Genomic DNA, 55,615 nt, shown 5'->3' with positions numbered 1-55,615 from the left:
CCAACGATTGTTCGTGCACGCTCGATCAGCACCGCTTATCGGGCAAGCGCCGCTCCTGCAGCCCCGCCCGCGTTTGAGGGGCGGGGCCCGGGTCGGAGCCCCGGTCCTGAACCGCACCCACCCCCTCAGGGCGCACCGAGGACCCGTGGCCCCCCGCAGGGGCACGGCATGCTGGGGGCCATGGATCCGCATCTGCTCCGCACCTTCGTCGCCGTGGCCCGGCTCGGGTCCTTCTCCGGCGCCGCCCGGGAGCTCGGCTACACCCAGTCCGCCGTGTCCCAGCACATCGCCGCCCTCGAAGGCGACCTGCGGGCCGAGCTGCTCACGCGGCGCCCCGTGGCGCCGACGCCGGCCGGGGTGCGGCTGCTGGAGCACGCCCGGCCGCTGCTGCTGCGGCTCGACGCCGCGCGGGCCGACGTGCTGCGGCTGGCCGCCGCCCCGCCCGGGCGGGTCACGCTCGCCGCGTCCCCGCTCGCCGTCGGCCCCCGGCTGCTCGCCGCGCTGCCCACCACCGGGGTCACCCTGCGGGTGCTGCCCCCCGCCGAGGTCCCGGCCGCCGTCGCCACCGGAGCGTGTGACCTCGGTCTCGTCGACGGCCCGGCCGCGCCCAGCGATCCGCTGCGGCTGCCCGACGTGGCCCCGCTCACCGTGACCGGGGTGGGGGAGGAGTCGCTGGCGGTGCTGCTGCCCGCCGGGCACCCCTTCGCCGGGCGGGCCGCCGTCCGGCTGGACGACCTCGCCGATGCGCGCTGGCTGGACGCGCCCGGCGTGGGCCTGCCGCTCACCGGGGCCCGTACCGCCGCCCGCTACGAGGGCACCGACCTGCTGGCCCTCTGCGCCCTCGCCGCGGCCGGGCACGGACTCGTGCTGCTGCCCCGCCGTGTCGCCGAGGCGGCCGGCGCGGGGGTCGCCGTACCGCTGTCGGCACCCCGCCTGGTGCACCGTACGGAACTGCTCTCGGCCGGCGTTCCGACCGGCGCGGCCGCTGCGCTCGCCGCACGGCTCGCGGCAGGATCCCCCGTATGACTCCCGTGACGCCCGAGACGCTCCACACCGACCCCGCCCCCTTCACGGCCGCCGACTACGCCGCCCGGATGGCCGCCGCCGCGCGGACCGCCGCGGACGCGGGTCTGGCCGGGCTGCTGATCGCCCCCGGGCCCGATCTCGCGCACCTCACCGGCTACCGCCCCACCGCCGAGACGGAGCGGCTCACCCTGCTGGTCCTCGCCGCGGGCCAGGACCCGGTGCTCGTGGTCCCCGCCCTGGAGGCACCCGACGCCGCCAAGGCCCCGGGCGCCCCGGCGCTGACCCTGCGCGACTGGACCGACGGGAAGAACCCGTACGCCGTGACCGCCCCGCTGCTGGACGCCGCCGGGCGCTTCGGGGTGAGCGACAACACCTGGGCCCTGCATCTCCTCGGCCTCCAGCGCGAGGTGCCCACCAGCTCCTACGTGCCCCTCACCGACGCCCTGCCCATGCTGCGCGCCGTGAAGGACGAACGGGAGCTGGAGCGTCTCGCGGCCGCCGCCGCGGCCGCCGACGCCGCCTACGCCCAGGTCCTGCACCTTCCCTTCGCCGACCGCCGGGAGACGGACGTCGCCGCCGACCTGGCCGCGCTGCTGCGCGCCCACGGCCACTCCCAGGTCGACTTCACCGTCGTCGGCTCCGGCCCCAACGGAGCCAACCCGCACCACGAGGCGGGCGACCGCGTCATCCGCCACGGCGACATGGTGGTCCTCGACTTCGGCGGTCTGCGCTACGGCTACGGCTCCGACATCTCCCGTACCGTGCACGTCGGCGAGCCGACCGCCGAGGAGCAGCGGGTCCACGACATCGTCCGCGAAGCCCAGCAGGCCGGCGTGGCGGCGGTCCGCCCCGGCGTCTCCTGCCAGGAGGTGGACCGGGCGGCCCGCGCCGTGATCACCGAATTCGGCTACGGGGAGCGCTTCATCCACCGCACCGGCCACGGCATCGGCGTCACCACCCACGAGCCGCCGTACATGGTCGAGGGCGAGGAACAGCCCCTCCTCCCCGGCATGTGCTTCTCCGTGGAGCCCGGCGTCTACCTGCCCGGCCGGTTCGGCGTCCGCATCGAGGACATCGTGACCGTCACCGAGGACGGCGGCCTGCGCCTGAACAACGCCCCGCGCGAGCTGGCGATCGTCGAGTAGCGCGCGCTCACGGCCCCAGGACCGCCGCCGACTCGCCCGGTACGTCGATCCGCCCGTCCGGACCCGGATGGTGGAGCGGCTCCCAGGCGGCCAGCACCCGTACGCCGTTGCGCCCCAGCCCGATCGTCGCCGGCTCGGGCGAGAGGTTCACCACCACCCGCACGTCACCGCGCCGGAAGGTGATCCAGCGGTGCTCCTCGTCGTAGGCGACCCGGACCGCGGCCAGGTCCGGGTCGCGCAGGTCCGGATGCGCGCGGCGGAGCGCGACGAGGGTGCGGTACCAGGTCAGCAGCCGGGCGGGCCCGGGCTGTGCGGGCTCCGCCCAGTCCAGGCAGGAGCGGTCCCGGGTGGCCGGGTCCTGGGGGTCGGGGATCTCCTCCGCCTTCCAGCCGTGCGCCGCGAACTCGCGGCGCCGGCCGGTCCGTACGGCCTCGGCGAGTTCCGGGTCGGGATGATCCGTGAAGTACTGCCACGGTGTGGTCGCTCCCCACTCCTCGCCCATGAACAGCATCGGCACGAAGGGCCCGGTCAGCGCGAGCGTGGCCGCGCAGGCCAGCAGCCCGGGGGAGAGGGAGGCGGAGAGCCGGTCGCCCAGCGCCCGGTTGCCGATCTGGTCGTGGGTCTGGGTGTAGCCGAGGAATCGGTGCGCCGGGGTCCGGCGGCGGTCGACCGGGCGGCCGTGGGTGCGGCCCCGGAAGGAGGACCAGGTCCCGTCGTGGAAGAAGGCACGGGTCATGGTCTTGGCGAGGGCGGCGAGCGGAGCCTGCGCGAAATCGCCGTAGTACGCCTGGGATTCGCCGGTCAGCGCGCAGTGCAGAGCATGGTGGAAGTCGTCGTTCCACTGGGCGTGCAGGCCCAGACCGCCCTCGTCGCGCGTGGTGACGGTGCGCGGATCGCAGCGGTCCGACTCGGCGATGAGGAACAGCGGCCGACCGCTCTCCGCCGCCAACTCATCCACGGCTGCGGACAGTTCCTCGAGGTAGGTCAGCGCCCGCTCGTCGGCGAGCGCGTGCACGGCGTCGAGCCGCAGCCCGTCGACCCCGTAGTCGCGCAGCCAGGCGAGCGCGCTGCCGAGGAAGTAGGCGCGCACCTCGTCGGAGCCGGGCGCGTCCAGGTTCACCGCCGCGCCCCAGGGGGTGTGGTGGGTGTCGGTGAAGTACGGGCCGAAGGCGGGGAGGTGGTTGCCGGAGGGGCCGAGGTGGTTGTGGACCACGTCCAGCACCACGCCCAGACCGGCGGCGTGCGCGGCCTCCACGAAACGGGCGAGGCCGGCCGGACCGCCGTACGGCTCGTGCACCGCCCACGGCGCGACCCCGTCGTACCCCCAGCCGTGCCGGCCGGGGAAGGGACAGACCGGCATCAGCTCCACGTGCGTGACCCCGAGGCCGGCCAGGTGCCCGAGGCGGAGGGCGGCGGCGTCGAAGGTGCCCTCGGGGGTGAAGGTGCCGACGTGCAGCTCGTACAGGACCGCGTCCTGGAGCGGGGTGACGGACGTCGCGGCTCCCGGCGCGGGCAGCTCCGCGAAGTCGACCACCGCCGACGGCCCGTCGGGCCCGTCCGGCAGCCGCCGCCCGCGCGGGTCCGGGCGCACGGTGGCATCGCCGTCCAGCAGGAACCCGTAGCGGCTCCCGTCGGCGGCCGGGGCGCTCACGGTCCACCAGCCGTCCCGGTCCGGATCGCGTGCCATGTCGTACGTCGCGTCGTCGAGCCGCATCGCGACACGACCTGCCACAGGTGCCCAGACCTCGAACTGCACGGACGGTCCCCTCGTCTCCGGCGGTGTCCAGCATGCGTATCCTGCCCATCATTCCGGGCGCGGCGGGGGAGTTCTGGACACTCCGCCCCCGACGGGCCGACAATCACCCTGTGACGTCCAGTTTCGAGTTCCCCGCCTTCCCCGCGCCGCGGCTCTCCGACGCCGAGCGCGACCGGGCGCTGGGCCAGCTCAGGGAGGGCGCCGCCCTCGGGAAGCTGTCCCACGACACGTTCCTGCGCAGGATGGAACTCGCCCTGGTCGCACGCCGCTCCGAGGACCTCGCCGTCCTCACCGCCGACCTCCAGACACGGGAGGCCGCCGAAAGCCCGTGGACCCGTCGGCTGTTCGGCTGGGTGAGCCGGGCCTCCGCCGTCTCGGTGGGCGTCCGGCGGGCCTGGGCCGCCGAGCGGCTGCCGAAGCTGCTGCTGCCGCATCCGAGCGCGGCGTTCCTGCGCATCGGCCGCGATCCGGGCAACGGACTGCGGCTCAGCCACGAGACCGTGTCCCGGGCGCACGCGGAGCTGAGCCTGCGGGACGGGGTGTGGGTGCTCAAGGACCTCGGCTCCACCAACGGGACCACCGTGAACGGGCGCCGGGTGACGGGCTCCGCGGTGGTCCGGGACGGGGACCAGGTCGGCTTCGGGAAGATGATGTTCCGGCTGTCGGCGCACTGAGGGTTCCCCCTCTGGGGGTTCCGCCGGGGACCCGCCGGTTCGCCGGCGGGAACCACCGCGCAGGATGGCGTCCATGGAACGCACGGAACGCACGGGACGCGCGGAAGACACGGCAGAGACGGCAGACACGGCGGAGACGGCACGCACGGCGGTGGTGCGGCGCGCACGCGTCGGGGACCTGCCCCGGCTGGTCGAGCTCATGCACGAGCACATCGCGTACGAGAAGTCGGCCCCGCGACCGCCCGGCCTCGCCGGGCGGCTCGGGCCGCAGCTGTTCGCCGAGGACGCCCGGATGTGGGTGCTGCTCGCCGAGACCCCCGGCGGCGGGGTCGCCGGATACGCGGCGTGCTCGGCCGAGTTCGCCTTCTGGGACGCCCGGCACTACCTCCACATGGACTGCCTGTACCTGGCCGAGGAGGCCCGCGGCCACGGACTCGGCGCCGCCCTGATGGCCGGGGTGACGGACCTCGCCCGCGAACTCGGCCTCGTCCAGGTCCAGTGGCAGACCCCCGACTGGAACGAGGGAGCGGTCCGCTTCTACGACCGGCTCGGGGCCACCGGCCTGCCCAAGCGCCGCTACGGGCTGTCCGTGGACTGACGGTGCTGGGCCCGGAGGCGCTCGTACGTCGCCAGGACCGTGCGGGCCTGGTGTTCCACCTGGGTGGCCACCGGGACCCAGCGGGCCTGGAAACGTGCCGCGAACTCCTCGCACCACCCCGTGACCAGCCGGTCCAGCGCGGGCGCCGCCGGATGCCCCTGTCCGCGCAGGACGCGCAGGAGCATCGCGGCGGCGCGCAGCGACAGGCGCCGCGCGAAGGCGTCGATGCTGGCGATGTACGCGGAGGTGGCCTCGGCCGGGGCCCCGCCGCCGGCCCACTCGGCGGTGATCCGGGGGATCAGGGCGAGCGTCCAGTCCACCGCGCGCAGCAGGGCCGCCGCGGCCGGATCCCCGTACGTCTGCGGGCGGGGCCGGAACGCCTCCCGCACCCCGGCGACGAGAGCGGTGTCCGCGGCGAGCCGCCCGGCCAGCACGCGCAGCGCGCCGCGCGGGTCGGGGTGCGGGGCCGGGTCGTCCACCAGGTCGGAGGCCCACATGGGGACCTCGACGATGGCGGTGGTACCGGCGTACCGGTGGGCGTGGTACCAGGTACTGAGCCGCGTGTCCTCCGGGTGGAAGACCCCGGCGGCCTCGCTCCCCGGCTGCGGGATCACGAAGATGCCGGGCCCCGGGGAGGGCCAGCCGGCGGCGTCCGAGGCGCCGTTCTCCACCGGGATGCGCAGTTCGGCGGCCGATTTGCCGAAGGGCTCGGCGAGGCCGGGGACGTCCCGGGTGAGCTGCACCCAGGAACCGCCGAGGTCGGTGGCGTGGAGGGAGACCTGGAGGACGGGCCGCAGCTCGTCGATGAGGGCGGTCAGGGCCAGGGTCTCGGGCGGCAGCCGGTCCGGGGGCAGTAAAGAGGGCGCCCACTCCGGCTGTTCGGGGCCGGGCGGGCGGAAGAAGTTCCGGTGGTAGTCGAGCAGCGAGTACGGGCGGGGCGTGCGGTGCAGGTCCGCGCCGTCAGGATCGGCGCACAGGAGGAAGTGCCAGCCGCAGTCGGCGCGCGGGGCCGGGTCGTGGAGCACGCGCCGGGCGAGGGAGAGGGCGGTGGCACCGCCGACGGGCTCGTTGGCGTGCGCTCCGGCGACGACGAGGACGTTGTGCCGGGTGGCCGCGCCCCCGGCCGGGGCGACGGACAGCAGCCAGAGGGGTCGCCCGGCGCGGGAGGACCCGGCCTGGCGGAGGCGCGCCTCGGCGGGGTGTTCGTCCGCCAGGGCGCGGGCGGCCAGCGCGAGTTCGTGCGGGGTGGGGTAGCGCGTGTCACGGAGGAGGGTCACAAGGGATGCCATGCCCGCCGCGCGAGCCGCCTACTGCTGCCGGGCCCCCACACTTCCCGGCGGGGCCGGACCCACCGGGCGCCCTTGGCCGGCCGCGGCACAAACCCCGGGGCTCCGCCCCGTACCCCGCTCCTCAAACGCCGGAGGGGCTGATTTTGCCCCCGTCGGCTGTCGGGTGCCGCCCGGTGGGTTGTGATCCGCACCTGGAGGCCGGCGGGGGAAAGATCCAGCCTCGCCGGCGTTTGAGGCGCGGGGTCTGGGGCGGAGCCCCAGGGGGCCCCGCCCCGGGCGCCGTTACTGCTGGTGGAGGGCGCGGCCCGCCAGGGAGAGGAAGGCTTCGCCGACGGCCTCCGACAGCGTCGGGTGGGCATGGATGTGGCGGGCCACATCGCCAGGCTCCGCGTCCCAGCCCACGATCAGCTGACTCTCCGCGATCATCTCCGAGACGTGCGGCCCCACCAGATGCACCCCCAGCACCCGCCCGCCCCGCTCCGCGACCACCTTCACCGTGCCGCCCTGCCCGTGCACCATCCCCTTGGCCACGGCCGTCAGCGGCATCGTGTTCACCACGACGTCGTACGCCGCGTCCCGCGCCTGCGCCTCCGTCAGCCCGACGGCCGCCGTCTGCGGCGCCGAGTACGTCACCCGCGGCACCGCCGCGTAGTCCACCGGTACGGTCGCCACCCCCGCCAGGGTCTCCGCCACCAGCAGCCCCTCCGCGAAGGAGGCGTGGGCCAGCCCCAACGACGGCGGCGGCAGCAGGTCGCCCACCACGTGGATCCCCGGAACGGCGGTCTCCAGCCGGGACCAGTCGGCCGGCGCCACGAACCCCCGCTCGTCCGCGGCCAGCCCGGCCGCCGCCAGGTCCAGCCCGTCGGTCACCGGGACCCGGCCCACCGCCACGAGCAGCCGCTCCGCCGTGAGCTCCCGCAGCTCCCCGCGCGCGGTGCGCACGGTGGCCCGTACGATCCCGTCCTCCACGACGGCCCCCTCCAGCCGGGCCCCGGTCTGCACGTCGATCCCGCGTTTCCCCAGGCCCCGCGCCAGATGCCGGGACACGTCCGCGTCCTCCAGCGGAACCAGCCGGTCCGCGGCCTCGACCAGCGTCACCTCGGCGCCCATCGAGCGGTGGAAGGAGGCGTACTCCACCCCGATCGCCCCGCCCCCCAGCACCAGCACCGACGCCGGCAGTCCGGGGGCGAACAGCGCGTCGTCGCTGGTCACCACCGTGCTCCCGTCGGGCTCCAGTCCGGGCAGCGTCCGCGGCCGGGAGCCGGTGGCCAGCACGATCCCCCGGGTCGCGGTGAACTCCCGCCCGTCCTCGGTCCGGATGGACCGCGGCCCGGTCAGCCGCGCGCCGCTGCGCACCACGCGCACGCCGGCGTGCTTCAAGTGCCCCTCCACGCCCTTGTGGTTGCGGGAGACGATGTCGTCCCGCGTCGCGGTGAGGGCCGACCAGTCCACCGACTCCACGCTCGCCCGCACCCCCCACCGCTCGCGCGCCTCGGCCATGCCGTCCACCAGTTCGGCCGCGTGCAGCATCGCCTTGCTCGGGATGCACCCGCGGTGCAGGCAGGTCCCGCCGACCTTGTCCCGCTCGGCGAGCAGGACGGTCAGGCCCAGGGCCGAGGCGCGCAGGGCGGTGCCGTAGCCGCCCGTGCCCCCGCCGATCACGATCACATCCACGGTGCTGCTGTCTTCGTCGGTCATGTCCCCAGCCTGGCGCGGCGGTTACCCACCGTCCAAGGAAATGATCTTCTGGGCTCCATGCACGTTCTCTATGCTTCCCGGTCATGAGCCTGCGCCAGATGGAGTACTTCCTCGCCGTCGTGGAGGAGTCCTCCTTCACCCGGGCCGCCGACGCCCTCCACGTCACCCAGCCCGCCCTCTCCCACCAGGTCAAGGCGCTGGAGCGGTCCGTGGGCGGCGCACTGCTGGAGCGCATGCCGCGCGGGGTCCGGCTCACCCCCATGGGCCGTGCCTTCCTCCCGCACGCGCAGCTCGCCGTCCGCAGCGCCCGCCAGGCGGAGCGGGCCGCCCGCGCCGCCGCCGGTGTGGTCGGCGGCGAGCTGCACATCGCCACCGTCCACGCCGTGGCCGTCGGCATGCTGCCCGGCATCGCCGCCCGCTGGCGGGCCCTGCACCCGGGCGTCTCGCTGGTCGTGCGCGAGTACGGCTCCAACGAGGCCCTGGAGGAGCAGCTGGAACGCGGGGCCGCCGACCTCGCGGTGGGTCCGGAGCCCAAGGAGTGGCTGGGCCCGGTGCTCCGGGTGGGCCGCGAGGAGCTGGTCCTCGTGGTGCCCTTCGACGACCCCCTGGCCGGCCGCGGCGCCGTCCGCCTCGCCGAGCTCGCCGAACGAGACTGGATCCGCTGCGCGATGGAACCGCTGGTCGAGGGGCAGCCCGTCCTGGACTGGGCCTGTGGAGCGGTGGGTTTCACTCCGCGCACGGTGCTGCGCACGGAGCACACCTCGACGGCCGTGCGGATGGCGGCCGCCGGGGTGGGCGTCGTCGTGGCCCCGGCCCACATGGTCCGGGGCGCCGTCGGTGAGGACTGCGCGCTGCTCTCCCTCGATCCTCCGTGGCACCGGCCCCTGGCAGTCTTCTCGCGGGTCCCGCTGACCGGTGCGGCGGAGGCCTTCGCCGGGCTAGTCGCCGCGGAGTAGGACCCCCACGGGCCAGAGGGCCAGGAGGCGTGCCAGATCCGCCACGCCCTCGTACGAGGTCTCGTGCGAAGTCCCGTACGAGGGGCCGCCCGAGGTCCCGTACGGAGCCCCGTCCGCCGCCGGCAGCCCCGGCAGCGGGGCCCACTTGCCCGGCGGCAGGGGCAGGACGGTGCCGCGCCAGCCGCCCGCGCCGGCCAGCCGGTGCGAGAGCCGGGTCACCACCACCACGAGCCCGGGCGAGCGGGCGAAGGCCAGGCAGTGCTCGGCCGCCGGGCCCCGCGCGGCCAGCGGGACGTAGCCGTCGAACAGCTCGGGCCGGTCCCGGCGCAGTCGCAGGACGGCGGCCGTGAGCGCCAGTTTCTCCTGCCCCGGACCGCGCGGGACGTCCCCCGCGTCCAGCCCGGCCAGCGCCTCCGCCGGGAAGCGGGCCGGCCGCCGGTTGTCGGGATCGACCAGGGCCCGGTACTCCGTCTCGGCGCCCTGGTAGACCTCCGGGACGCCGGGCATCGCCAGGTGCAGCAGCGCCATGCCGAGCAGGTTCGCCCGGGCCGCCTCCGCGGCCTGCGGGGGCAGGTCCAGGGGGCGCGTGGCGTATCCGGGGACGGCGGCCTCGTACGCCTCGTCCGGGTCGGTCCAGCTGGTGTGCAGGGCGGCCTCGCGGACCGCCTTGAGCAGCGCCTCCGCCAGCCGGGGCACGGCCTGCGGGACCTCACCGAGGCCGAGCGCGGTCTGCCGGGCCGTCCACGCCAGCTGAGGGTCCGCGCCGGCGAGCCCGTCCATCAGCTCGGGCGCCTGGGACAGCACCGAGATCCGGGCCCGGACGTCCGCGCTGCGTTTGGTGTCGTGCGTGGACAGCACCGTCCCGGACCGGGGCCACTCCCGGGCCAGGTCGGCGCAGTACGCGTGGAACTCCTCGGCCGACACCGCCGGTTGCCCCGGGTCCCCGCCGACCTCGGTGGCCGACAGCAGCGGCCCGTACCGGTAGAAGGCCCGGTCCTCCAGGGACTTGGCGCGCAGCGCGGCCGAGGTCTGCGCGAAGCGGGCCGCGAAGGCCCGGTCCCGCAGCAGCAGTTCCCGTACGCCGGCCACCGCGGCCGGACCGGCCGCCGAGGCGGCCCGCCCCAGGGCCTGCGGCGCCGGCTCCGGCTCCTCCGGATACGGCCGGTAGACCGGATAGGCGACCAGCAACTCGCGGACGGCGGGGGCGAGTTCGGGACCCGCCTGCCGTTCCAGAGCGCCCAGTTCGGCGGCCAGGTCACCGGTCAGGACCTCCCGCGCACAGGCCGCCGCCGTGCGCTCCCACTCCGGGATCCCGGTGAACCGCGCGTACCGCCGGGACAGTTCCGCGACGCCCTCCGGGTCGGTGAACACCCCGTCCACCCGGTGCAGGGCGTCGTAGCCGGTGGTTCCCGCCACCGGCCACGCGGGCGACAGCCGCTCCTGGCGGCCCAGGATCTTCTCCACCACCACCCAGCAGTGCGGTCCCGCCGCGGCCCGCAGCCGCCGCAGGTACTGCCCGGGATCCGCCAGACCGTCCACGTGGTCGATCCGCAGACCCTCGACAACCCCGTCCCGGACCAGCTCCAGCACCTTCGCGTGGGTGGCCGTGAACACCTCCGGGTCCTCCACGCGGACCCCGATCAGATCCGAAATGGTGAAGAAGCGGCGGTAGTTGAGGGCGGTGCGGGCCTCCCGCCACCAGGCCGGCCGGTACCACTGCGCGGCCAGCAGCGCGGGCAGTTCCAGCCCGGCCGTGCCCTCGCGCAGCGGGAACTCCTGCTCCCCGTAGCGCAGCACCTCCCCGTCGGCCTCCAGGGCGCAGGTCTCCGGCGGGCCGGCGAGCACGGGCAGCAGGACCTGTCCGCCGCCCGCCTCCCAGTCGATGTCGAACCAGCGCGCGAAGGGAGAGTCCGGCCCCTCCCGCAGGACCTCCCACAGGGGTCGGTTCAGGCGCAGCGGTGTCGGCACCGCCATGTGGTTCGGCACGATGTCCAGCACCAGGCCGAGCCCGTGGGCCCGGGCGGTCGCGCCCAGTGCCCGCAGACCCGGCTCGCCGCCGAGCTCGGCTCGTACGACGGTGTGATCGGTGACGTCGTAGCCGTGCGCCGAACCGGGCGCCGCCTCCAGTACCGGTGACAGGTGCAGGTGTGACACGCCGAGCGAGGCGAGGTACGGGACGGCCGCCTCGGCCGCCGCGAAGGGGAACTCCGGGCGCAGCTGGAGGCGGTAGGTCGACGCCGGAGTGACGGGTTTCGGAACGTCGGATTCCGATTGAATGCTTGACTGAGGCTGGCTCATGAGAACGTACGTACCCAGCCTGCCGGATTCCGTGCCATTACCCCATGCATCCGGGTGATTGCACCAGCCTAGAGTCGATCGAGTGGTCGGAACCTTCAACACCCATCGACGCGTCATCGCCCTGACCGGGCCCCTGCTCCCCGTCGTCTCCTTCTTCGCCCGACTGCCCGTCGCGATGTCCCAGTTCGGGAGCGTCCTCCTGGTCGCCGAGACCAGCGGTTCCCTCGCCACCGCCGGCATCGTCGGCGGCACCCTCTCGGCCGGGCAGGTGGTCTTCGGCCCCGTCCTGGGCCGGCTCGCCGACCGACACGGGCAGCGGCCCGTCGTCCTCACCTCCGCGGCCGTCAACGCCGTCGCCACCGCGGCCCTCGTCGCGGGGGCCCTGGGCGGCCTCGCCACCCTCCCGCTCGCCGCGATCGGCGCCGTCACCGGCGCCTCCGTACCGCTGATCGGGCCCCTCGCCCGGACCCGCTCCGTCGCCCTCGCCCACCGCGCCGGGGCCGGCGAGGACGTGGTGGGCGCCGTCCACTCGCTCGAAGGCACCCTCGACGAGATGTCCTTCGTCTTCGGACCCGCCCTCGTCGGACTCGCCGCCCTCGTCGCCCACCCGGCCGTGGCTCTGGGCGGCGCCGCCGGACTCGTCGCCGTCTTCGGCACCGCCTTCGCCCTGCACCCCACCGCCGCGGCGACGGGCGGCGCCCCCGCCAAGGCGCGCGGCGAAGGCCCACGGGTCCGCCATCCCCTCCTCGTGCACGCCGTCCGCGGCTCGCTCGCCCTCCAGGGCGCCGTGTTCGGAGGCTGCCAGGCCGGAATCGCCGCGCTGACCACCCGGCTGGGCGTCCCCGGCCAGGCCGGGCTCGTCTACGCCGCCATGGGCGTGGTCAGCGCCGTCGTCGGCCTCGCGATCGGCGCGCTGCCCGCCCGCTTCGGGCTGCGCCTGCGCTGGCGGGTGGCCACCGCCGCCGCACTGGCCCTGTCGGTGCCGCTGCTGTTCACCGAGACCCTGTGGCCGCTGTACGCGGTCGTCACCGGGCTCGGTGCGGCCTGCGCCCCGCACCTCATCACCGCCTTCGCGCTGACCGAGCGCGCCGTCCAGCCGGCCCGGCTCGCCGAGTCGATGGCCTTCGCCGCCAGCTCACTGGTCGCCGGGCAGGCCATCGCGCTCGCCGTTTCCGGGCGGCTCGCCGAGTCGTACGGGCCCGCCGGGGCCTTCGCCGTGGCCGTCGGGGCGGCCGCGCTCTGTCTGGCCCTGGCCCTCGGCACCCGGGTACCGGCCGCCCGCCCGCAGGCCGGGCCGCGACCCCGGCGCAGCCGGCCGGTTCCCCGGTGAACGGCACCGGCTCCGGCACCGGCTCCGGCGACGGTACCGGCGCCGGAGCCGCCTACGCCGGGCGCTGAAGCACCACCAGGCACCGTCCCGTCAGCGCCACCCGGTCCCCGGCCGCGTACTGCGGTCCAGCGCCGGGTGGCAGTACCTCCGGCCGCGCCGTGTCCACCACCAGCCGCCACTGCGCCCCGTGCCCCGCCGGAATGGTGAAGTCCTGCGGCTCGGCGCCCGCGTTGAACATCAGCAGGAACGAGTCGTCGGTGATCCGCTCCCCGCGGCTGCCCGGCTCGGAGATCGCCTCCCCGTTGAGGAAGACCGTCAGCGCCCGCGCGTGCTGCGCCTGCCAGTCGCGGGCCCGCATCTCCTCGCCGTGCGGGGTGAACCACGCGATGTCCGACAGCTCGTCGTGCGTCCCCTCCACCGGCCGCCCGTGGAAGAACCGGCGCCGCCGGAACACCGGGTGGTCCCGGCGCAGCCACACCATCCGACGGGTGAACTCCAGCAGCTCGGGCGCAGGTTTGCCGGGCTCCGGCCAGCGCACCCACGACAACTCGTTGTCCTGGCAGTAGGCGTTGTTGTTGCCGTTCTGGGTCCGGCCGAACTCGTCGCCGTGACTGAGCATCGGCACGCCCTGCGACAGCATCAGGGTGGCCGTGAAGTTGCGCATCTGGCGCTCGCGCAGCTCCAGGATCTCCGGGTCCTCGGTCGGCCCCTCCACCCCGCAGTTCCAGGACCGGTTGTGCGTTTCGCCGTCCCGGTTGCCCTCGCGGTTCGCCTCGTTGTGCTTCTCGTTGTAGGAGACCAGGTCGTGCAGGGTGAAACCGTCGTGGCAGGTGGTGAAGTTGATCGACGCCAGCGGCCGCCGCCCGTCGTCCTGGTAGAGGTCCGAGGAGCCGGTCAGCCGCCCCGCGAACTCCGCCAGGGTGCGCGGCTGGCCGCGCCACAGGTCCCGTACGGTGTCGCGGTACTTGCCGTTCCACTCGGTCCACAGGGGCGGGAAGTTGCCCACCTGGTAGCCGCCCTCGCCCAGGTCCCAGGGCTCCGCGATCAGCTTGACCTGGCTGACCACCGGGTCCTGCTGGACCAGGTCGAAGAACGACGACAGCCGGTCCACCTCGTGGAACTGGCGGGCCAGCGTCGCCGCGAGGTCGAAGCGGAAGCCGTCCACGTGCATCTCGGTGACCCAGTACCGCAGCGAGTCCATGATCAGCTGGAGCACGTGCGGGGAGCGCATCAGCAGCGAGTTGCCGGTGCCGGTCGTGTCCATGTAGTGCCGCGGGTCCTCCGCCAGCCGGTAGTACGAGGCGTTGTCCAGCCCGCGGAAGGACAGCGTCGGCCCCAGGTGGTTCCCCTCGGCGGTGTGGTTGTAGACCACGTCCAGGATCACCTCGATCCCCGCCTCGTGCAGGGCCCGTACCGCCGACTTGAACTCCAGCACCTGCTGGCCCCGGTCACCTGAGGCGTAGCCGTTGTGCGGGGCGAAGAAGCCGATGGTGTTGTAGCCCCAGTAGTTGCTCAGCCCGTCGTTGACCAGCCGGTGGTCGTTGACGAACTGGTGCACCGGCATCAGTTCCAGCGCCGTCACCCCGAGCTTGACGAGGTGACCGATCACCGCCGGGTGGGCGAGCGCCCCGTACGTGCCGCGCAGCTCCTCCGGAAGGTCCGGATGGTTCATCGTCAGGCCCTTGACGTGGGCCTCGTACAGCACGGTGTGGTGGTACTCGTGGCGAGGCGGCCGGTCGTTGGCCCAGTCGAAGTACGGGTTCACCACGACCGAACTCATCGTGTGCGGGGCGGAGTCCAGGTCGTTGCGGGAGTCCGGCCGCCCGAAGTGGTAGCCGTACACCGCCTCGTTCCAGTTGACCTGACCGCTGATGGCCCGCGCGTACGGGTCCAGCAGCAGCTTCGCCGCGTTGCAGCGCCGGCCGCGCTCGGGCTCGTACGGGCCGTGCACGCGGAACCCGTAGCGCTGGCCGGGCATGACGCCCGGCAGGTAGGCGTGCCGGACGAAGGCGTCCGTCTCGCGCAGCTCCACGGCGGTCTCCGAACCGTCGTCGTGGAGCAGGCACAGCTCGATGCGTCGGGCGGCCTCGGAGTAGACCGCGAAGTTGGTGCCGGCGCCGTCGTAAGTGGCGCCGAGCGGATAAGCCTGTCCCGGCCAGACCTGCATAGATAACGACTCTTCCCATCCTGCTCCGACTGATGCGGTTGATCCGGCTGGACCACGTCACTGCCAGATCTTCCCCGAAAGAGGGTCCCCACGCGCGGACTTGGGCTGGTGCTGCCGGGTGACCCGCAGAGCTGATATGCGGGTCAGCGGACTGTCCGGGCATCGGATAATGGGTCAACGGACGGCCGTTGTAAGGGCCATCGGGCTGCACCGGGACGCGCGCGCGGAGTACCCTTCCGTGATCACTGGAGACGGGCGTCCAGACGCAGAAGGCGGTGCACGGGTGAGCTCGGGAGGTCTGGAGCTGCCCCCTGGTGACAGCGGTCACGAGGGTGGCCCGGCGGACACCGCCGGCGGAACCCCCGGCGGGGTCCCGGCCGGGGCGGTGTCGCTGGCCCCGCCGGCGGCGACCGGGGACGTGCGGGCCGGGGCGGAGCTGGACTGGGGCACGGAGGCCTGGAGCGAGGTCCGTACGCGGGCGCAGCGCGCGGGCCGTGCGTACATCTGGCTGAACCTGATCGAGCAGCGGCTGCGGTCGGTGGTCGGTGCGGTGCTGCGGCCGATCTACGAGCCGGTGCACGGCGGGGACGACTGGGTGGTCGCCGCCGCCGGGCCCGCCGGACAGGAGTGGGTGCAGCGGGCCGTGGCCGTGCGCGAGGTCAGCCGGCGCAAGGGCTACCTGCTGGACCCGGCCGACGACAACGTGCTGAGCTTCCTGACCCTCCCGCAGCTGCGCGAGCTGATGGTCCAGCACTGGCCCTGTTTCGAACCGTACTTCGACGACCGGCGGGAGATCGAGCTCGCCCTGGACGAGCTGGAGGTCACCCGTAACGTCGTCTCCCGCAACCGGGCCCTGTCACGGGCCGTGCTGGAGCAGGCGGAGCGGGCCTCGGCGCGGCTCCTGGAGGTCCTGGGCGGCGGCGCGGGCGGCCCGGCCGCCGACCGGCTGCCGATCGACGCCGTCGAGGACCTGGTGGGCGACCGGTACGCGGACGTCATCTCCGTCCACCCCGACCGGGTGCGGCTCCAGCGGCAGCTGCCCGCGGAGGACCTCTTCGGGGGAGCACGGCGGCTCGACGCCATCGGCATAGGGCTCAACCTGCTGGTCCAGAACTTCTCGGGCCGAAGACTCGTCCGGCTCACGGAGGCCGGCTGCCGGGTGCGGCTGCTGTTCCTGAACCCGGCGAGCAGCGCGGTCAAGCGGCGGGAACGGGAGCTCGGCCTGCGCAAGGGCGAGCTGAGCCGCTCGGTGGAGATGAACATCCTCCACGTCCGCCGGGTCCGCGCGGGCCTGCGGGACCCCTCGCGCTTCGAGATCCACGTCTTCGACGAGACCCCGCGCTTCACCGCCTACCTGGTGGAGGGGCAGGCCTCGGGCATCGCGGTCGTCCAGTCCTACCTGCGCCGGGCGCGCGGCATGGAATCCCCGGTCCTGGTGCTGCGCGGCGGCGGCCGCGGCGTCCCGAAGGACTCCGACCACGGGCTGTTCACGACGTACCGGGAGGAGTTCGAATCGGTGTGGGAGGACTCCCGGCCCGTGTCCTGACCGTCGCGGACCGAGCCCGACAGGGGGGCGTCGGCCGGCCTGTCAGTGCCCCGTGGCAGGCTGAAAGCCGTTGACCGAAGGTGTACGGGGGAGGGGCGCGGCATGGGGGACTGGCACGGCGGTGTGCTGATCGGGTTCGACCTGGAGACGACCGGCACGGAGCCGGGGGAGTCGCGGATCGTGACGGCGGCGCTGGTCGAGGTGCGGGGCGGTGAGGTCCGTGAGCGGCGCGGCTGGCTCGCGGACCCCGGGATACCGATCCCCGAACAGGCCTCGGCGATCCACGGCATCAGCACCGAGCGGGCGGTCGCCGAAGGGCGGCCGGTCCGTGACGTCGCGGACGAGGTCGCGCAGGCGCTGGTCGCGCACTGGCGGCGGGGAGCGGTGGTCGTCGCGTACAACGCGGCCTTCGACCTCACCCTGCTCACGGCGGAGCTGGCCAGGCACGGACTGCCGTCGCTGGCCGACCGGTTGGGCGGGGCGGAGACCGGGCCGGTGGTGGACCCGCTGACCATCGACCGGGCCGTGGACCGCTACCGGCGCGGCAAGCGGACCCTCGAGGCCGTCTGCGGGGTGTACGGGGTCACCCTCGACGCCGCGCACGACGCCGGGGCCGACGCGCTGGCCGCGGTCCAGGTGGCCCGGGCGATAGCCGAGCGGCATCCGGAGGTGGCCTCCCTCACCCCGGGCGACCTGCACGACCGGCAGGGCACCTGGCACGCGCGCTGGGCCCGGGACTTCCAGGCCTACCTGCGCCGTCAGGGCACCCCGGACGCGGTGATCGACACGGCGTGGCCCCTGCGGGGGCTGGTTCCGGCGTGACGCGGCACCCGTTCGGGCCGGCCGCCCCGCCTGACGCCGGGCACCCGCTCGGGCCGGCCGCCGGCCTGATGTCGCGTCAGCGCGTGCCCTCGTAGTCGCCGACCTTCTTGGAGACCTCCTTCTGGAGCGGTCCCATGCGGTCGACGAGCTGCTGGAAGTCGGCGGTCCGGCCGTCGGACCACTGGCCCATCGCGACCACCATGACACGGCCGTGCCCCGTGAAGGCCTGCACCAGCCCGCTGTCCGCGGGCAGGGACTTCAGGCCCGATCCGGGCGGCGGCCCCTGCACGGCCACCTGGTAGTCGTTGAAGGCCATGGCCAGCTCGGTCACCAGCTTCACGGTGTCCTGAGGGTCCTTCATCGTGAAGACGGCGAGGTTGAACTGGTTGTTCTGCGCGTCCTTGTAGAGCGCGACCTGCTCGCCGACACAGCCCGCGCTGTCCTCGATGAGGGCGGCCAGGCGGGGGCCGACCCCGTCGGGCTCGGTGCAGGACTCCATCACGACCGAGCCCAGCCTGGTGAAGGCCGCGCCGGAGCCGCCCTTGACCTCGGCCGGGAAGACCTCGGCCAGGGGGATCATCGGCCGGGCGTCCGGGGCGGCCCGTGTCGGGACGGCCGACGGAGCCGCGGCGGCCGCCTTGGCGGGTCCCGGTGCGGGGGTCTTGTCCTGCGGTGACGCATCCGTGAGCTTCAGCACGCCGAAGGCCGCGCCCACCGCGACCAGCACCAGGGCCGTGTTGAGGGGCCACGCCCGCTTGGGCCGGGCAGCGGGCCGCCCGGCCTCGCGCACGGGGGCGCCCTGGACGAAGTCCTCGTTCAGGACCACGTTCCACTTGTCGTCGTCCGGCCCGTCGTGGCCCGTGGGTATCTCGCTGTTCTTCGGCACGGACGAACCCTAGTGATCACCGCAGCCGATCTGAACAGCCCCAGGTCACAGCCTCATTACTATGTCGATCTAGGTCGGCGGACGGTCCTCGTCCCGGTCCTGTCCGGCGCTGCGCCCCTGGCTGTACTGGATGTGGAGCTCCCGCCCGCGGCCGGTTCCGGTTCGCAGCGTCGCGCAGTAGTGCGCGGAGCGGAAACGGCCGTGGACATGCCCGGGCCCCTCATCGGCGACCTCCCGGAAGAGCCCGGCGGTCTCCCGGAACACCTTCGCGCTGCCCGTCATGAACAGCGTCTCGGCGTGGACGTGCTGGTGGAACAGGTCGCGGTTCTCGGCGTGGTGGAGGGCCGCGTGGTCCATGCGGGGATACGAGTCCGAGACGGTCAGGCTCTGCGGGCGGCCCGCACCGAGCCGCGCCCGGAGCCCCTTCCAGCGCGCGGGCGCGAACTGGAGCGAGTGGTGCAGCAGGACGAGGTCGAGGGTGCGGGCCCCCGCCTCCACCCCGCCGGGGCGGCGCAGCGGGAGGTGGACCAGCGAGCGCGGCGAGGAGGCGGCCAGGGCCCACAGCCCGGCGATGAGTCGGCCGCCCTCCCGGTCGACGTGGACGTTGAGGAACCAGCCGTCGTCGACGAGCACGGCACGCTCCGGCGGCCGGGCCGGGCGTATGACCTGGAACTCCTCCGCACCGAGGCGGGCCCGGTGGAGGGTGACGGGCAATTTCATCCTGATGCCCCTCAGAAGGAGTGCCAGCGCATGGCGCGGTCGCCGTCGCGCAGGGAGGCCACCCGGCGGCGGAATTCGGCGAGCGCCTTCGGGTTGGTGGGGGCGTGCTGGGAGACCCAGGCGCAGCTGGCCGTCTCGCGGGCGCCGCGCAGGACCGCGCAGCCCTCCCACTCCCGGACGTCCCAGCCGTAGGCGGCGGTGAACGCCTCGTACGCCCCGGCCGGCAGTCCGTACCGGTCGCGGGAGAGGGCCATCACCACCAGGTCGTGCTCGCGCAGGTCCGCCGATACGGTCTCCAGGTCGACCAGGACCGGCCCGTCCGGGCCGACGTGGACGTTGCGCGGCAGGGCGTCCCCGTGCAGGGTGCCGGGGGTCAGGTGCGGGGTCAGGGCCGCCACCTCGCCCGCGTAGGCATCGCGCCGGGCCCGCAGGTACGCCGCGTCCGCCGGGTCGACGGCGTCCCCCGCCAGCCGCAGCCAGCGCTCGACCCCGGCCAGCAGGTCCCGCGCCGGCAGGGCGAACGGCGGCGCGGGCAGGGCGTGGACGGTGCGGAGCAGTACGGCCAGGTCCTCGGGGCCGGCGGGACGCACCGCGTCCGGCAGCCGGTGCCACAGGGTCACCGGGTGCCCGTCCACCAGCCGCGGCTTCGGCTCGGCCGCGCGGACCGCCGGTACCCCGGACTCGGCGAACCAGCCCGCCACCGCCAACTCCCGTTCGGCGCGCTCCAGCAGCGCCGCCTCGCGGCCCACCTTCACCACCAGCCCGCCCACGGCGAAGACGGCGTTCTCGCCCAGGGCCAGCAGCGCCGCGCCACCGCCCAGGCCGGCGGCCGCCAGTACGTCCCTGGCCCGCGCCTCGTCCATGTCGTTCTCCGGATCCGGATCGTCGTGAATGCGCCAAGTCTCCCATCCGGATGGGTGTTCAGAAGGAGGCGGCGGCTCTCGACATATGCATTGCACGAGACGTCTCGTCTCGTTATGGTCGATGCATGACCTCAGCCAAGCCCGCACACATCGCCATGTTCTCCATCGCCGCCCACGGGCACGTGAACCCGAGCATCGAGGTGATCCGGGAACTCGTCGCCCGGGGCCACCGCGTCAGCTACGCCATCCCGGCCCCCTTCGCCGAGAAGATCGCGGAGACCGGCGCCACGCCGGTGATCTACCGCTCGACCCTCCCCACCGACGACGACCCGGAGGCCTGGGGAACCGAACTCATCGACCACCTGGAGCCGTTCCTGAACGACGCCGTCCAGGCCCTCCCGCAGCTCGCGGCCGCCTTCGAGGGCGACGAGCCGGACCTCGTCCTCCACGACATCACCTCCTACCCGGCGCCCGTCCTCGCCCGCCGCTGGGGCGTCCCCGCCATCTCCCTCTCACCGAACCTGGTCGCCTGGGAGGGGTACGAGGAGGAGGTCGCCGAGCCGATGTTCGCCGGGCTGAAGGCCTCCGAGCGCGGGCAGGCGTACTACGCCCGCTTCGCCGACTGGCTCACCCGGAACGGCCTCGACGGGGACGTCGACCGCTTCCAGGGCCGCCCGCGCCGCAGCCTCGTCCTCATCCCCAAGGTGCTCCAGCCGCACGCCGACCGCGTCGACACGTCCGTCCACACCTTCGTCGGCGCCTGCCAGGGCGACCGCACCGCCACCCAGGGCAGCTGGCGGCGGCCGCCGGCCGCCGAGGGCAGGAAGCTGCTGCTCGTCTCGCTCGGCTCCGCCTTCACCAAGCAGCCCGCCTTCTACCGCGCCTGCGCCGAGGCCTTCGCAGACCTGCCGGACTGGTACGTCGTCCTCCAGATCGGCAGGTTCACCGACGAGGCCGAGCTGGGCGCCCTCCCCGCCAACGTCGAGGTCCACCGTTGGGTCCCCCAACTGGACATCCTGCGCCGCGCGGACGCCTTCATCACCCACGCGGGCGCCGGCGGCAGCCAGGAAGGCCTGGCCACCGGCACCCCGATGGTCGCCGTCCCCCAGGCCGTCGACCAGTTCGGCAACGCCGACATGCTGGTCTCCCTGGGCGTGGCCCGGCACGTCCCGATGGCCGAAGCGGACGCGGCGACCCTCCGGGAGGCCGTCCTCGCCCTCGTCTCGGACCCCGAGGTCGCGGCCCGCTGCGAGGCGGTCCGCGCGCAGACCGCCACCGAGGGCGGCACCCGGCAGGCCGCCGACCTCATCGAGGCCGAACTGTCACACCCAGTCCCTAGGCTTGCCCCATGACGAAGAAGACGGAGACCAGGAGATACGCGGCGCTGCTGCGCGGCATCAACGTCGGCGGCAACAAGAAGGTCCCGATGGCGGAGCTGCGCTCCGTGCTGGAGGGGCTCGGGCACGGCGACGTGCAGACCTACCTGCAGAGCGGCAATGCCGTCTTCACCAGCGCGAAGCGGGACCCGGCGGCCCTCGCCCGGGAACTGGAGGCCGCCCTCGAGGCCCACTTCGGCTTCCGGGTGGCGTGCCTGGTCCTCGACGGTCCCCGTCTGCGCGCCGTCGCCGAGGCCTGTCCCTTCCCGGCCGCCGAGCTGGAGGGCAGGCAGCTCCACGCCACCTTCTTCTCCGAACAGCCCGGTGCGGAGCGCTTCGCCGCGATCGACGCGGCCGCCTTCCTCCCGGAGGAGTACCGGCTCGGCGACCGCGTCCTCTACCTCTACGCGCCCGAAGGCCTGGGCCGCTCCAAGCTGGCCGAGGCCCTCGCCAGACCCGCCGTGACCAAGGGCATCGACGCGACCACCCGCAACTGGAACACCGTCGCCAAGCTCGTCGAACTGACCTCGGCCACGGGCTGACCCGCCCTACAGCGCGTCGAGCACCGCCATCTCGCGCGGCGACAGGTGGATCGTCGCGGCGTCCAGGTTCTGCGCCAGGTGGGCCGGGGAACCGGTGCCCGGCGTGGGGCACAGGACGGGGGAGTGGTGCAGCAGCCAGGCCAGCGCGACCTGGCCCGTCCCCGCACCGTGCGCCGCGGCCACCGCCGTGAGGGCCGCCGCGCTCTCCCGGGTCAGCGAGCCGCTGCCCAGCGGGTAGTACGGGAGGAAGGCGATCCCCCGCTCCTCGCACAGCGCGAGCACGTCCGCCGAGCCGCGCTCCAGCAGGTTGTAGGCGTTCTGCACCGAGGCGACCGGGACCGACTCCAGCGCGAGCCGCAGCTGCTCCGCGGTGACGGAGTCCAGGCCGATGTGCCGGATCTTGCCCTCCGCCCGCAACTCCGCGAGAGCGCCGAGCTGTTCCGCCATTGGGACCGACGGATCGAAGCGGTGCAGCTGGTAGAGGTCGATGCGCTCCACCCGCAGCCGCCGCAGGCTCGCCTCGCACATCTCCCGCAGCTGCTCCGGGCGGCCCGCCACGTGCCACTGGTCGGGACCGGTGCGCACCACCCCGCCCTTGGTGGCGATGACCAGCTGCTCCCTGTACGGGTGCAGGGCGTCGGCGATCAGCTCCTCCGCCAGGTCGGGGCCGTAGTTGTCGGCCGTGTCGATCAGGGTGACCCCGCGCTCCACCGCCGTGCGCAGCAGCTCCCGGGCCTCCGCGCGCCCGCCCCGCGGACCCCAGTAGCCCGGGCCGACGAGACCGCCCGTGCCGAACCCGAGCCGCCGAACCGGCAGATCCCCGCCCACGTCGAATATCTCTTCCGCCATGCCCCGACCGTAACGCAGGGCGCCGGATGTGCCAGGCTCATGGCATGCGTTACATCATCATCGGCGCGGGCGCGGTGGGCGCCACCATCGGCGGACGGCTCGCGGAGGCGGGCGGCGAGGTCGTCCTCGTCGCGCGCGGCGCACACGCACAGGCCCTGCGGGCCGACGGGCTGCGGCTCACGACGGCGGACGGGGAGCGCGTACACCGGCTGCCCGTGGTCACCGGACCGGCCGAACTGGGCGAACTGCGGCCCGACGACGTCCTGCTGCTGGCCGTCAAGACCCAGGACGCGATCGCCGCGCTCGACGCCTGGGGCGACGCGGAGGTCGCGGGCGGCGGAACGGCGGCGCAGCGGCTGCCGGTGCTGTGCGCGCAGAACGGTGTGGAGAGCGAGCGGCTGGCCCTGCGGCGCTTCGCGCGCGTGTACGGGATGTGCGTCTGGCTGCCCGCCACCTTCCTGGAGCCCGGCGTCGTCTCCGCGCTGTGCGCGCCGCTGACCGGCATCCTGCACCTGGGCCCGGCCGCGGGCGGTACGGACGCACTCGCCCGGGCGGTCGCGGCCGACCTGGGGAAGGCCGGCTTCGAGGCGCCGGTCGTCGGGGACGTGATGCGGTGGAAGTACGCGAAGCTGCTGGGGAATCTCGGCAACGCGATCCAGGCGACGACGGGCCCGGAGCCGGAGCCGGCGAAGGGCGCGCTGCTGCTGCGGGCCGTCCGCGAGGCGAAGGCCGCCTTCGGCGCCGCGGGCATCGCCTACGCCTCGGAGGCCGAGCAGTCGGCGGCGCGCGACGGCAAGGTGGAACAGCCGCCCGGCGTCCGCGGCGGATCCTCCTGGCAGAGCCTGGCCCGCGGAACCGGCTCGGTGGAGGCCGACTACCTGAACGGGGAGATCTGCCTGCTCGGCCGCCTGCACGGGGTCCCGACCCCGGTCAACGACGTCCTGCGGCACGCCGCGAACATCTTCGCGCGCGAAGGCCTGCCCCCGGGCGCGATGTCCGCCGAGGACCTCACGGCCCTGGCCGACGAGGCGGCGGCCAGGGCCTAGAAGTCACGTCAGAACGTGCGGTCGCTGCGCCAGGTGGACTGGCTGGACGGGTTGTTCAGGTCGACGGTGAGGCCGGAGAGGCGGCCGTCCGCGCCGCGGGTGCCGGTGTACCGGCCCCGGGGACCGTGGTTCCACTGGACGACGAAGTAGATGTCGTTCCCGGTGACGGCGCCCTCCTGCAGGGTCCCCACGGTGCCGCCGGACGACGTGCTTCCGTAGAGGTTCCCCGCGGCGTCCTGCCGCACGTCGATCCGCACGGTGGCGTTGGTCTGGAAGATGGTCCAGACCCCACTGGCGTTGAAGAACGCCACCGCCCGGGCCTCCCGCACCGCACTCGGTGCACTGGCGGGGGCGGCGTTCGCGGGGGCGGTGAGACCCGCCCCCGCGAGGGACAGGATCAGAGCGGCGGCGGAGGTGGTGAGGAGGCTGCGCGTACGGCGTGACATGGACATAAGCCCTCCAGGGGCGGCCAGGACGATCGATTCCGTTGCGTGGTGCACGGAACCTCACGGCTGGGCTACCCGCGCTTCGCGAAGGCGAGCCCTGGATTCACTCGAACGAGAATCAGGCCGCGGCGAGGAGCGGCACCCCGACGGCCGCCGCGTCGTAGCGGCGCAGCAGCAGGCGGGCCAGCTCGGGAGCCGCGCCGAGCACGTCGGCCACCACGTCCGCCCCGGCGGCCTCGGCGCCCGCCGCGATGCGGTCCGGCAGCCGGCCGGGGGCGATGACGTACGGGGCCACCGCCACCCGGGCGAAGCCCTCGGCGCGCAGGGCCCGTACGGCGTCCTCGGTACGGGAGAAGCCCGGGGGAAAGGCTCCGGAGGCGAACGCAGGCCGCACGGCGCACCAACCGGTGTGCCGCCACTCCCGCGCGGTTTCAGCGATCGCTGCGATCGCCTCCGGGTCTGTGGAGCCGGCGGACGCGAGCACCACCGCGGTGGTGGCGCGGTCCGCCGGGGTGATTCCGGCCTCGGCCAGCCGCAGTTCGAGGGCCGAGAGCAGGAGCGGCGACGGACCGAGGACATCGGCCACGCGCACGCGGAGCCCCGGCAGCCGGGCCGTCGATTCGGCCAGCGCCGCCGGGATGTCGGACTTCGCGTGGAAGGCCCGGGTGAGGAGCAGCGGGAGGGCCACGACCTCTCGTACGCCCGACAGGTGGAGCGAGGACAGGACCTGCCCGACCGTCGGGGCGTTGAAGTCGAGGAACGCGGTCTCCACCCGCACCCCGGGCCGCAGCGCCCGCGCGCGCCGGGTGAGGGCGTGCACGGTCGCGGCGTGCCGCGGGTCGCGGCTGCCGTGGGCGATGACCAGGAGTGCGGGTGCGCCGGTCATGGCGGTCAGCTCTTGACCAGCAGGCCGCGGCTGCGCAGCACCCACCGCTCGACCGGGCTGAAGATCAGCAGGTCGATCGCGATGCCGACGACCAGGATCAGGATGATCGCGAGGAACACGCCCGGCAGGTCGATGTTGTTGCGGCCGTTCTCCAGCAGCTGACCCAGGCCCAGGCCCAGGTCGGGGGAGCTGGCGATGATCTCGGCGGCCATCAGCGAGCGCCAGGAGAAGGCCCAGCCCTGCTTCAGACCGGCCAGGTAGCCGGGCAGGGCGGCCGGCATGACGATGTGCCGGGCCCCGCGCAGGCCGGTGGCGCCCAGGGTGCGGCCGGCCCGCAGGAACAGCGGCGGCACCTGGTCGATGCCGGAGACGAGGCCGTTGGCGATGGACGGGACGGCGCCCAGCAGGATCACCGTGTACATCATGGCGTCGTTGAGGCCGAACCACAGGACGGCCGGGGGCACCCACGCCACGGACGGCAGCGACTGGAGGCCCTGGAGGATCGGGCCGATCGCGGCGCGGACGAACTTCACCCGGGCGACGAGCAGACCCAGCGGGGTGCCGATTGCCAGGGCCAGCAGGAAGCCGAGCAGACCGCGCGAGACGCTGGTCCAGACGACCTCGAGCAGGGTGCCCTTGAGCCACATGTCGGACAGGCTGTCCCAGACCGCGGACAGCGGGGGCAGCTTGGTCTCCTCGGTGACCTTCGCCGCGACGAGGATCTGCCAGACCAGGAGGACGAGGCCCACGGCCAGGAACGGCGGCAGGACCTTCTTGAAGAGGACCTCACGGACGGGGGTGCGGTGGGTCTGGACGGCGTCGAGGGCGTCCAGCCCGGCCTCCAGGCCCGCCAGGTCGTCGGTCTTGCCCTTGGCCGCGACCGTCGGGGTGGTGTCAGTGCTGGCCATGGCGGCGGATCTCCCCACGCAGGTGTTCAGTGATCTCAAGGGACAGCTCCGCGACGTCCGCGTCCTCGATGCGGCGCGGCTGCGGGATGTCCACGGTCCATTCCTTCGCGACCCGGCCGGGCCGCGAGGAGAGCAGGACGACGCGCTCGGCGAGCCGCACCGCCTCGCGGACGTTGTGGGTGACGAAGAGGACGGAGAGGCCCGTCTCGGCCCAGATGCGCGTGAGTTCGCCGTGCAGTACGTCACGCGTGATGGCGTCGAGGGCGGCGAACGGCTCGTCCATCAGCAGCAGCCGGCTGTCCTGGGCGAGCGCCCGGGCCAGGGCCACGCGCTGGCGCATGCCGCCGGACAGCTCGTGCACGCGCTTGCCGTACGCGCCGCCGAGGCGGACCAGCTCCAGCAGCCGCTCGGCCTCCGGCTTGCGATCGGCCTTGGCCACCCCGCGCAGACGCAGGGCCAGTTCGATGTTCTTGCCCGCGGTGAGCCACGGGAAGAGGGCGTGCTCCTGGAACATGAGCGCCGGACGGCCGCCGGGGGTCTCGATGGACCCCGCGGACGGCTTGTCCAGGCCCGCGACCAGGTTCAGCAGGGTGGACTTGCCACACCCCGAGGCCCCCAGGATGGTGACGAACTCTCCGGGAGCGACATCGAGGCTGATGTCGTCCAGGACGAGCTGCGATCCGGCCGGGCCGGAGAAGGACTTCGAGACGTGCTCGATGCGCGCGGCGTGCGTGAGCTGCTCCGCTGCGATGCCCTCGGCAGCCTTGGCAAGCGTGGTGGCCATGGTCGTCACCTCCTGGGTTTGCTGGGATTACGGGATTACTTGGCGCCGAGACCGGCGTCGGAGACCTCGGGCTTGCCGGCGGCCTTCAGGACCTTGTTCAGGAGCGTCAGGTCGTAGATGCCGGCCAGGTCGGGCTGCTCGATGAGCTTGGCCTTGACCGCGTAGTCGGCCTGCGCCTTCAGCGTCGTGGCCAGCGGGTCGTCGGTGACGAGGATGCTCGACCACGCCGGGTCGATGACCTTCGCGTCGAGCGGCTTGCCGCCCTCCGCCGCCAGCTTGGCGTTCGCGGAGGCCTTCGCCTTGTCCGGGTTGGCGTTGATCCACTCGTTGGTCTTCACCGTGCCCGCCAGGACGGCCTCGACCACGTCGGGGTGTTCCTTGAGGAACTTCTGCGACACGATGACGTTCGTGATCACGAACTTCTTGTCGGGCCACAGGGTGGTCTCGTCGAGGAGGACGGAGCCGCCCTCGGAGACCAGCTTGGAGGCCGTGGGCTCGGGCACCCAGGCGCCGTCGATCGAGCCCTGCTTGAAGGCGTCCGGGGTGACCTTGTTGTCCGTACGGACGACGGAGACGTCACCCTTGCCGGACTCCGCGTCGACCGTCCAGCCCTTCTCCGAGATCCAGTTGAGGAACGCGACGTCCTGCGTGTTCCCCTTCTGCGGGGTGGCGATCTTCTTGCCCTTGAGGTCGTCCAGGGTCTTGATCTTGTCCGGGTTCACGACCAGCTTGACGCCGCCGGAGGCGGAGCCGGAGATGATCCGCAGGTTGGAGCCCTTGGACTTCACGTAGCCGTTGATCGACGGCGAGGGGCCGATGAAGCCGATGTCGAGAGAGCCGCCGTTGAGGGCCTCGATCTCGGACGGGCCGGCGTTGAAGGACTGCGGCTTGATCGTGGTGCCGCCCAGTTCCTTCTGGATCAGGCCCTCCTGCAGGCCGACCAGCGCGGTGGCGTGCGTCAGGTTCGGGAAGTACCCGATCCGGACCTCGGAGGCCGAGAGCTTCTTGCCGCCGGTGGCGGCCGCGTTCGCCGGCTTGTCGGCGGTCTTCTCGGCCTGGGAGCCGTAGCCGCAGGAGGCGAGCACGCCGATCAGCAGCGGCAGGGCGGCAGCGGCGACGACGCCACGGCGCAGGGTGGTACGGGTGGTGCGGATGGCAGGCACGGGAGGACTTCCTCTCGTGACGTGGTCATCTCATGACACACGTCTTCGTCTGTGGAGCAAGGGCGGGTACGGCTCGTGGGCGCGAAGGCGGGATGCCGACGGCAATGCGGTCATCGCGCACATCGCGCCACCCCTCCCTGGCCGCTGCCGAGGGCGCCGCTGCCCACGCGGCCGCCCTCCTTCGCGAAGGTGGAGTAGATGTCGGAGGGCATGGGTTAGAAGTCCCACCCTTCTTCATCCGCCTGAACGGTGGTCTCTGCCTTGGAGGCGAAGGACTCGCCGGCCATGCCCGCCGCCAGGGTGGTGCCGTCGGCCGGGTCGATCAGCAGGAAGGACCCGGTGCGGCGCGAGTCGGCGTACGCGTCGAGCGCGAGCGGCTCGGCGGTACGGACGACCACGCGGCCGATGTCGTTGGCCACCAGCTGTCCGGGGTTCGGGTGCTGGGACAGGTCGTCCAGGGTCAGCCGCGAGGGGATCTCCTTGACGATCGCCTTCACCGTGCGCGTCGTGTGCTTGATCAGCACACGGGCGCCCACGGACAGGGGCTGGTCCGCCACGTGGCAGACCGTCGCCTCGACGTCCTGCGTGGTGGCCGGGGCGCTCGCGGACGGCGCGATCAGGTCGCCGCGCGAGATGTCGATGTCGTCCGTCAGGCGCAGGGTCACCGACTGCGGGGCCCAGGCGATGTCGACGCTCTCGCCGAGCGCGTCGATGCCCGCGATCGTGCTCGTACGGCCCGAGGGCAGCACGGTCACGGCCTCGCCGACGCGCAGCACGCCGGAGGCGATCTGGCCCGCGTAGCCGCGGTAGTCGGGGTGCTCGGCGGACTGCGGACGGATCACGTACTGCACCGGGAAACGCGCCGGGCAGGCGGTGAGGTCGTGGCTGACCGGGACGGTCTCCAGGTGCTCCAGCACCGTCGGGCCGCCGTACCAGTCCATGTGGGCGGACGGCTCGACCACGTTGTCCCCGGCCAGGGCCGAGATCGGGATGGCGGTGATCTCCGGGACGCCCAGGTCCGAGGCGTACGCGGTGAACTCCTCGGCGATGGCCGCGAAGACCGACTCCTCGTAGCCCACCAGGTCCATCTTGTTCACGGCCAGCACCACGTGCGGGACGCGCAGCAGCGCGGCGACGGCCGCGTGCCGGCGGGTCTGCTCGATCACGCCGTTGCGGGCGTCGACCAGGACCACGGCCAGGTCGGCGGTGGAGGCGCCGGTGACCATGTTGCGCGTGTACTGCACGTGCCCCGGGGTGTCCGCGAGGATGAACCGGCGGCGCGCGGTGGCGAAGTAGCGGTACGCCACGTCGATGGTGATGCCCTGCTCGCGCTCGGCCCGCAGGCCGTCGGTGAGCAGCGCGAGGTCGGGCGCCTCCTGGCCGCGCTGGGCGGAGACGGCCTCGACGGCCTCCATCTGGTCGGTCAGGACCGACTTGGAGTCGTGCAGCAGCCGGCCGACCAGCGTGGACTTGCCGTCGTCGACGGATCCGGCGGTCGCGAAGCGCAGCAGCGTGGTCGCCGCGAGGTCGGCGAACTGCTCGGTGGTGCTGGTCATTTTTAGAAGTACCCTTCGCGCTTGCGGTCTTCCATCGCGGCCTCGGACATCTTGTCGTCGGCGCGGGTCGCGCCCCGCTCGGTGAGGCGGGAGACGGCGATCTCGGCGATCACAGCGTCCAGCGTGGCGGCGTCGGAGTCGACGGCGCCGGTGCAGGACATGTCACCGACGGTGCGGTAGCGGATGAGACGCGTCTCGGGCGTCTCGCCCTCCTTCGGGCCGCCCCACTCGCCGGCCGTCAGCCACATGCCGTTGCGCTGGAAGACCTCGCGCTCGTGCGCGAAGTAGATCTCCGGCAGTTCGATGCCCTCACGGGCGATGTACTGCCAGACGTCCAGCTCGGTCCAGTTGGACAGCGGGAAGACGCGCACGTGCTCGCCCGGCGCGTGGCGGCCGTTGTAGAGCTGCCACAGCTCGGGGCGCTGGCGGCGCGGGTCCCACTGGGAGAACTCGTCGCGGAGGCTGAACACCCGCTCCTTGGCGCGGGCCTTCTCCTCGTCGCGGCGGCCGCCGCCGAAGACGGCGTCGAACTTGAGCTGCTGGATCGCCTCGGTCAGCGGGACGGTCTGCAGCGGGTTGCGGGTGCCGTCCGGACGCTCGCGCAGCTTGCCCGCGTCGATGTACTCCTGGACGGAGGCCACGTGCAGGCGCAGGCCGTGCTTCTCGACCGTGCGGTCGCGGTACTCCAGCACCTCGGGGAAGTTGTGGCCCGTGTCGACGTGCAGCAGCGTGAAGGGCACCGGCGCCGGCGCGAACGCCTTCAGCGCCAGGTGCAGCATGACGATGGAGTCCTTGCCGCCGGAGAAAAGGATCACCGGCTTCTCGAACTCGCCCGCCACCTCGCGGAAGATGTGCACGGCCTCGGATTCGAGGGCGTCGAGGTGCGACAGCGCGTAGGGCGCGTCCGCGCCGGACTCGGCGTGCACGTGTGCGGCGGTGGTCATGCCAGACCCCTCTCGGTGAGCAGCGCGTGCAGGGCCGAAGCCGACTCCTGCACGGTCTGCGTGTGCGACTCGATACGGAGGTCCGGGGACTCCGGCGCCTCGTACGGGTCGTCGACCCCGGTCAGACCGGAGATCTCGCCCGCCGCCTGCTTGGCGTACAGGCCCTTCACGTCACGCTCGGAGCACACCTCGACCGGGGTGGCCACGTGCACTTCGAGGTAGTTCGTCTCGGCGGCCGCGTGCCGCTTGCGGACCGCCTCACGGCTGTCCGCGAACGGCGCGATCACCGGCACCAGCGCCTTGACGCCGTTGCTCGCGAGGAGCTCGGCGACGAAGCCGATCCGCTGCACGTTGGTGTGCCGGTCCTGACGGCTGAAACCGAGGCCGGCGGAGAGGAACTCGCGGATCTCGTCACCGTCGAGGACCTCCACGCGGTGACCCTCGGCGCTCAGCCGGTCGGCCAGCGCGTAGGCGATGGTGGTCTTGCCCGCGCTCGGCAGCCCGGTCAGCCACACGGTGGCGCCCTGGTCGCTCACGCTCATCTGCTCTGTCTCCGTAAGTTCTTCGCTCGTCGTCATCAGCCGTGCAGTCCGCACTCGGTCTTGCCCCGCCCGGCCCAGCGGCCGGCCCGTGCGTCCTCGCCCTCCGCCACGCGGCGGGTGCAGGGGGCGCAGCCGACGGAGGCGTAACCGTCCATCAGCAGCGGGTTGGTGAGCACGCCGTGTTCCGCGACGTACGCGTCCACGTCGTCCTGGGTCCAGCGGGCGATCGGGGAGATCTTGACCTTCTGCCGCTTCTCGTCCCAGCCGACCACCGGGGTGTTCGCCCGGGTCGGGGACTCGTCGCGGCGCAGGCCCGTCGCCCACGCGTCGTACGCGGTCAGGCCCTCTTCGAGAGGCTTGACCTTGCGCAGCGCGCAGCACAGGTCGGGGTCGCGGTCGTGCAGCTTCGGGCCGTACTCGGCGTCCTGCTCGGCCACCGTCTGGCGCGGGGTGAGGGTGATGACGTTGACGTCCATCACGGCCTCGACCGCGTCGCGGGTGCCGATGGTCTCCTCGAAGTGGTAGCCGGTGTCGAGGAAGACCACGTCCACGCCCGGCATCGCCCGCGAGGCGAGGTGGGCGACGACCGCGTCCTCCATGGAGGAGGTCACGGCGAACTTCTTGCCGAAGGTCTCGGCCGCCCAGGTGAGGATCTCCAGCGCGGAGGCGTCCTCCAGGTCCCGGCCCGCCTGCTCGGCCAGCGCCTTGAGGCCCCCGGCCGTAAGACCCGTGTCTTGAGTGGTGGTCATATCTCGTCCCCTCCAGCGGTGTTCGACGAAGCGCCCCGGGCCAGCAGCCCGAGGTACTTCAGCTGGAAGGCTCGGTTGCAGGCCCTGCATTCCCAGGCGCCGTGACCCGTCTCGTTCGGAAACAGGTCCTCGTCGCCGCAGTACGGGCAGTAGAACGGGGCGGCGCGCTCGCTCACGAGAGGTCCTCGTCCTTCGCGCGGCCGACCCAGGCGGCGAAGCGCTCGCCGTCCTCGCGCTGCTCCTCGAAGCGCGTGACGACCCGCTCGACGTAGTCGGGCAGACCGGCCGAGGTGACCTTGAGGCCGCGGACCTTGCGGCCGAAGCCGGCCTCCAGGCCGAGGGCGCCGCCCAGGTGGACCTGGTAGCCCTCCACCTGGTTGCCCTCGTCGTCCAGGACCAGCTGGCCCTTGAGACCGATGTCCGCCACCTGGATACGGGCGCAGGCGTTCGGGCAGCCGTTGATGTTGATGGTGAGCGGCTCGGCGAACTCCGGCAGGCGGCGCTCCAGCTCGTCGATCAGCGAGGCGCCGCGCGCCTTCGTCTCGACGATGGCCAGCTTGCAGAACTCGATGCCGGTGCAGGCCATCGTGCCGCGGCGGAACGGGGACGGCTTGACCCGCAGGTCCAGCGCCTCCAGCGCCTCGACGACCGAGTCCACCCGGTCCGCCTCGATGTCGAGCACGATCATCTTCTGCTCGGCGGTGGTGCGCAGCCGGCCGGAGCCGTGCTGCTCGGCGATGTCCGCGATCTTGGTCAGCGTGGCGCCGTCGACGCGGCCGACGCGGGGCGCGAAGCCGACGTAGAACTTGCCGTCCTGCTGCTGGTGCACGCCGACGTGGTCGCGCCACTGGCCGCTGGGCTGCTCGGGCGCGGGGCCGTCGGTCAGCTTGCGCTTCAGGTACTCGTCCTCCAGGACCTGGCGGAACTTGGCCGGGCCCCAGTCGGCGACGAGGAACTTCAGGCGGGCGCGGGTGCGCAGCCGGCGGTAGCCGTAGTCGCGGAAGATCGAGATGACGCCCTCGTAGACGTCCGGGACCTCGTCGAGCGAGACCCAGGTGCCGAGGCGGACACCGAGCTTGGGGTTGGTGGACAGGCCGCCGCCGACCCACACGTCGAAGCCCGGGCCGTGCTCGGGGTGGTTCACGCCGACGAAGGCGATGTCGTTGATCTCGTGCGCCACGTCGAGCAGCGGCGAGCCGGAGATCGCGGACTTGAACTTGCGGGGCAGGTTGGAGAAGTCCTTGTTGCCCACGATGCGGCGCTGGATCTCCTCGATGGCGGGCGTGCCGTCGATGATCTCGTCCTGGGCGATGCCGGCCACGGGCGAACCGAGGATGACGCGGGGCGTGTCACCGCAGGCCTCGGTGGTGGACAGGCCGACGGCCTCCAGGCGGCGCCAGATCTCCGGGACGTCCTCGATCCGGATCCAGTGGTACTGCACGTTCTGCCGGTCGGTGAGGTCGGCCGTCCCGCGGGCGAGCTCCTCGGAGATCTCGCCGATGACGCGGAGCTGCTCGGTGGTCAGCCGGCCGCCGTCGATGCGGACGCGCAGCATGAAGTACTTGTCGTCCAGCTCCTCCGGCTCCAGGATCGCGGTCTTGCCGCCGTCGATCCCGGGCTTGCGCTGGGTGTAGAGACCCCACCAGCGCATGCGGCCGCGGAGGTCGTTGGGGTCGATCGAGTCGAAACCCGTCTTGGAGTAGACGTTCTCGATGCGTGTCCGCACATTGAGACCGTCGTCGTCCTTTTTGAACTGCTCGTTGCCGTTGAGGGGCGTGTGGTGTCCGACGGCCCACTGACCCTCACCGCGGTGACGGCCGGTCTTGCGGCGCGCGGCGGCTGCGGGGGCGGCTGCGGGCGTTTCGGGGGTGGCGGCCATGGCGGTACGTCCTTCTTCGGCGGCTCAGGGCAAGGGCAAGGGAGGGGTGCGGCGGCGCGCCCCTGTCACTTCGGCGTCGCTGAGCGGGTGTGGCTGATTGCCGCGCCTTTCGCCGGGGTGGCCGGCGGGCAGGGCGGAATTCGGCCTTCAGGGGACTGCGGTGATCGACACTTCCACGGCGACGATGCCGGGATTGCGGCGATGTGCGGCGGTTGCTGGTTCCGTCAGCAAGCCGGACAGATGGCGCTGGACATGCGGCCGAGGTCGACGTGCCGCCGACTCACCAAGGCAATTCCAGCTCCATTCATGGCGGAAGCGTGTCATGTGCCGATTGGAGGAGTCCACTACTGTCCACGATTCGGACGAACTCGTCCCGAAGTGTGGGACGGCGTGACGGGGGTCACCCCCGTACCCCGGATCGTGGTGCGGATGAGCCGGCCTGCGTGCCTCAACGACCGGGGCTCCGCCCCGCACCCCGCGCCTCAAACGCCGGCGAGGCTGGATGTGTCCGGTGCAACCTGCCCGTGCGCGGAGCACAATCCCAGCCTCGCAGGTGCGGGGACCCATCAGCCTCGCCGGCGTTTGAGGCGCGGGGGCCCGGGGGCGGAGCCCCGCCGGGTTCCGGAGCGGTTCACCCCCGGAGGGGTCAGGCGCCTGGCCAGGGGCCCGGGGTGGGGGTGTCCGGCTTGGACTCGGTTTCCGTCTTGAACAGCTTGAAGCCCCGCCGGAGGTAGTTGTCCATCGCCGTCGGGCCGTCCTGGCTGCACGTGTGCAGCCAGACACGCCGGGTCGGCGCCCGGCCGGGCCACCGCTCCGCGAGGTCCCACGCCCGGGCGACGCCCACCGACAGCAGGTGCCCCCCGATCCGCCGGCCCCGGAAGTCCGGCAGGAGGCCGAAGTAGATGATCTCCACCACACCGTCGTCCTGGGGGTCGAACTCCACGTACCCGGCCGGCGTGCCCCGGTCGTACGCCACCCACGTCTCCACGCCCGGCCGCCCCAGCTGCTCCACCCACTCGGCGCGGGTCAGGGACAGGCGGTCCGTCCAGTGGATGTCGCCGCCGACCGAGGCGTAGAGGAAGCGGCTGAATTCCGGGGAGGGGACCTCCGCCCGGGCGATGGTGATCTCGGGGCCCGGGGGAGTCGCCGGTATGAGGTCCGCCGGAGAGGTCATTTCCAGGGACCAGGTGGTGAGGGTGATGGTGCTCATGCACGTCAGGGAATCACGCCGGGCCCCGAACGGCCCAGACGGGCCCGGATCACCGCCGGTGCGGTGGAGTGCGGAAGGAGCGCCGCCGGGTCCTCGGGGCGGATCAGCTCCACCTCCACGTCCTCCGCGAACCGGTACGGCCGGTGGGTCAGGACGCCCGCCAGGTGGCGCCGTACGCGCGACAGCTCCGCCCGGATCGTCACCGTCCGCGTCGGATCCCCGAACAGTTCCGCCGCCAGCTCGGCCGCCGAGCGGCCCCGCGGGCTCTCCGCCAGCAGGAACAGCAGCTCGGCGTGGCGCGGGCTCAGCTCCTGCGACCAGCTCCCGGCGGCCCCGTACACCGTCGCCGACCAGGATCCGGCCCGGCTGAGGTCGAGGACGACCCGCGTCACCGCCGCGCCCGTACGGTCCTGCGCGATCCGCAGCAGCCAGCCGCCCGGCAGCGGCTCCACCGCGCAGTCCCCGAGCTGCGGCACCCACACCCGGCCGGGCGCGAGCGACTTCGGCAGGGGGACGCGGTCCACGGGGGCCAGGCCCGTCACGGCCGCCGTCCAGCCGTTCGGGTCCACGGCCAGGGCCCGCCCCGGCAGCCGCGCCAGCAGCGGCGCCGCCACCGTCCGCAGCCGCTCCAGCGACTCCAGGTGCCGCACGCGCAGCTCCCGCTCGGCGAGCTTGGCCACCGAGCTCACCCACGCCAGGGTCGCCGGGTGCATGGTGGCCAGCGGCCCGCTGACGTCGACCACGCCCAGCAGCCGCCCGTCCCGCGGGTCCCGTACGGGCGCGCCCGCGCAGGTCCAGTCGTGGTGGCTGGAGACGAAGTGCTCCGCCGAGAACACCTGGACCGGCCGCCGGGCCACCAGCGCGGTGCCCACGCCGTTCGTGCCGACCACGGCCTCGTCCCAGTGGGCCCCCACCGCGAAGCCGAGCCGGTCGGCCTTGCGCAGGATGGAACTGTGGCCCTCCCGCCACAGCAGCCGCCCGTCCGCGTCGGCCACGACCATGATGTGCAGCGCCTCGTCCAGCGCCGGCAGCAGCCCCTCCCGCAATACCGGGAGGATCTCCCGCAGCGGTGAGACGTGCCGGCGCTCCTCGGTCTCGGCGGCCGACAGCATCCTCGAGCGCGCGTCCCGGTCGGGATGCACCCCGACCGCCATCATCCGGCGCCAGGACGCGGCGATCTCCGGGCGCGGTGCGGCCGGCGGCGGGTCCCCGGCCAGCGCGGCCGCCCGTACTCCCTTGAGCAGACGCGCGGCCTCCCGCGCGTCCATGGCCGAGATGCGCGCCACGTCGACCGCGCCGACCGTGCCGTCGGTGGGCTTGGCCACCAGAACCTCCCCGTGCGAACCGGACGTGCGACGGAAGCCGCCCGGACGGTCCGCGAAGACCCGTTCCCCCGAACCCCCGGCGGGCGGCTGCCGGTTCAAAGGTTGCAACGCTATGCAACTCTCGCCAAGTCCCGGTCACCCGACCGAAACTGTCCGGACGCCGCACAGCGGCGTGACAGCTCCTCCTCGGGGCTTCTCGGATCAGGGGTGGTGCCGAGTCGGCGCGGCGCCACCCCTGTTCCCGGTCGACGGGCCCGGATCCCGGCTCGGAGGGGTCGTGGGGACCTTGGGGGGTCCCCGGCGTCCCCTCCCTAGCCCGTGATCCGCGCCCGTTCCACGACTCCTCGCAGGTCGAGGCTGTGCGGCAGAGTGCCGAAGGCCGTGCCCCAATCGCCTCCCAGCCGCGAGGCGCAGAATGCGTCCGCCACCTCCGGCGGGGCCCACCGCACCAGCAGCGAGCCCTGGAGCACCAGCGCCATGCGCTCCACCACCCGGCGGGCCCGGGCCTCGATGCCCTCCAGGTCGGCCAGGTCGGTCAGCAGGTCCTTGATGGCCGAATCCAGCCGGTGGTCGGCGCCCCGGGCGAGCCCGACCTCCTCGAGGAAGGCACCCAGCGCCTGCGGCTCACGCTGGAGGGCGCGCAGCACGTCGAGGGCCTGGACGTTGCCCGAGCCCTCCCAGATGGAGTTCAGCGGGGATTCGCGCAGCAGTCTCGGCAGCCCGGACTCCTCGACGTAGCCGTTGCCGCCCAGGCATTCCAGGGCCTCCGCCACCATCGGCGTACAGCGCTTGGTCACCCAGTACTTGGCTGCGGGCACCGCGAGGCGCAGGAAGGCCCTCTCCTGCTCCGTGCCGGCGTCGTAGGCGGCCGCGAGGCGCAGGGTCAGGGTCGTGGCCGCCTCCGACTCCAGGGCGAGGTCGGCGAGGACGTTGCGCATCAGCGGCTGGTTTATGAGCGGTGCTCCGAAAGCAGAGCGGTGCTCCGTGTGGTGGACGGCCTGCGTCAGGGCCTGCCGCATCAGCGAGGCGGACCCGATCACACAGTCCAGCCGGGTCGCCGCCACCATCTCGATGATGGTCCGCACCCCCCGGCCCTCCTCGCCCACCCTCCTCGCCCAGGTCCCGTCGAACTCCACCTCGCTCGACGCGTTCGACCGGTTCCCCAGCTTGTCCTTCAGCCGCTGGATGGCGAAGACGTTGCGCGTGCCGTCCGGCAGCACCCGCGGCACCAGGAAGCAGGTCAGCCCACCGGGCGCCTGCGCCAGCACCAGGAAGCCGTCGCACATCGGCGCCGAACAGAACCACTTGTGCCCGGTCAGCAGGTATTCACCGGACGCGTCCAGCGGCACCGCGGCGGTCGTGTTCGCCCGTACGTCGCTCCCGCCCTGCTTCTCCGTCATCCCCATGCCGAAGAGCACACCGGCCTTCTCTGCGGCCGGCCGCAGCCCTTCCTCGTACACGTGCGAGGTCAGCCGCGGCTCCCACTCGGCGGCCAGCTCCGGATCGGTCCGCAGCGCCGGCACGGCGGCGTGCGTCATCGAGACCGGGCAGCCGTGCCCCGCCTCGGCCTGGGACCACACGAAGAATCCGGCGGCCCGGCGCAGATGCCCCGCCGGCCGCCCCCAGGCGTCCGTGAGCCCGGCGGACACGGCCTGCCCGAGCAGCCGGTGCCAGGCCGGGTGGAACTCCACCTCGTCGATCCGGTTCCCGTACCGGTCGTGCGTCCGCAGCTTCGGCGGATTCTCGTTCGCCTGGGTTCCCCATTCCTGGGCCCGGGCGGAACCCGCCGTACGCCCCAGTTCGGTGAGCTCCGCGCGCACCTCCCCGAGGAGCTCGGGGCCCGCGGGGGCGAGATGACGTTCCACGCCCTCCGTGAGGGCGCGGTCGCCGCCGTAGACGTCGTAGCCCACCAGGGGCGGGGCCTGATTGGTGACTGTGTGGGTGGTGGCTGCCATGCGGATACCGTAAGGACGTGCAGCCAGCAAAAGAAACACCCGAGGGGATCCCAGGACCCCATGGACGGCTCCACCGGGCCCGCGCCCTCTACCGGAACGTCTCCAAACGGAAGATGGGCTGGCTGCTGCTGAAGGACACCGTCAACTCGTGCATCGAGTACCGGATCCTCGGTCTCGCGGCCGAGGCGGCCTTCTTCACGCTCCTCTCCCTGCCCCCGCTCTTCCTCGGCCTGCTGGGGCTCCTCGGCTACGTGGACGGCTGGACCGACACACAGACCGTGGCCAGCATCGAGGAGAACATCCTGGGGGCCGTCGGCACCGTCCTCTCCGACCGCGGCGTCAACGACATCGCCAAGCCCCTCCTCGACGACGTCACCGGCCGCGGCCGCCCGGACCTGATCTCGCTCGGCTTCGCCTTCGCCCTGTGGTCGGGCTCCCGCGCCGTGAACGTCTTCATCGACACCATCACCGTGATGTACGGGCTCGACGGGCACCGCGGGATCGTCAAAACCCGGCTGCTGGCCTTCCTGCTGTACGTGATCGCGCTGCTCATCGGCGCGATCGTGCTGCCGCTGATGGTGGTCGGACCGGACGCGGTGGTCCGGCTGGTGCCCTGGGGGACCGAGGTCATCGCGGTCCTGTACTGGCCGACCGTGACGCTGCTGTCCATCGCCTTCCTGACGACGCTCTACCACGTGTCCGTGCCGGTGCGCTCGCCGTGGATCGAGGACGTGCCGGGAGCGCTGGTGGCCCTCGCGATGTGGGTGCTGGGCTCGTTCCTGCTGCGGATCTACCTGACCAACACCGTGGAGGGGCCGACGATCTACGGCTCGCTGGCCGCCCCGGTGGCCGTCCTGCTGTGGATCGGCATCTCGGCCTTCGCGGTGCTCGTGGGCGCGGCCGTGAACGCGGCCATCGACCGGGTCTGGCCGTCCGTGGCCACGGCGGCGGCCCGCGAGGCGAACGAGCGGGCGCGGGAAGCGGAGGCGGCGCAGCTGATCGCGCGGGCCGCCGCGTGGCGGGCGATGGCGGAGGGCGAGTCGGAGGACGACGAGGACGAGGACATGCCGTCGGAGTTCCCGGAGCGCTGGTCGAGGTTCCTGCCGCCGGAGGACTATTCGTCGCGGCTGCGCAAGCACTGACGCGGGCGAGGGCGCGCCGCTGGTCCCGGCCGGGCGCCGTCGCCGGGGCTCCGCCCCGCGCCCCGCGCCCCGCACCCGCCCCTCACGCCGGCGGGGCTGGAGCCTGCCCGTCGTCAGCCCGTGGGTGCGGGCTCCGGTACGGAGTTTCCGCCCACCTGCCTCGGAGACGGCCTGCGTCGCAATCCGACGGCTGCGCGGGGATTGACGGACCGTCAGACGGAGGAGCAACTTATATCGGAACCCCGATATAACCCCGGGAGCCCCTCTCATGCCACCAGCCGACCCCCCGTCCGGCCCGCCGCACGCACCGGACGCCCCCGGGCCACACCGCGCACCGGAAGCCCCGGTCGGCAGTCCGCCGGAGGCGGGGAGCGACCCCCACCCGCCGAGCCCGCCGCAGCCGTCGCGGCAGGCGGTTCGGAAGTCCGAGACGCGGTCCCGGCTGATCGGCGCCGCCGCCGGGCTGTTCGCGCGCAAGGGCTACCACGCCGTCTCCGCGGAGGCCGTCGCCGAGGCGGCCGGGCGGACCACCGGGGCGCTCTACAGCCACTTCGGCGGCAAGGAGGGGCTGCTGCTGGCCCTCCTGGAGGTCTGGAAGGAGCGGACGGCGGAGGAGCTCGCCGCCGAGATCGCCGGCAGCGCCGACCCGGGGGACCCCGCCGTGCACTTCTCCGCGATGTGGCGCAGCCTCACCCGTCCGCACCCCGAGCACGGCGACTCCTGGCTGCTCCTGGAGGCCGAGCTCTGGCTGCACGGCGCCCGCGGCCCCCTCATCGGCACCCAACTCGCCCAGCGTTACGCCGAGATCCGCGCCCAGCTCGGCGAAGGCCTCGCCGACCGGTCCGCAGCCCCCGGCACCCCGCCCGGCCGCCCGCCCGAGGAGACCGGCGCCCTCGTCCTCGGAGTCCTGCTCGGACTCGCGATGCAGCACCGCCTGGACCCCGACGGCATCCCCGACACCCTCGTCGTCGAAGCACTCGACGCCCTCCTCCGGGCGCCCCGAAGGGAAGTGGACCCGTGAGCCCCACCGGCATCCCCACCGGCGACATCGACCTCCTCGAAGACACCTGGGCCCGCGAGGTCCCGCACGCGCAGTTCACCCGGCTGCGCCGCGAGGACCCCGTCCACTGGCACGAGATACCCGGCCCGGGCCACCAGGACGGCTTCTACGCGATCACCCGCCACGCCGACGTCAAGGCGATCAGCCGCGATCCCGAGCTCTGGTCCACCGAGCTCGGCTCCTTCATGGTCCGCGACCAGAGCCCCGAGTCCCTGGAGAGCCTGCGCCTCGTGCTGCTGGGCATGGACGCCCCGCGGCACTCCCGCTACCGCGCCCTGGTCAGCGCCGGCTTCACCCCCCGGGTGGTACGCCGGCTGGCGGCCCGCATCGGCGAGCGCGCCGCAGCCCTGGTGGACACCGCGGTCGTCCCGGGCCGGGACATGGACTTCGTCTCCGAGGTGGCCGCCTGGCTGCCGATCCAGACGATCTGCGAGATGGTCGGCGTACCGTCGGGCGACGAGCGGCTGATCTTCGACTGGAGCAACCGGATGGCCGGCGGCCAGGATCCGGAGCTGTCCGCGGGCCGCCACGACAGCGACCTCGCGGCCGCCGAGATCTACGCCTACTGCGACGCGCTGGCCGCCGAGCGGCGCGCGCACCCCCGGGAGGACATCCTCTCGACCCTCGTCCACGCCGAGGTGGGGGGCGACCGGCTCAGCCCGCACGAGATCAGCATGTTCTTCGTGCTGCTGTGCGTCGCGGGCAACGAGACCACCCGCAACCTGCTGTCCGCCACCCTGCTGGCCCTGGCCGAACACCCGGCCGCCCGAGCCGAACTGGCCGCCTCGCCGCAGGACGAGGCGCTGTGGGCATCCGCCACGGAGGAGTTCCTGCGCTGGGGCGGCTCGATCCACAACTTCCGCCGCACCGCCACGCGGGACACCGTCCTGCGCGGGCGCCGGATCGCGGCCGGCCAGAAGGTGGTCACGTACTACACCTCCGCCAACCGGGACGAGGAGGTCTTCACCGACCCCTTCGCCTTCGACATCCGCCGCACCCCCAACGACCACCTCGCCTTCGGCGGCGGGGGCCCGCACTTCTGTCTGGGCGCCGGCCTGGCCCGTACGCAGATCAAGGCACTGATCCGCGAACTGCTCGCACGCCACCCCGACGTCGAACTCACCGGCCGGGTCCGCCGGCTCCGCTCCGACTTCATCAACGGCATCAAGTACCTGCCCGTACGGTTCGATTAGAGCGTCAGCGTTCGGAGAGTTCCGACGGCGCCTCCTGGACCACCCAGCCGTTGCCGTCCGGGTCCTCGAAGGAGAGGAAGGAGTTCCAGGTGTCGCCCTTGCCCTCCGCCCAGCCCGTCGGGCCGAGGTGGCGGACCGGGGACACCGCCACCCCTCGGGAGACCAGCTCGTCCCGGGCCGCCTCGATGTCCGTGACGCAGAGCTGGAGGCCCTGCAGGGTGCCCGGGGCCATCCTCCCCGTGCCGGGCATCGGGGGCAGGCCGTGTTCCAGCGCGATCGAACACCGCGAGCCGGGAGGGGTCAGCTGGATGATGCGGACACCGGAGGCGACCTCGTCGTCGAGGTCGACCTTGAAGCCGACCTTGTCGGCGTAGAACTCCTTCGCCCGGTCAAGGTCGGTGACAGGGACCAGAACGACTTCGAGCGTCCAGTTCACGGCAGTTCTCCTCGGGAGTGCGACAGCGCCAGGGCGGATCCACGGTCGCCCACGGAACGGCCGTCGCGCACGCCGAAACGCCCGTCGCCGAGGAATCGCCGAAAAACAATTGGCCCCGAGGGGAAGGAGCTTGTTACGGTGGGTCCGTTCCCGCCGATCGGCCGGAACACCGGCGCGTGCATGACCCGGAGGTGAGTTCATTGATGACTGTCGTTGCGCAGGGCGCTGCCCGCACTCAGAAGACCATCAATGTCACTTCCGTGGTCTCCGGCTGACCTCACACTTCTCCGCGCGCCGCCGAGCGGGCGCGCGTACTGCCGGGGCCACCCTGTGAAGGGTTCCCCTTGTCTCACTCCTCTTCTTTCCCGCAGGCCCCGCTCTCGCACGCCCTCACCCCCTTCGGCTGGGACGACGCGTGGGCGGCCGAGTTCACCCCGTACGCGGAGCAGGGCCTCCTGCCCGGCCGGGTCGTACGCGTCGACCGCGGTCAGTGCGACGTCATGACCGCGGACGGCATCGTCCGCGCCGACACCGCCTTCGTCACCCCGCACGACCCGCTTCGGGTCATCTGCACCGGCGACTGGGCGGCCGTCGAGGCGTCCGGCAACCCGCGCTACGTGAAGGCGTACCTGCCGCGCCGGACCGCCTTCGTACGGTCCACCTCCTCACAGCGGTCCGAGGGGCAGATCCTCGCCGCCAACGTCGACCACGCGATCATCGCGGTCTCCCTCGCCGTCGAACTGGACCTGGGGCGCATCGAGCGCTTCCTGGCCCTGGCGTGGGAATCGGGGGCGCAGCCGCTGGTCGTCCTCACCAAGGCGGACCTGGTCCCGGACCCGGCGACGCTGGGCCACCTGGTCCAGGACGTGGAGACCACCGCCCCCGGGGTCCAGGTCCTCCCCGTCTCAGCCGTCACCGGAGAGGGCACGGACATCCTCGCCGCCGTCCTCGGGAGCGGTACGAGCGTGCTGCTCGGCATCTCGGGCGCCGGCAAGTCCACGCTGGCCAACGTGCTGCTCGGGGCCGACGTGATGGAGGTCCAGGAGGCCCGCGAGGTCGACGGCAAGGGCCGGCACACCACGACCACCCGCAACCTGCTCGCCCTGCCGGGCGGCGGCGTCCTGATCGACACGCCCGGGCTGCGGGGTGTCGGGCTCTGGGACGCCGAGGCCGGGGTGGGGCAGGTCTTCTCGGAGATCGAGGAGTACGCGGAGCGGTGCCGCTTCCACGACTGCGCGCACGAGGCGGAGCCGGGGTGCGCGGTGCTGGGGGCGGTGGAGGCCGGGGCGCTGCCGGAGCGGCGGCTGGAGAGCTACCGGAAGCTGTTGCGGGAGAACCAGCGGATCGTGGCGAAGACGGATGCGCGGCTGCGGGCCGACCTCCGGCGGGACTGGCGCCTGAAGTCGGCCCAGGGCCGCGCCAATTACGCCGCGAAACGAGGCGGCCGCCCCTGACCCCGCGGGGCCCCGACGCCACCACGCTGGACCAGCCCCCGGCCCCCTGCGCCTCAAACGCCGGCGGGCTGGGTGGCTCCGCCTCCCGGCGGGGCTGAAGCCGGGGCCGGGGCCCAGGTTTCGGCCGCGGCACCGTCGCCGGGGACCAGCCCCCGGCCCCCCGCGTCTCAAACGCCGGCGGGGCTGGGTGGGTCCGCCTCACTCGCCGGCGGGGCTGAGGTCGGGCTCCGGCTCAGGTTTCGGCTGCGGCGCCGTTGCGGGGGCCAGCCCCCGGACCCCCGCGCCTCAAACGCCGGCGAGGCTGGGTGGGTCCGCCTCAATCGCCGGCGAGGCTGGATGTGGCTGCCTCAAACGCCGGCGAGGCTGGATGTGGCTGCCTCGATCGCCGGCGGGGCTTGGTGGGTCCGCGCCCGGGGTCTTTGAGCCGCACCTGACAGCGCATGCCGGCCGAATCCAGCCCCGCCGGCGTTTGAGGCGCGGGGTGCGGGGCGGAGCCCCGGTTGGTGACCCGCACTGGCGTGCCCGGCCTGGCCTGACCCGTGGTGGCGGGGCGCCATGCCGGCCCAAATCCAGCCTCGCCGGCGTTTGAGGCGCGGGGTCCGGGGCGGAGCCCCGGCAGCGGTGGCGCACCCGGCCCGGGGGCGGGGGTCAGACCCCCGCTGCGACCGAGGCGAGCCAGGCGGCCACCACCAGGAGGCAGGCGAAGAGTTCCACCAGCACGCTCGTCCCCACCGCCCGCATCACGGCCCGTACCGACGCCCACGCCTCACCATGCGTCCCCAGGCGCAACCGCTCGCACACGTAGATGCCGCCCATGAAGCCCGGCACCGCCCCCACCACCGGAACCAGCACGAAGCCCAGCACCGCGCCGGTGCCGGCGTAGACCGCCATCCGGCGGGTGACGCCCACGCCCCGCAGCCGCCGGGGCGGGAGCTGCCACTTCACCACCTGTACCACCAGCAGCAGGGCCGTCGCGGCGACCAGCAGGGCCCACGCCGGTGCCGACCGTTCGTGCAGCGCCCACCACATCAGCCCCGCCCACACCAGCAGGGTGCCCGGCACGCCTGGCACCAGCACCCCGACCACTCCGAGCAGCAGCACCACCCCCACCAGGAGCAGCTGCGGCAGATCCACATGCCCAGCGTGACCGACCAGGGGCTATCGGGCCACCCAGCCCCGTTCGTACGCGTGCCAGCCCAGCTGGAGCCGCGTCGTCACCCCGGACAGCTCCATCAGCCCCTTCACCCGGCGCTGTACCGTCCGCAGCCCCAAGTCCAGGTGCTTGGCCACGCTCGCGTCCGTCATCCCCGCCAGCAGAAGGGTCAGGACCTCCAGGTCCGTGGCGTCCGGACAGCCGTCGGACTCCTCCGGCGCGCCGGTCGCGCCCAGCCGCAGCGGCAGCGACTCCCGCCACACCGCCTCGAACAGGCCCATCAGGGACTCCAGCAGCCCCGACGCGTGCACCACCAGCGCCGCCGGCTCCGCGCCGCGCTTGGTCAGCGGGACCATGGCGAGGGTCCGGTCCGCGATCACCAGCTTCGTCGGGACCTCGCCCGTCACCCGGACCCGTTCCCCCCGGGCCAGCGCGGTCGACGCCTCGCGCATGCCGCCCGGCCCGGTCAGCACCTCCCGCTCGATGACCACCCGGTACGCAACACCGCGTACGGAGGCCCGTTCCTCCGCCTCGTTGTCGGGGCCCGTCACCACCTGCGGGCGGCCGCTGACCAGCGCGCACACCTCCTCCACCGCGCCCAGCTGGAGCTGGTGGAAGCGGTGCGCCACCGCGCTCGCGCCCGTGACCACCTCCACCAGGTCGTGCACGGCCGGCTCGGAGGCCTCCGCCCGGTACTCCTCGGCCAGCAGGGCCGCCGCCAGCTCCGCCTGCTCCAGCTCGTGCCGCTGCTGGGTGAGGAGGGCCCCGAGGGCGACCCCGGGCGGCGCCGCCACCCAGCGCCCCGGCCGCGCCGAGGACTGCGCGGCCAGCCCCTGCCGCTCCAGGTGCCGCAGCGCCCGTTCCGTCTGCGGCACCGGCAGCGCAAGCCGGTGCGCCAGGTCCGGCACCTCTGCAGCACCCAGCGCCACCAGAGCCCGGTACGCGGACTCCTGGCCCTCGTCCAGGCCTATCGCACCCAGCAACGCGTCCACCCACCCTCATCGCAGCGCCTGGCGGGAAGCGGCCACGGCGCAAACCCGCCGCGGACATCATCGCCGCACGCCCCACCGCTCTGCCAGGGTGACGCCACCGCGGCACCAACATCCGCCGGCCGTAAGCCCCTTGTGCGGCGGCTTTGCCGTGTATCGCCGCAGTTGGCCGGAATTCACCTGGGGAGAGCGATGCGCCCGATATCGCGTACGGCACTGGGCACGGCCACCGCGGCCGTCCCGGCCGTCACCGCCGTGGGCCGCGCCATAGGGCCCGTCTGGGGAGGTGCCGCTTGCGGCGACCCCGAGGGAAGCCGCAGTTTTTAAGCATGTTCAAATAACTGACGTGCGGCCGCAGGCTGGACATCCAATCTCTGGGGAGAGGTCTGCGGACATGCGTGGATGGCGGGCGATGGTTCTCGCGGTAACCGGGGTGGTTCTCACAGCGTCTTGCGGGTACGGCGCAGCCGTCCACGCGGCGGTGATTCCGCAGGAGCAACTGGTAGGGACGTGGACCAGCCCAGCAGGGACGACCCTGACCTTCTCGCAGGATCACACCTTCACCGGAACGGGATTCGACAAGGTCAAAGCGATGGCTGCCTGCGCCCAGCCCGAGACGCTGTCCCATGGCCGCTGGGCCTTCTACGGCAGCCCCAACGGTGACGGCCTCATCCTCCCGGACGAGACCGCCACACGCGGCAATGACCTTCGGCTGTCCTTCACCGAGAATCCGACGTGCACGGTGTGGGTCTACCTCTACGGGGACTTCGGAGATACAGAGGACCCCAGCATGTGCCCTACAGAGGACCCGGACGCGGGGTGTCCTCCTGGCGGCTACCTGAAGCGGACCGAGGCCGGCACCCGCTCCTGACACCTTTCGACACCGGGGCACCCGCGCTCCTGCCGGGCCACAATCGCACCAACAGACAGGCCGGCCCGGACCCCTCGAGCACCGGGGCCAGACAGGGATACCGCACGATTCGCATGACGCTCCCGCCGGCTTCCGTCAACGCGGCGCGCAGCGCCCCGCCCGCACCCCGCGGCGCCGACCGCTCCCTCGTCCTCGGCTCCATCACAGCCGTAGCGCTCGCCACCGACAAGGAGCAGGCCGCCGGCTACGACGGTTCGTGATCGCCGCCGGCTACTCCGGACCCGGCAACAACACCGTCTCCTCGCCCGGTTGCGCGGCCCCCGTGCTGACCGTCGGCGCCGTCGACCGGGACGACACGACGGCCGTCTTCTCCAGCCGGGGCCCCGCGGGAGCCCGGCACACCCTCAAGCCCGAGATCTCCGCACCCGGCGTCGGCATCTCGGCCGCCGCCATGGGCGGCCGCGGGGTGTACGCCTACCAGTCCATGTCCGGCGCCTCCATGGCCACCCCGCACGTCGCGGGCGCCGCCGCCCTCGTCAAGCAGCGCCACCCCGAGTGGACCGCGCAGCAGGTCAAGGCCGCCCTTGTCGGATCCGCCAATACGGCCGTCCCCGGGCACGACCCCGGCACGCTGGACCTCGCCGTCGAGAAGGTCACCGGAAACGACGGCTCCGCCGTCCGCAGCCGGATCGCCCGCCTCGACCGGCGCACGGTGACGGTCCCGGCCGGCGCCACCGTCAGGGTGCCGCTCACCCTCGAGCCGGCGGCCAAGCTGGAACGCTCCCAGTACGGCGATGTGACCGGCGGTGTCGTTGCCACTGCGAACGGCGTGCGCGTCTCTCGGCCGCTCCCAGGTCGAGGTGAAGAAGGACACCACCCTCGCGCTCGACGCCCGCCGCCATGGGCGGCCGTACGATCCGCGGCTTCTACGCCTCGGTCCAAGGCCGCGCCACGGACGGCGGCTTCGAATCGGCAGCTACTGGCGGGCGGCCGCGCCGCTGGTTCCGAACTGAAGGCCGTCGGCGGCTCCGGCCCCGCACCCGTTCACCGCGTCCACCGGCCGCGACAACCCCGACGGAACCGGCAGCGTGCCACCGCGGTCGTGAACCCGCCGGAGCCGGCGGCAAGCCGGTGTCGCTGAAGGTCGAACTGACCGACGCGGACGACGCCTCGGTCACCCGGACGGTCGTGCGGGCGTACGACGTCCGCTGGTTCGTACGGGTTGCGGGAGGAGGGTTCGCCGGGCGGTGGTCCGGCGGACCCTTTTCGTGCGTTCGACGTTTTCGGCCCGTGCGGGAGGCCCAGAATGAGGTCATGAGTCAGCAGGGCGCGGGCGCGGACGACTGGTGGCAGAAGCTCTACGAGGACCCCGACGCGGGACCGGAACCCGACCCGGGGGACACCCTGGACAACCGGTTCCGCTCGGCGTCGGGCCTGACCGCGGACCCGGCCGCCGGGCCGCCGGAACCCCCCGTGCCGCCGCCGCCTCCCCTGCCGCCGGAGCCGCCGCAGGCCACGCTCCCGAGCCCCCGCCCGGAACCTCCGTCCTCCCCGCCGCTGCCACCGGAACCGCCGGTGGCCCGTGATTCCGCCCCGCCCGCCCGGGAACCGCTGCCGGACGCCGGCCGCCCGGAGTCTGCGCCGCCTCTTCCCGCGTCACCGCCTCCACCGACACCGCCACCGCCGCCGGGGGCGGACGCCGGCCGTTCGGAGTCTGCGCCGCCCCTGCCACCCCCGCCCCCGCCCGCCCGGCCCGCCGAGGCCGGGCCGGGCGCGCCCGCGCACGGGCTGGTGCCGGGGCCCCGGAGCGCGCCGGGTCCGGGAGGTCCCGTCGGCCCGTCGCCGCGCGATCCGCGGGCCGGGGGCGCCACCGGGTACGCGCTCGGCAACGTGGACGTGCCGCCGGCGGAGCCGGCCGGGCTGCCGGCCCGGCGGTGGGAGGCGCCGCCCGAGGAGGACCCGACCCGGGAGCTGTCGGAGCCGCCACCGGGCCCCGTACCGCAGCCGGCGGCGCCCGAGCGGCGGCCGGAGGTGAGCCACCTCGGCGACCGGGCGCCCACCTATGCCGCCGAGCCCGGCGCGCTTCCCGCCGCCGACCCCGCCGCCTTCGACGGCTCGACGGGACTGACCCACGACACCGTCCTGGAGGGCGCCCGCTACGGCACCTACACCCTGCGCGCCGCCTCCGTACGCGGGGACTCCGCCCGCTTCCGCGGCGAGGCCCGCCGGGACTTCCTGCTCACCGCCCGCTTCGGCGGCGGCGACGGCGCCCTGGTCCTGGTGGCCCTCGCCGGCGGCGACCGGGCCGCCCCCGGAGCCGCCGCGGCCGCCGCCGAGCTCTGCCACACCGTCGCGGCGGCCGTCGGGCGCAGCCAGGAGCGGCTGGCCGACGACATCCTCTCCGGACACCGCGACGCCCTGCGCTCGGGCCTCCAGCGCCTCACCGACCGCGGCTACGGCCGACTGCGGGCCCGCGCCGCCGAACTCGGCCTCGCCGAAGAGGCGTACACCGCCGGACTGCGCGGGCTGCTGCTCCCGGTGGACCCGCGCTGCCGGACCCGGGTCAGCTTCGGTGCGGGAGCAGGCGGTCTGTTCCGGCTGCGCGGCGGCCGGTGGGAGGACCTGGAACCCGCCGGGCCGCCCGCGCCGCCGGAGGCGGCCGACGCCCCCGCGGGCAGCGGCTTCCGGTTCCGCGCCTCCGTGGCCCGCCCCGGCGACACCCTGCTGCTCTGCTCCGGCGGCCTCGCGGACCCGATGCGGGAAGAGGGTCTGCTCCCGGCCGAGCTCGCCGCCCGCTGGGCGCAGGCCGAGCCGCCCGGCCTGGCGGCGTTCCTCGCCGACACCCAGCTCCGCCTCAAGGGGTACGCCGACGACCGGACGGCCGCCGCGGTCTGGGAGGCGTAACCGCGCGGACCGTGCATGGATGGAAGGCGCAGACGGCAGCGGAGCGGACAGACTCGAGCCGCGGACCCGAACCGGAAAGGGCGCCCTTCCATGGCCAAGCAGAACGTGGCGGAGCAGTTCGTCGACATCCTCGTGCGCGCCGGCGTGCGCCGGATGTACGGAGTCGTCGGCGACAGCCTGAACCCGGTCGTCGACGCGATCCGCCGTACGGGTGGCATCGAGTGGATCCAGGTCCGCCACGAGGAGACGGCGGCCTTCGCGGCCGGCGCGGAGGCCCAGATCACCGGCCGCCTCGCCGCCTGCGCGGGCTCCTGCGGCCCCGGAAACCTGCACCTGATCAACGGCCTCTACGACGCCCACCGCTCGATGGCCCCCGTCCTCGCGCTCGCCTCGCACATCCCCTCCAGCGAGATCGGCCTCGCCTACTTCCAGGAGACCCACCCCGACCAGCTCTTCCGCGAGTGCAGCCACTACAGCGAGCTGATCTCCAACCCCCGCCAGATGCCCCGGCTGCTGCAGACCGCCGTACAGCACGCCATCGGCCGCAGCGGCGTCAGCGTGGTCGCCCTGCCCGGGGACATCGCCTCGCTCCCCGCCCCGGAGAAGGCCGTCGAGCACGCGCTCGTCACCGCCCGGCCGAGCGTGCGCCCCGGCGAAGGGGAGATCGAGAAGCTGGTCCGGCTCGTCGACGAGGCGGACAGGATCACGCTCTTCTGCGGCAGCGGCACCGCCGGGGCGCACGCCGAGGTGATGGAGTTCGCCGGCCGCGTCAACGCGCCCGTCGGGCACGCCCTGCGCGGCAAGGAGTGGATCCAGTACGAGAACCCGTACGACGTCGGCATGAGCGGACTGCTCGGCTACGGCGCGGCCTACGAGGCCACCCACGAGTGCGATCTGCTGATCCTGCTCGGCACGGACTTCCCGTACAACGCCTTCCTCCCCGACGACGTGAAGATCGTCCAGGTGGACATCCGCCCCGAGCACCTCGGACGGCGCTCGCAACTGGACCTCGCCGTCTGGGGGGACGTACGGGAGACCCTGCGCGCCCTGAACACCCGGGTGAAGGCCAAGACGGACCGGCGCTTCCTGGACCGGATGCTGAAGAAGCACGCGGACGCGCTGGAAGGGGTGGTCAAGGCCTACACGCGCAAGGTGGAGAAGCACACGCCGATCCACCCCGAGTACGTGGCGGCGGTGCTCGACGAACTCGCCGACGAGGACGCCGTGTTCACCGTCGACACCGGTATGTGCAATGTGTGGGCGGCGCGCTATCTTTCCCCGAACGGCAAGCGGCGCATCATCGGCTCCTTCAGTCACGGCTCCATGGCCAACGCCCTCCCGCAGGCCATCGGCGCACAGTTCACCGACCGGAACCGTCAAGTGGTGTCGATGTCGGGTGACGGCGGTTTCTCGATGCTGATGGGAGATTTCCTCACCCTGGTGCAGTACGACCTGCCCGTCAAAGTGGTCCTGTTCAACAACTCATCTCTCGGCATGGTCGAGTTGGAGATGCTGGTTTCCGGCCTGCCGTCGTACGGAACGACGAACGCGAATCCCGACTTCGCGGCGATCGCCCGCGCGGCGGGTGCGTACGGGGTCCGCGTGGAGAAGCCCAAGCAGCTCACAGGGGCTCTGAAGGACGCCTTCCGGCACAAGGGGCCAGCTCTGGTGGATGTGGTCACCGACCCCAACGCCCTGTCGATTCCCCCGAGGATCAGCGCCGAGATGGTGACCGGTTTCGCACTTTCCGCCAGCAAGATCGTGCTCGACGGCGGAGTGGGCCGGATGATCCAGATGGCTCGATCCAACCTCCGCAACGTACCGAGGCCGTAAGCCCGCAGGAGTGCGGAACGGCCCGCAGGGCATGCATCCCGTAGCTCTGTTCGAGAACGAAGGAACGCGGGAGGTACACCGCCGTGCGGGTGGGGGCGAAGACGGGGAAGCTGGAGAAAAGAGGGAGGCCGGTACCGCGTGAGCCTTCGGCCGAGAACCGGCAGGAGATCAGGCACGAGATCAGGCGGAGCGTGCGACGCGCCGATCTGAGAGCGGTGGGAGAGATCCGCCGGGCCCTGAGGGACTTGATGCGGCACCGGTGCGCGGCGGAAGCGGCCGAGGTGGCGGAGCTGCTGATCACCGAACTCGTCACCAACGCCCTCGTCCACACCGAACAGGGCGCGGAGGTGTCCGCCAGCCTCGCCGCCACCCGCTTACGGGTCGAGGTCCGCGACTTCGCCACCCGCCTGCCCCGGCCGCACGTACCGACCGCCGACGACGGTACGCACGGCAGGGGACTGGTGCTGGTGCAGACGCTCGCCGACGCCTGGGGCGTGGACACCGACGCGGACGCGGACGCGCCGGCCCGCGGCAAAGTGGTCTGGTTCGAGCTGGACGGAGGGCCCGCCTGAAACAGGCGGGCCCTCCGGGCCGAGCGGGCGGGACCTGTCAGCCGAACTGCTGCTCCAGGTCCTTCAGCTTGCGCTCCAGTGAGTCGAGCCGGGGAATGGTCTGGGTGTCGTCCTCGGCGGTGAGGTCCACCGTCCGGGGGCCGGTCGCCTCAGCGGACTCGGTGTGGGTCACGGCCTGCAGGGAGGGCCTTCGGCGCAGGGGCAGCTGTCCCGATTCCGGTATGGCCGGCTCCGCGCCGACCGGCGCGGAGCCCGCTCCCTGGGTCAGTTCCGGCAGGTCGACCTGACGGGCGCGGGCCCGCCCGAACGCGCGGTGCTGCCGGCCCAGTGCCTTGATGTGGGCGCGGTCCAGACGGTGCTGCTCCCGCCTGCGGTGCCGGTCGTTCTCCTTCTCCTTCTTGTCCTCGCGGACCTCGTCCACGGCCTCGTCGAGGGTGCGCACCCCCTCCAGCAGCATGAGGGACCACGCGCCGAAGGTCTCCCGGGGCGCCCGCAGCCAGCGGACCATCCGGATCTGCGGCAACGGCCGCGGGATCAGGCCCTGTTCGCGCAGCGCCGCCCGGCGGGTCTGCTTGAGGGCGCGGTCGAAGAGGACGGCCGCCGAGAGCGACATCCCCGCGAAGAACTGCGGAGCCCCGTCGTGGCCCATCCCGCGCGGCGCGTGCACCCAGTTGAACCAGGCCGCCGCGCCCGCGAACAGCCAGACCAGCATGCGCGAGCCGAGGGCCGCGTCGCCGTGGCTGGCCTCGCGGACGGCGAGCACCGAGCAGAACATGGCGGCGCCGTCGAGACCGAAGGGAACCAGGTACTCCCAGCCCCCGGAGAGGTTGAGGTTCTGCCGGCCGAAGCCGACCAGTCCGTGGAAGGAGAGCGCGGCGGCCACCGCCGCGCAGCAGAAGAGCAGCACGTACGAGGCGGTCCCGTAGACGGCCTCCTTGCGCCTGCGGCGCTCCTCGCTGCGCTCCCAGCTGTCGTCGGCCGCGGCCTTCTCGCTCTCGCGCCTGCCACGGGCCAGCACCGCAACTGCCGCAAGCACGCCCAGGATCAACAGGCTGCCGGGCAGCAGCCAGTCCAGCGATATGTCGGTCAGTCTCATGCGGATGTCCTTGCCTCGCGTCTGCGGCTGTGCGGCTTTCCGGGCGCCATAGTGGCGCAGCCGGCCGGCCGGACACGCGGGTTTCGGGGCAAGTGGACGCCATCGGGGGGCGGGGCCCGCCGGATAGGGTGTTGTCCGTCGAACTGGCGTATGCAGAACCTGAGTTGAGTTCGATTACGGTCACCCCTGGGGGTGGGTTCAGTCGGCGGCGGCCGCCGTGAGCCGGGTGACGCGGTCCGCGTCGCAGGTGCGGGGGCAGGTGACGCAGGTGTCCTGCGGCCGGACCGTGTAGAAGAGGCAGCAGCTAGCCCGGTCCCGCGTGGGCAGCTCCGTGCCGTCCGGACCGGCGAGCGTACGGAACCCCGCGCCGCCGGTGTAGGGGGCCGTCGAGCCGGGCAGCAGCGCCTCCAGCTCGGCGATGGCCCGCTGCTCCTCGCCGAGCAGCCGGCCGACGTACCAGAGGCCCTCGGTCACCTCGTCGGTCACCATGCCCCACAGGGCGCGGCGGCCGCGCCGCATCCGCGGGCCGAAGCCCTCCAGTACGGGTCCGAGATGCTGGGCCACCGCGGCGCGCACCTCCACGCGCAGGGCCTCCTCGTCGGGCACGACCCGCGCCCCGGGGAGCGCGGCCGCCGGATCGTCCGGGAGGCAGGCGAACGCGGCGACGTGGACGGCCATCCGGCCCAGGGTCCGGTGGAAGGCCACGTCGGCGGCCGCGAAGCGGGGGACCCGCCGGTGCAGGAACCAGGGGACGGTGATCAGCAGGCAGGCCGGCCAGGCGTACCGGTGCAGCCCGAAGCCCGCCACCACGTCGGGGCGGCCTCGGCGGCCGTGGTCCTCCAGGACCTGGGCGTCGTCCCAGGCGAGGAAGGCGTCCAGGGCCGCCCCGCCCGCCGCGAGCTCGTCCGCGCCGACCCACCCCGCTCCGCGCGGGGCCGGTTCCCGCGCGGACCGCTCGGCCACCCGCAGCCCGCCGAAGACCTCGGCCAGGCGGGCGTACGCGGGCGCCACGGGGGAGGCGGGGAGGGCCGGGCCGGTGGGGGAGCCGGCGGGAGGGACGGCCGTGACGGTCATGCGGGACCACCGAATCGAAGCGCGCGATCGTTAAGAGGTAAGCCTAACCTTACTTGATTGCGGGTCGTATTCTGGGGCAGGCCGAGACCCCGTAGGAGGACCGAGTGCACGACACGGCCCGAGCGGGGATCCCGGAACCCCGGAAGGTGCTGCGCCATTCGGTGCGCGGCCAGGTCCTCGACGCGCTGCGCGCGGCGCTGGTCGACGGGGAGCTGGTACCGGGGGAGATCTACTCGGGTCCGGCCCTGGGGGAGCGCTTCGGCGTTTCCGCGACCCCCGTGCGCGAGGCGATGCAGCAGCTGGCGCTGGAGGGGGCGGTGGAATGCCTCCCGAACCGGGGCTTCCGCGTCGTGTCACGGACGCCGCGCGAGCTGGCCGAGCTGGCGGAGGTACGGGCCCTGCTGGAGGTCCCCGTCATGCTGAGGCTCGCCCGGGCCGTGCCGGCGGCCACCTGGGAGGCCCTGCGGCCGGCGGCGGCCGCCACGGCCGAGGCGGCGGCGCGGGGCGACGTGCCCGGCTATGCGGAGGCGGACCGGGCCTTCCACCGCGAGGTCCTCGCCCTGGCCGGCAACGCGCAGCTGGTGGCGGTGGCCGAGGAACTCCACCGCCGGGCCCAGTGGCCCCTGCCCGGCGCCCCCCGCGTTCGGCGCGCCGACCTCGTCGCCGACGCGGCGGAGCACTCGGCCCTGCTGGAGGCCCTGATCGCCGCCGACCTCCCGGTGGTCGAGTCCCTGATCCGGGAACACTTCGCCGGCGCCCCCGCCTGATCCGTGAGAGACCCCTGGGGAGTGTCGTCAAAGTGGCGCCGGCCGCCCGCCGGCCAGGCGGGACTACGACGACACGACTAGGCCGGCGCGGGTGCCAGTTGGTCCGCCAGCCAGGTGGGGATGCCGCCGAGGAGGTGGAAGAGGCGGCGGGCCTCGGCGCGCAGCCGTGCGGCCTCGGGTTCCGGCTCGACTTCCGCCAGGGCGGCCAGGGCCGGGGCGGTGCCGACCAGGAAGCCCAGGTCCTCCCGGATGCGGAGGGACTCCGCGAAGCCCTTGCGCGCCTCCGTCACCTCGCCGTCCCGCAGGGCCAGCGCGGCCAGGTGCCGCCAGGTGAAGGACAGCAGCAGCGTGTCGCCGTGGGCCTCCGCCCCCGCATGGGCCCGCCGGTACGCCGGACCGGCCGACTGCGGGGCGTCCGTCAGGTGCTCGGCGACCAGGCCCCGGCGGAAGTCCAGCAGCGGGCGGGTGCGGGATCCCGGTGACAGCAGGGCCGCCGCCCGGCCCAGGGCGGAGCGGGCCTCGTCGGCCCGGTCCCGGACGCCGAGCACGGTCGCCGCGTACGCCAGCTGCCCGCGCTCGCACGCGGCCGCGCCCCGGTCGTCGTCGTCCTGTGCGACCGCCTCGGCGACCCGCAGCGCGTCCTCGGCCTCCGCCCAGCCCTGCCCCGTGAACAGGCACCGCTCGACCAGCAGCGCGGTCCGCTGCACGGCGGCGCCGGCCTGGACGGGTCTGTCCGCGTGCGGCGTCAGCAGCGCCGCGGCGTCGGTCCAACAGCCGCGCGAGCGCAGCCGCCATATCGCCCGCTGGAGGGGGTCGTCTCCCCCGGTAGTTCCGGCACTCGACATGGCGGTATCCGCCACATTGCCCTCCCCAAAGCAACCAAGCAGCACGTCGTTGAGCCCTGGGGCGAAATGAGAGCACGGATCGGCGGCTTCGGCCAAGGGGTCGGGTGAACTCTTTCACAAAGTCCGGACCGTTCGTCAGGCGCCCCCCTCGGCCGGTCCCGGCCCGCCCGGGCGGATCTTCTCAGCTCATGCGCAGTGCCAGGAAGAAGTCGAGCTTGTCCTCCAGCCGGGAAAGGTCGCGCGCCGTCAACTGCTCGATTCGCCCGACCCGGTAGCGCAGCGTGTTGACGTG

51 protein-coding genes and 2 pseudogenes (1 of these 53 only partly in view) are annotated in these 55,615 nt (G+C 73.4%); 22 read left to right on the top strand and 31 right to left on the bottom strand.

The features are described 5' to 3' along the window. The first annotated feature begins 180 nt into the window (after nt 1–180). The gene (locus ACIP5M_RS13325; RefSeq protein WP_401195897.1) at nt 181–1,026 is read left to right on the top strand and encodes a LysR family transcriptional regulator; all 846 of its coding nucleotides are present in this window, start codon (nt 181–183) and stop codon (nt 1,024–1,026) included. Continuing rightward, nucleotides 1,023–2,171 carry a M24 family metallopeptidase gene (locus ACIP5M_RS13320; protein ID WP_401195895.1) on the top strand — a complete coding sequence of 383 codons (1,149 nt, stop codon included), beginning with the start codon at nt 1,023–1,025 and terminating at the stop codon, nt 2,169–2,171. The genes ACIP5M_RS13325 and ACIP5M_RS13320 overlap by 4 nt, the downstream gene beginning before the upstream one ends. A 7-nt stretch (nt 2,172–2,178) precedes the next feature. Here the strand turns inward: ACIP5M_RS13320 and treZ are convergent, their stop codons facing one another. After that, nucleotides 2,179–3,927: a malto-oligosyltrehalose trehalohydrolase gene (treZ, locus tag ACIP5M_RS13315; protein WP_401195893.1), complete on the bottom strand. Its 1,749-nt coding sequence runs from the start codon at nt 3,925–3,927 to the stop codon at nt 2,179–2,181. Between the two features lie 110 nt (nt 3,928–4,037). Between treZ and ACIP5M_RS13310 the strand changes: the two genes are divergently transcribed. Next, nucleotides 4,038–4,601 carry an FHA domain-containing protein gene (locus tag ACIP5M_RS13310; protein WP_401195890.1) on the top strand — a complete coding sequence of 188 codons (564 nt, stop codon included), beginning with the start codon at nt 4,038–4,040 and terminating at the stop codon, nt 4,599–4,601. Between the two features lie 73 nt (nt 4,602–4,674). Continuing rightward, entirely contained in the window at nt 4,675–5,199 is a 525-nt protein-coding gene (locus tag ACIP5M_RS13305) for a GNAT family N-acetyltransferase (protein WP_401195888.1), read from the top strand. Here ACIP5M_RS13305 and ACIP5M_RS13300 read toward each other — a convergent pair. Both ACIP5M_RS13300 and lpdA read right to left on the bottom strand, forming a co-directional pair. Continuing rightward, nucleotides 5,178–6,488 carry a M14 family zinc carboxypeptidase gene (locus ACIP5M_RS13300; RefSeq protein WP_401195885.1) on the bottom strand — a complete coding sequence of 437 codons (1,311 nt, stop codon included), beginning with the start codon at nt 6,486–6,488 and terminating at the stop codon, nt 5,178–5,180. The genes ACIP5M_RS13305 and ACIP5M_RS13300 overlap by 22 nt on opposite strands. Nucleotides 6,489–6,770: 282 nt before the next feature. After that, nucleotides 6,771–8,186, bottom strand: a complete 1,416-nt coding sequence (lpdA, locus tag ACIP5M_RS13295) for a dihydrolipoyl dehydrogenase (RefSeq protein WP_401195883.1) — start codon at nt 8,184–8,186, stop codon at nt 6,771–6,773. An 83-nt stretch (nt 8,187–8,269) separates the two neighbouring features. On the opposite strand from lpdA, the gene ACIP5M_RS13290 reads away from it, so the two are divergent. Continuing rightward, the gene (locus ACIP5M_RS13290) at nt 8,270–9,142 is read left to right on the top strand and encodes a LysR substrate-binding domain-containing protein (protein ID WP_401195881.1); all 873 of its coding nucleotides are present in this window, start codon (nt 8,270–8,272) and stop codon (nt 9,140–9,142) included. Here the strand turns inward: ACIP5M_RS13290 and treY are convergent. Then, nucleotides 9,125–11,440 carry a malto-oligosyltrehalose synthase gene (gene treY / locus ACIP5M_RS13285; RefSeq protein ID WP_401195879.1) on the bottom strand — a complete coding sequence of 772 codons (2,316 nt, stop codon included), beginning with the start codon at nt 11,438–11,440 and terminating at the stop codon, nt 9,125–9,127. The two genes, ACIP5M_RS13290 and treY, sit on opposite strands and share 18 nt — an antisense overlap. Nucleotides 11,441–11,522: 82 nt before the next feature. Between treY and ACIP5M_RS13280 the strand changes: the two genes are divergently transcribed. Beyond that, nucleotides 11,523–12,770: an MFS transporter gene (locus ACIP5M_RS13280; RefSeq protein WP_401195876.1), complete on the top strand. Its 1,248-nt coding sequence runs from the start codon at nt 11,523–11,525 to the stop codon at nt 12,768–12,770. A 52-nt stretch (nt 12,771–12,822) separates the two neighbouring features. On the opposite strand, the gene glgX is transcribed toward ACIP5M_RS13280, so the two are convergent. Then, a complete protein-coding gene (gene glgX, locus ACIP5M_RS13275; RefSeq protein ID WP_401195874.1) occupies nt 12,823–14,937 on the bottom strand; it encodes a glycogen debranching protein GlgX in 2,115 nt (704 codons plus the stop codon). Between the two features lie 283 nt (nt 14,938–15,220). Here glgX and ACIP5M_RS13270 point away from each other — a divergent pair, with 283 nt between their 5' ends. Together ACIP5M_RS13270 and ACIP5M_RS13265 are read left to right on the top strand one after the other, a co-directional pair. Beyond that, the gene (locus tag ACIP5M_RS13270; RefSeq protein WP_401195871.1) at nt 15,221–16,483 is read left to right on the top strand and encodes an SAV2148 family HEPN domain-containing protein; all 1,263 of its coding nucleotides are present in this window, start codon (nt 15,221–15,223) and stop codon (nt 16,481–16,483) included. A gap of 102 nt (nt 16,484–16,585) precedes the next feature. Beyond that, complete coding sequence (locus ACIP5M_RS13265) at nt 16,586–17,305, top strand: 3'-5' exonuclease (RefSeq protein ID WP_401195869.1); 720 nt, start codon at nt 16,586–16,588, stop codon at nt 17,303–17,305. A gap of 76 nt (nt 17,306–17,381) precedes the next feature. Here ACIP5M_RS13265 and ACIP5M_RS13260 read toward each other — a convergent pair whose 3' ends face one another. The 3 genes from ACIP5M_RS13260 to ACIP5M_RS13250 form a co-directional block, all read right to left on the bottom strand. Further along, nucleotides 17,382–18,191, bottom strand: a complete 810-nt coding sequence (locus ACIP5M_RS13260) for a hypothetical protein (protein ID WP_401195866.1) — start codon at nt 18,189–18,191, stop codon at nt 17,382–17,384. A gap of 69 nt (nt 18,192–18,260) precedes the next feature. After that, complete coding sequence (locus tag ACIP5M_RS13255) at nt 18,261–18,911, bottom strand: hypothetical protein (protein WP_401195864.1); 651 nt, start codon at nt 18,909–18,911, stop codon at nt 18,261–18,263. Nucleotides 18,912–18,922: 11 nt separating this feature from the next. Then, on the bottom strand, nt 18,923–19,774 hold the full coding sequence (locus ACIP5M_RS13250) for an aminoglycoside phosphotransferase family protein (RefSeq protein WP_401195862.1): 852 nt from the start codon (nt 19,772–19,774) through the stop codon (nt 18,923–18,925). A gap of 90 nt (nt 19,775–19,864) precedes the next feature. Between ACIP5M_RS13250 and mgt the strand changes: the two are divergent. Next, nucleotides 19,865–21,126 (top strand): annotated as a pseudogene (gene mgt, locus ACIP5M_RS13245) (macrolide-inactivating glycosyltransferase). After that, the gene (locus tag ACIP5M_RS13240; protein WP_401195860.1) at nt 21,123–21,692 is read left to right on the top strand and encodes a DUF1697 domain-containing protein; all 570 of its coding nucleotides are present in this window, start codon (nt 21,123–21,125) and stop codon (nt 21,690–21,692) included. The pseudogene mgt and the gene ACIP5M_RS13240 overlap by 4 nt, the downstream one beginning before the upstream one ends. Nucleotides 21,693–21,698: 6 nt before the next feature. On the opposite strand, the gene ACIP5M_RS13235 is transcribed toward ACIP5M_RS13240, so the two are convergent. After that, on the bottom strand, nt 21,699–22,541 hold the full coding sequence (locus tag ACIP5M_RS13235) for an aldo/keto reductase (RefSeq protein ID WP_401195857.1): 843 nt from the start codon (nt 22,539–22,541) through the stop codon (nt 21,699–21,701). A 44-nt stretch (nt 22,542–22,585) separates the two neighbouring features. Here ACIP5M_RS13235 and ACIP5M_RS13230 point away from each other — a divergent pair, with 44 nt between their 5' ends. After that, nucleotides 22,586–23,587: a ketopantoate reductase family protein gene (locus tag ACIP5M_RS13230; RefSeq protein WP_401195854.1), complete on the top strand. Its 1,002-nt coding sequence runs from the start codon at nt 22,586–22,588 to the stop codon at nt 23,585–23,587. 8 nt (nt 23,588–23,595) lie between these two features. Here ACIP5M_RS13230 and ACIP5M_RS13225 read toward each other — a convergent pair whose 3' ends face one another. The 15 genes from ACIP5M_RS13225 to ACIP5M_RS13155 form a co-directional block, all read right to left on the bottom strand. Beyond that, nucleotides 23,596–24,039, bottom strand: a complete 444-nt coding sequence (locus tag ACIP5M_RS13225) for a hypothetical protein (RefSeq protein ID WP_401195852.1) — start codon at nt 24,037–24,039, stop codon at nt 23,596–23,598. Nucleotides 24,040–24,151: 112 nt separating this feature from the next. Then, a complete protein-coding gene (locus ACIP5M_RS13220; protein ID WP_401195849.1) occupies nt 24,152–24,919 on the bottom strand; it encodes a sirohydrochlorin chelatase in 768 nt (255 codons plus the stop codon). A 5-nt stretch (nt 24,920–24,924) separates the two neighbouring features. Continuing rightward, nucleotides 24,925–25,827, bottom strand: coding sequence for an ABC transporter permease (locus tag ACIP5M_RS13215; protein ID WP_401195846.1), 903 nt, complete (start codon nt 25,825–25,827; stop codon nt 24,925–24,927). Then, nucleotides 25,814–26,611, bottom strand: a complete 798-nt coding sequence (locus tag ACIP5M_RS13210) for an ABC transporter ATP-binding protein (protein WP_401195843.1) — start codon at nt 26,609–26,611, stop codon at nt 25,814–25,816. The genes ACIP5M_RS13215 and ACIP5M_RS13210 overlap by 14 nt, the downstream gene beginning before the upstream one ends. A gap of 35 nt (nt 26,612–26,646) precedes the next feature. Beyond that, nucleotides 26,647–27,765 (bottom strand): aliphatic sulfonate ABC transporter substrate-binding protein, encoded by a 1,119-nt coding sequence (locus tag ACIP5M_RS13205; protein ID WP_401196322.1) that lies wholly within the window; start codon nt 27,763–27,765, stop codon nt 26,647–26,649. 224 nt (nt 27,766–27,989) lie between these two features. Further along, on the bottom strand, nt 27,990–29,330 hold the full coding sequence (locus ACIP5M_RS13200) for a sulfate adenylyltransferase subunit 1 (protein WP_401195841.1): 1,341 nt from the start codon (nt 29,328–29,330) through the stop codon (nt 27,990–27,992). A gap of 2 nt (nt 29,331–29,332) precedes the next feature. Then, entirely contained in the window at nt 29,333–30,274 is a 942-nt protein-coding gene (gene cysD, locus ACIP5M_RS13195; protein WP_401195839.1) for a sulfate adenylyltransferase subunit CysD, read from the bottom strand. Further along, entirely contained in the window at nt 30,271–30,816 is a 546-nt protein-coding gene (gene cysC / locus ACIP5M_RS13190) for an adenylyl-sulfate kinase (protein WP_401195836.1), read from the bottom strand. Before cysC ends, cysD begins: the two co-directional genes overlap by 4 nt. 35 nt (nt 30,817–30,851) lie before the next feature. Then, nucleotides 30,852–31,565 (bottom strand): phosphoadenylyl-sulfate reductase, encoded by a 714-nt coding sequence (locus tag ACIP5M_RS13185; RefSeq protein ID WP_401195834.1) that lies wholly within the window; start codon nt 31,563–31,565, stop codon nt 30,852–30,854. Further along, nucleotides 31,562–31,741, bottom strand: coding sequence for a hypothetical protein (locus tag ACIP5M_RS13180; protein WP_401195831.1), 180 nt, complete (start codon nt 31,739–31,741; stop codon nt 31,562–31,564). The genes ACIP5M_RS13185 and ACIP5M_RS13180 overlap by 4 nt, the downstream gene beginning before the upstream one ends. Continuing rightward, nucleotides 31,738–33,444 (bottom strand): nitrite/sulfite reductase, encoded by a 1,707-nt coding sequence (locus ACIP5M_RS13175; protein WP_401195828.1) that lies wholly within the window; start codon nt 33,442–33,444, stop codon nt 31,738–31,740. Before ACIP5M_RS13175 ends, ACIP5M_RS13180 begins: the two co-directional genes overlap by 4 nt. A gap of 224 nt (nt 33,445–33,668) precedes the next feature. Beyond that, nucleotides 33,669–33,752, bottom strand: a complete 84-nt coding sequence (locus ACIP5M_RS13170; protein ID WP_310942095.1) for a putative leader peptide — start codon at nt 33,750–33,752, stop codon at nt 33,669–33,671. A gap of 338 nt (nt 33,753–34,090) precedes the next feature. Next, a complete protein-coding gene (locus ACIP5M_RS13165) occupies nt 34,091–34,654 on the bottom strand; it encodes a GNAT family N-acetyltransferase (RefSeq protein ID WP_401195826.1) in 564 nt (187 codons plus the stop codon). Nucleotides 34,655–34,659: 5 nt separating this feature from the next. Further along, nucleotides 34,660–35,922: a GAF domain-containing protein gene (locus ACIP5M_RS13160; RefSeq protein ID WP_401196318.1), complete on the bottom strand. Its 1,263-nt coding sequence runs from the start codon at nt 35,920–35,922 to the stop codon at nt 34,660–34,662. A gap of 368 nt (nt 35,923–36,290) precedes the next feature. Next, nucleotides 36,291–37,934, bottom strand: coding sequence for an acyl-CoA dehydrogenase family protein (locus ACIP5M_RS13155; RefSeq protein ID WP_401195823.1), 1,644 nt, complete (start codon nt 37,932–37,934; stop codon nt 36,291–36,293). Between the two features lie 17 nt (nt 37,935–37,951). Here ACIP5M_RS13155 and ACIP5M_RS13150 point away from each other — a divergent pair, with 17 nt between their 5' ends. From ACIP5M_RS13150 to ACIP5M_RS13140, 3 genes are all read left to right on the top strand, one after another. Continuing rightward, nucleotides 37,952–39,076 carry a YihY/virulence factor BrkB family protein gene (locus ACIP5M_RS13150; protein ID WP_401195822.1) on the top strand — a complete coding sequence of 375 codons (1,125 nt, stop codon included), beginning with the start codon at nt 37,952–37,954 and terminating at the stop codon, nt 39,074–39,076. A 268-nt stretch (nt 39,077–39,344) separates the two neighbouring features. After that, on the top strand, nt 39,345–40,097 hold the full coding sequence (locus ACIP5M_RS13145) for a TetR/AcrR family transcriptional regulator (RefSeq protein WP_401195820.1): 753 nt from the start codon (nt 39,345–39,347) through the stop codon (nt 40,095–40,097). Beyond that, complete coding sequence (locus ACIP5M_RS13140) at nt 40,094–41,329, top strand: cytochrome P450 (protein ID WP_401195817.1); 1,236 nt, start codon at nt 40,094–40,096, stop codon at nt 41,327–41,329. The genes ACIP5M_RS13145 and ACIP5M_RS13140 overlap by 4 nt, the downstream gene beginning before the upstream one ends. Nucleotides 41,330–41,333: 4 nt before the next feature. On the opposite strand, the gene ACIP5M_RS13135 is transcribed toward ACIP5M_RS13140, so the two are convergent. Further along, nucleotides 41,334–41,765: a VOC family protein gene (locus tag ACIP5M_RS13135; protein WP_401195814.1), complete on the bottom strand. Its 432-nt coding sequence runs from the start codon at nt 41,763–41,765 to the stop codon at nt 41,334–41,336. A 344-nt stretch (nt 41,766–42,109) separates the two neighbouring features. Between ACIP5M_RS13135 and rsgA the strand changes: the two genes are divergently transcribed. After that, a complete protein-coding gene (gene rsgA, locus ACIP5M_RS13130; RefSeq protein WP_401195812.1) occupies nt 42,110–43,219 on the top strand; it encodes a ribosome small subunit-dependent GTPase A in 1,110 nt (369 codons plus the stop codon). A 648-nt stretch (nt 43,220–43,867) separates the two neighbouring features. On the opposite strand, the gene ACIP5M_RS13125 is transcribed toward rsgA, so the two are convergent. Continuing rightward, on the bottom strand, nt 43,868–44,353 hold the full coding sequence (locus tag ACIP5M_RS13125) for a DUF456 domain-containing protein (protein WP_401195809.1): 486 nt from the start codon (nt 44,351–44,353) through the stop codon (nt 43,868–43,870). A gap of 24 nt (nt 44,354–44,377) precedes the next feature. Further along, nucleotides 44,378–45,355, bottom strand: coding sequence for a helix-turn-helix domain-containing protein (locus ACIP5M_RS13120; RefSeq protein WP_401196315.1), 978 nt, complete (start codon nt 45,353–45,355; stop codon nt 44,378–44,380). A 598-nt stretch (nt 45,356–45,953) separates the two neighbouring features. Here ACIP5M_RS13120 and ACIP5M_RS13115 point away from each other — a divergent pair. The 6 genes and pseudogenes from ACIP5M_RS13115 to ACIP5M_RS13090 all read left to right on the top strand — a co-directional run bounded on the left by ACIP5M_RS13115 (nt 45,954) and on the right by ACIP5M_RS13090 (nt 51,541). Continuing rightward, nucleotides 45,954–46,232 (top strand): hypothetical protein, encoded by a 279-nt coding sequence (locus ACIP5M_RS13115; RefSeq protein ID WP_401195807.1) that lies wholly within the window; start codon nt 45,954–45,956, stop codon nt 46,230–46,232. 113 nt (nt 46,233–46,345) lie between these two features. Then, nucleotides 46,346–46,492: a hypothetical protein gene (locus tag ACIP5M_RS13110; RefSeq protein WP_401195805.1), complete on the top strand. Its 147-nt coding sequence runs from the start codon at nt 46,346–46,348 to the stop codon at nt 46,490–46,492. Continuing rightward, nucleotides 46,486–47,079: pseudogene (locus tag ACIP5M_RS13105) on the top strand (S8 family serine peptidase); the annotation flags it as partial. The gene ACIP5M_RS13110 and the pseudogene ACIP5M_RS13105, both read left to right, overlap by 7 nt. Before the next feature lie 467 nt (nt 47,080–47,546). Beyond that, a complete protein-coding gene (locus ACIP5M_RS13100) occupies nt 47,547–49,136 on the top strand; it encodes a protein phosphatase 2C domain-containing protein (RefSeq protein WP_401195804.1) in 1,590 nt (529 codons plus the stop codon). 90 nt (nt 49,137–49,226) lie between these two features. Beyond that, nucleotides 49,227–50,969, top strand: a complete 1,743-nt coding sequence (locus tag ACIP5M_RS13095; RefSeq protein WP_401195802.1) for a pyruvate dehydrogenase — start codon at nt 49,227–49,229, stop codon at nt 50,967–50,969. A gap of 191 nt (nt 50,970–51,160) precedes the next feature. After that, nucleotides 51,161–51,541: an ATP-binding protein gene (locus ACIP5M_RS13090; RefSeq protein ID WP_401195799.1), complete on the top strand. Its 381-nt coding sequence runs from the start codon at nt 51,161–51,163 to the stop codon at nt 51,539–51,541. Between the two features lie 37 nt (nt 51,542–51,578). Here ACIP5M_RS13090 and ACIP5M_RS13085 read toward each other — a convergent pair whose 3' ends face one another. Together ACIP5M_RS13085 and ACIP5M_RS13080 are read right to left on the bottom strand one after the other, a co-directional pair. Then, nucleotides 51,579–52,637, bottom strand: coding sequence for a DUF2637 domain-containing protein (locus tag ACIP5M_RS13085; protein ID WP_401195797.1), 1,059 nt, complete (start codon nt 52,635–52,637; stop codon nt 51,579–51,581). Nucleotides 52,638–52,835: 198 nt separating this feature from the next. Further along, nucleotides 52,836–53,711 carry a (2Fe-2S)-binding protein gene (locus tag ACIP5M_RS13080; RefSeq protein WP_401195795.1) on the bottom strand — a complete coding sequence of 292 codons (876 nt, stop codon included), beginning with the start codon at nt 53,709–53,711 and terminating at the stop codon, nt 52,836–52,838. Between the two features lie 104 nt (nt 53,712–53,815). On the opposite strand from ACIP5M_RS13080, the gene ACIP5M_RS13075 reads away from it, so the two are divergent. Then, complete coding sequence (locus ACIP5M_RS13075; RefSeq protein ID WP_401195792.1) at nt 53,816–54,478, top strand: GntR family transcriptional regulator; 663 nt, start codon at nt 53,816–53,818, stop codon at nt 54,476–54,478. A gap of 77 nt (nt 54,479–54,555) precedes the next feature. Here the strand turns inward: ACIP5M_RS13075 and ACIP5M_RS13070 are convergent, their stop codons facing one another. Beyond that, nucleotides 54,556–55,323, bottom strand: coding sequence for a hypothetical protein (locus ACIP5M_RS13070; protein WP_401196313.1), 768 nt, complete (start codon nt 55,321–55,323; stop codon nt 54,556–54,558). A gap of 181 nt (nt 55,324–55,504) precedes the next feature. Then, on the bottom strand, nt 55,505–55,615 hold the final stretch of the coding sequence (locus ACIP5M_RS13065) for a PucR family transcriptional regulator (RefSeq protein ID WP_401195789.1). The gene runs 1,569 nt beyond the window's last position; the window shows 111 of its 1,680 coding nt (coding positions 1,570–1,680); its start codon lies beyond the right edge, outside the window; the stop codon is at nt 55,505–55,507.

The sequence above is a fragment of the Streptomyces sp. NPDC088762 genome, assembly GCF_044750905.1.
In the GTDB taxonomy this organism is placed as follows: domain Bacteria; phylum Actinomycetota; class Actinomycetes; order Streptomycetales; family Streptomycetaceae; genus Streptomyces.
This window is presented reverse-complemented; position numbering and strand designations above follow the sequence as displayed.

Excerpts from the sequence above, each read along its gene's own strand:
- ACIP5M_RS13325 (WP_401195897.1), top strand. The coding sequence starts at position 181 with ATGGATCCGCATCTGCTCCGCACCTTCGTCGCCGTGGCCCGGCTCGGG.
- ACIP5M_RS13320 (WP_401195895.1), top strand. The coding sequence starts at position 1,023 with ATGACTCCCGTGACGCCCGAGACGCTCCACACCGACCCCGCCCCCTTC.
- ACIP5M_RS13305 (WP_401195888.1), top strand. The coding sequence starts at position 4,675 with ATGGAACGCACGGAACGCACGGGACGCGCGGAAGACACGGCAGAGACG.
- ACIP5M_RS13300 (WP_401195885.1), bottom strand. The coding sequence starts at position 6,488 with ATGGCATCCCTTGTGACCCTCCTCCGTGACACGCGCTACCCCACCCCG.
- lpdA (WP_401195883.1), bottom strand. The coding sequence starts at position 8,186 with ATGACCGACGAAGACAGCAGCACCGTGGATGTGATCGTGATCGGCGGG.
- ACIP5M_RS13290 (WP_401195881.1), top strand. The coding sequence starts at position 8,270 with ATGAGCCTGCGCCAGATGGAGTACTTCCTCGCCGTCGTGGAGGAGTCC.
- treY (WP_401195879.1), bottom strand. The coding sequence starts at position 11,440 with ATGAGCCAGCCTCAGTCAAGCATTCAATCGGAATCCGACGTTCCGAAA.
- glgX (WP_401195874.1), bottom strand. The coding sequence starts at position 14,937 with ATGCAGGTCTGGCCGGGACAGGCTTATCCGCTCGGCGCCACTTACGAC.
- ACIP5M_RS13265 (WP_401195869.1), top strand. The coding sequence starts at position 16,586 with ATGGGGGACTGGCACGGCGGTGTGCTGATCGGGTTCGACCTGGAGACG.
- ACIP5M_RS13255 (WP_401195864.1), bottom strand. The coding sequence starts at position 18,911 with ATGAAATTGCCCGTCACCCTCCACCGGGCCCGCCTCGGTGCGGAGGAG.
- ACIP5M_RS13250 (WP_401195862.1), bottom strand. The coding sequence starts at position 19,774 with ATGGACGAGGCGCGGGCCAGGGACGTACTGGCGGCCGCCGGCCTGGGC.
- ACIP5M_RS13240 (WP_401195860.1), top strand. The coding sequence starts at position 21,123 with ATGACGAAGAAGACGGAGACCAGGAGATACGCGGCGCTGCTGCGCGGC.
- ACIP5M_RS13235 (WP_401195857.1), bottom strand. The coding sequence starts at position 22,541 with ATGGCGGAAGAGATATTCGACGTGGGCGGGGATCTGCCGGTTCGGCGG.
- ACIP5M_RS13230 (WP_401195854.1), top strand. The coding sequence starts at position 22,586 with ATGCGTTACATCATCATCGGCGCGGGCGCGGTGGGCGCCACCATCGGC.
- ACIP5M_RS13225 (WP_401195852.1), bottom strand. The coding sequence starts at position 24,039 with ATGTCCATGTCACGCCGTACGCGCAGCCTCCTCACCACCTCCGCCGCC.
- ACIP5M_RS13220 (WP_401195849.1), bottom strand. The coding sequence starts at position 24,919 with ATGACCGGCGCACCCGCACTCCTGGTCATCGCCCACGGCAGCCGCGAC.
- ACIP5M_RS13215 (WP_401195846.1), bottom strand. The coding sequence starts at position 25,827 with ATGGCCAGCACTGACACCACCCCGACGGTCGCGGCCAAGGGCAAGACC.
- ACIP5M_RS13210 (WP_401195843.1), bottom strand. The coding sequence starts at position 26,611 with ATGGCCACCACGCTTGCCAAGGCTGCCGAGGGCATCGCAGCGGAGCAG.
- ACIP5M_RS13200 (WP_401195841.1), bottom strand. The coding sequence starts at position 29,330 with ATGACCAGCACCACCGAGCAGTTCGCCGACCTCGCGGCGACCACGCTG.
- cysD (WP_401195839.1), bottom strand. The coding sequence starts at position 30,274 with ATGACCACCGCCGCACACGTGCACGCCGAGTCCGGCGCGGACGCGCCC.
- cysC (WP_401195836.1), bottom strand. The coding sequence starts at position 30,816 with ATGAGCGTGAGCGACCAGGGCGCCACCGTGTGGCTGACCGGGCTGCCG.
- ACIP5M_RS13185 (WP_401195834.1), bottom strand. The coding sequence starts at position 31,565 with ATGACCACCACTCAAGACACGGGTCTTACGGCCGGGGGCCTCAAGGCG.
- ACIP5M_RS13175 (WP_401195828.1), bottom strand. The coding sequence starts at position 33,444 with ATGGCCGCCACCCCCGAAACGCCCGCAGCCGCCCCCGCAGCCGCCGCG.
- ACIP5M_RS13170 (WP_310942095.1), bottom strand. The coding sequence starts at position 33,752 with ATGAATGGAGCTGGAATTGCCTTGGTGAGTCGGCGGCACGTCGACCTC.
- ACIP5M_RS13165 (WP_401195826.1), bottom strand. The coding sequence starts at position 34,654 with ATGAGCACCATCACCCTCACCACCTGGTCCCTGGAAATGACCTCTCCG.
- ACIP5M_RS13160 (WP_401196318.1), bottom strand. The coding sequence starts at position 35,922 with ATGGACGCGCGGGAGGCCGCGCGTCTGCTCAAGGGAGTACGGGCGGCC.
- ACIP5M_RS13155 (WP_401195823.1), bottom strand. The coding sequence starts at position 37,934 with ATGGCAGCCACCACCCACACAGTCACCAATCAGGCCCCGCCCCTGGTG.
- ACIP5M_RS13145 (WP_401195820.1), top strand. The coding sequence starts at position 39,345 with ATGCCACCAGCCGACCCCCCGTCCGGCCCGCCGCACGCACCGGACGCC.
- ACIP5M_RS13115 (WP_401195807.1), top strand. The coding sequence starts at position 45,954 with ATGGCTGCCTGCGCCCAGCCCGAGACGCTGTCCCATGGCCGCTGGGCC.
- ACIP5M_RS13110 (WP_401195805.1), top strand. The coding sequence starts at position 46,346 with ATGACGCTCCCGCCGGCTTCCGTCAACGCGGCGCGCAGCGCCCCGCCC.
- ACIP5M_RS13100 (WP_401195804.1), top strand. The coding sequence starts at position 47,547 with ATGAGTCAGCAGGGCGCGGGCGCGGACGACTGGTGGCAGAAGCTCTAC.
- ACIP5M_RS13095 (WP_401195802.1), top strand. The coding sequence starts at position 49,227 with ATGGCCAAGCAGAACGTGGCGGAGCAGTTCGTCGACATCCTCGTGCGC.
- ACIP5M_RS13085 (WP_401195797.1), bottom strand. The coding sequence starts at position 52,637 with ATGAGACTGACCGACATATCGCTGGACTGGCTGCTGCCCGGCAGCCTG.
- ACIP5M_RS13080 (WP_401195795.1), bottom strand. The coding sequence starts at position 53,711 with ATGACCGTCACGGCCGTCCCTCCCGCCGGCTCCCCCACCGGCCCGGCC.
- ACIP5M_RS13070 (WP_401196313.1), bottom strand. The coding sequence starts at position 55,323 with ATGTCGAGTGCCGGAACTACCGGGGGAGACGACCCCCTCCAGCGGGCG.